The sequence below is a fragment of the Rhodococcus sp. Leaf278 genome, assembly GCF_001426085.1.
Lineage (GTDB): Bacteria > Actinomycetota > Actinomycetes > Mycobacteriales > Mycobacteriaceae > Rhodococcoides.
In genome coordinates, this window is record NZ_LMRR01000008.1 from 112,130 (window position 1) to 157,948 (window position 45,819).

General features: G+C 64.4%; 42 protein-coding genes and 1 pseudogene (1 of these 43 running past the window's edge). 27 read left to right on the forward strand and 16 right to left on the reverse strand.

The window, feature by feature from the left end; translation table 11 throughout:
• The 3 genes in view from ASG84_RS10015 to ASG84_RS10025 are tightly spaced (at most 6 nt apart) and all read left to right on the forward strand, a layout consistent with a single transcriptional unit that may run on beyond the window.
• Window positions 1–202, forward strand: the end of a protein-coding gene (locus tag ASG84_RS10015) for an MSMEG_0569 family flavin-dependent oxidoreductase (RefSeq protein WP_057476871.1). 1,091 nt of this gene lie to the left of the window's left edge; the window shows 202 of its 1,293 coding nt (coding positions 1,092–1,293); its start codon lies off the left edge, out of view; it ends in the stop codon at window positions 200–202.
• Between the two features lie 6 nt (window positions 203–208).
• Window positions 209–1,060 carry a carbon-nitrogen hydrolase family protein gene (locus ASG84_RS10020; protein WP_057476872.1) on the forward strand — a complete coding sequence of 284 codons (852 nt, stop codon included), beginning with the start codon at window positions 209–211 and terminating at the stop codon, window positions 1,058–1,060.
• Window positions 1,057–2,118: an MSMEG_0565 family glycosyltransferase gene (locus ASG84_RS10025; protein ID WP_057476873.1), complete on the forward strand. Its 1,062-nt coding sequence runs from the start codon at window positions 1,057–1,059 to the stop codon at window positions 2,116–2,118. Before ASG84_RS10020 ends, ASG84_RS10025 begins: the two co-directional genes overlap by 4 nt.
• Here ASG84_RS10025 and ASG84_RS10030 read toward each other — a convergent pair.
• Genes ASG84_RS10030 through ASG84_RS10040 form a run of 3 tightly spaced genes read right to left on the reverse strand, consistent with a single transcriptional unit; the run spans window position 2,100 to window position 6,845 of the window.
• A complete protein-coding gene (locus ASG84_RS10030) occupies window positions 2,100–3,131 on the reverse strand; it encodes an adenylate/guanylate cyclase domain-containing protein (protein ID WP_057476874.1) in 1,032 nt (343 codons plus the stop codon). The two genes, ASG84_RS10025 and ASG84_RS10030, sit on opposite strands and share 19 nt — an antisense overlap.
• Window positions 3,124–4,551 (reverse strand): HAD-IB family hydrolase, encoded by a 1,428-nt coding sequence (locus ASG84_RS10035; protein ID WP_057476875.1) that lies wholly within the window; start codon window positions 4,549–4,551, stop codon window positions 3,124–3,126. The genes ASG84_RS10030 and ASG84_RS10035 overlap by 8 nt, the downstream gene beginning before the upstream one ends.
• Complete coding sequence (locus ASG84_RS10040) at window positions 4,548–6,845, reverse strand: glycerol-3-phosphate 1-O-acyltransferase (protein ID WP_057476876.1); 2,298 nt, start codon at window positions 6,843–6,845, stop codon at window positions 4,548–4,550. The genes ASG84_RS10035 and ASG84_RS10040 overlap by 4 nt, the downstream gene beginning before the upstream one ends.
• Window positions 6,846–7,278: 433 nt before the next feature.
• On the opposite strand from ASG84_RS10040, the gene ASG84_RS10045 reads away from it, so the two are divergent.
• Together ASG84_RS10045 and ASG84_RS10050 are read left to right on the forward strand one after the other, a co-directional pair.
• Window positions 7,279–8,007, forward strand: a complete 729-nt coding sequence (locus ASG84_RS10045) for a DUF6319 family protein (RefSeq protein ID WP_057476877.1) — start codon at window positions 7,279–7,281, stop codon at window positions 8,005–8,007.
• Between the two features lie 66 nt (window positions 8,008–8,073).
• Entirely contained in the window at window positions 8,074–8,730 is a 657-nt protein-coding gene (locus tag ASG84_RS10050) for a hypothetical protein (RefSeq protein WP_057476878.1), read from the forward strand.
• Between the two features lie 84 nt (window positions 8,731–8,814).
• Here the strand turns inward: ASG84_RS10050 and ASG84_RS10055 are convergent, their stop codons facing one another.
• Window positions 8,815–9,387: a TetR/AcrR family transcriptional regulator gene (locus ASG84_RS10055; RefSeq protein ID WP_162248326.1), complete on the reverse strand. Its 573-nt coding sequence runs from the start codon at window positions 9,385–9,387 to the stop codon at window positions 8,815–8,817.
• A 235-nt stretch (window positions 9,388–9,622) separates the two neighbouring features.
• On the opposite strand from ASG84_RS10055, the gene ASG84_RS10060 reads away from it, so the two are divergent.
• Window positions 9,623–11,782 (forward strand): MFS transporter, encoded by a 2,160-nt coding sequence (locus ASG84_RS10060; RefSeq protein ID WP_057476880.1) that lies wholly within the window; start codon window positions 9,623–9,625, stop codon window positions 11,780–11,782.
• Between the two features lie 190 nt (window positions 11,783–11,972).
• On the opposite strand, the gene ilvD is transcribed toward ASG84_RS10060, so the two are convergent.
• Window positions 11,973–13,688 carry a dihydroxy-acid dehydratase gene (gene ilvD, locus ASG84_RS10065; RefSeq protein WP_057476881.1) on the reverse strand — a complete coding sequence of 572 codons (1,716 nt, stop codon included), beginning with the start codon at window positions 13,686–13,688 and terminating at the stop codon, window positions 11,973–11,975.
• 235 nt (window positions 13,689–13,923) lie between these two features.
• Between ilvD and ASG84_RS10070 the strand changes: the two genes are divergently transcribed.
• Genes ASG84_RS10070 through ASG84_RS10085 form a run of 4 tightly spaced genes read left to right on the forward strand, consistent with a single transcriptional unit; the run spans window position 13,924 to window position 17,165 of the window.
• Complete coding sequence (locus tag ASG84_RS10070; RefSeq protein ID WP_057476882.1) at window positions 13,924–14,925, forward strand: Acg family FMN-binding oxidoreductase; 1,002 nt, start codon at window positions 13,924–13,926, stop codon at window positions 14,923–14,925.
• Window positions 14,922–15,803 carry a universal stress protein gene (locus ASG84_RS27385; protein ID WP_057476883.1) on the forward strand — a complete coding sequence of 294 codons (882 nt, stop codon included), beginning with the start codon at window positions 14,922–14,924 and terminating at the stop codon, window positions 15,801–15,803. Before ASG84_RS10070 ends, ASG84_RS27385 begins: the two co-directional genes overlap by 4 nt.
• The gene (locus tag ASG84_RS10080) at window positions 15,800–16,294 is read left to right on the forward strand and encodes a hypothetical protein (protein ID WP_057476884.1); all 495 of its coding nucleotides are present in this window, start codon (window positions 15,800–15,802) and stop codon (window positions 16,292–16,294) included. The genes ASG84_RS27385 and ASG84_RS10080 overlap by 4 nt, the downstream gene beginning before the upstream one ends.
• On the forward strand, window positions 16,287–17,165 hold the full coding sequence (locus tag ASG84_RS10085; protein WP_057476885.1) for a universal stress protein: 879 nt from the start codon (window positions 16,287–16,289) through the stop codon (window positions 17,163–17,165). The genes ASG84_RS10080 and ASG84_RS10085 overlap by 8 nt, the downstream gene beginning before the upstream one ends.
• Window position 17,166: 1 nt before the next feature.
• Here ASG84_RS10085 and ASG84_RS10090 read toward each other — a convergent pair whose 3' ends face one another.
• Window positions 17,167–18,603: a DHA2 family efflux MFS transporter permease subunit gene (locus tag ASG84_RS10090; protein WP_057476886.1), complete on the reverse strand. Its 1,437-nt coding sequence runs from the start codon at window positions 18,601–18,603 to the stop codon at window positions 17,167–17,169.
• Window positions 18,600–19,205 (reverse strand): LppU family putative lipoprotein, encoded by a 606-nt coding sequence (lppU, locus tag ASG84_RS10095; RefSeq protein ID WP_057476923.1) that lies wholly within the window; start codon window positions 19,203–19,205, stop codon window positions 18,600–18,602. The genes ASG84_RS10090 and lppU overlap by 4 nt, the downstream gene beginning before the upstream one ends.
• A gap of 104 nt (window positions 19,206–19,309) precedes the next feature.
• On the opposite strand from lppU, the gene ASG84_RS10100 reads away from it, so the two are divergent.
• Both ASG84_RS10100 and ASG84_RS10105 read left to right on the forward strand, forming a co-directional pair.
• A complete protein-coding gene (locus tag ASG84_RS10100) occupies window positions 19,310–20,359 on the forward strand; it encodes an ATP-dependent DNA ligase (protein WP_057476924.1) in 1,050 nt (349 codons plus the stop codon).
• A 2-nt stretch (window positions 20,360–20,361) separates the two neighbouring features.
• Complete coding sequence (locus tag ASG84_RS10105; RefSeq protein ID WP_057476887.1) at window positions 20,362–21,447, forward strand: DNA polymerase domain-containing protein; 1,086 nt, start codon at window positions 20,362–20,364, stop codon at window positions 21,445–21,447.
• Window positions 21,448–21,532: 85 nt separating this feature from the next.
• On the opposite strand, the gene nhaA is transcribed toward ASG84_RS10105, so the two are convergent.
• Window positions 21,533–23,389: a Na+/H+ antiporter NhaA gene (gene nhaA / locus ASG84_RS10110; protein ID WP_057476888.1), complete on the reverse strand. Its 1,857-nt coding sequence runs from the start codon at window positions 23,387–23,389 to the stop codon at window positions 21,533–21,535.
• 207 nt (window positions 23,390–23,596) lie between these two features.
• Here nhaA and ASG84_RS10115 point away from each other — a divergent pair, with 207 nt between their 5' ends.
• Together ASG84_RS10115 and ASG84_RS10120 are read left to right on the forward strand one after the other, a co-directional pair.
• Complete coding sequence (locus ASG84_RS10115) at window positions 23,597–24,622, forward strand: zinc-binding metallopeptidase family protein (RefSeq protein ID WP_057476889.1); 1,026 nt, start codon at window positions 23,597–23,599, stop codon at window positions 24,620–24,622.
• Between the two features lie 101 nt (window positions 24,623–24,723).
• Window positions 24,724–25,464: a GAF and ANTAR domain-containing protein gene (locus ASG84_RS10120; protein ID WP_200936540.1), complete on the forward strand. Its 741-nt coding sequence runs from the start codon at window positions 24,724–24,726 to the stop codon at window positions 25,462–25,464.
• Window positions 25,465–25,468: 4 nt separating this feature from the next.
• Here the strand turns inward: ASG84_RS10120 and ASG84_RS10125 are convergent, their stop codons facing one another.
• The 4 genes from ASG84_RS10125 to ASG84_RS10140 are packed head-to-tail and all read right to left on the reverse strand — an operon-like array spanning window position 25,469 to window position 28,597.
• A complete protein-coding gene (locus ASG84_RS10125; RefSeq protein WP_057476890.1) occupies window positions 25,469–26,134 on the reverse strand; it encodes a class I SAM-dependent DNA methyltransferase in 666 nt (221 codons plus the stop codon).
• Window positions 26,131–26,880, reverse strand: a complete 750-nt coding sequence (locus tag ASG84_RS10130; RefSeq protein WP_057476891.1) for a PIG-L deacetylase family protein — start codon at window positions 26,878–26,880, stop codon at window positions 26,131–26,133. The genes ASG84_RS10125 and ASG84_RS10130 overlap by 4 nt, the downstream gene beginning before the upstream one ends.
• On the reverse strand, window positions 26,874–27,869 hold the full coding sequence (locus tag ASG84_RS10135) for an acyl-CoA dehydrogenase family protein (RefSeq protein ID WP_235581611.1): 996 nt from the start codon (window positions 27,867–27,869) through the stop codon (window positions 26,874–26,876). The genes ASG84_RS10130 and ASG84_RS10135 overlap by 7 nt, the downstream gene beginning before the upstream one ends.
• Window positions 27,866–28,597 carry a glycosyltransferase gene (locus tag ASG84_RS10140; RefSeq protein ID WP_057476892.1) on the reverse strand — a complete coding sequence of 244 codons (732 nt, stop codon included), beginning with the start codon at window positions 28,595–28,597 and terminating at the stop codon, window positions 27,866–27,868. Before ASG84_RS10140 ends, ASG84_RS10135 begins: the two co-directional genes overlap by 4 nt.
• A gap of 298 nt (window positions 28,598–28,895) precedes the next feature.
• Between ASG84_RS10140 and ASG84_RS10145 the strand changes: the two genes are divergently transcribed.
• From ASG84_RS10145 to ASG84_RS10165, 5 genes are all read left to right on the forward strand, one after another.
• The gene (locus ASG84_RS10145) at window positions 28,896–29,804 is read left to right on the forward strand and encodes a L,D-transpeptidase (RefSeq protein ID WP_057476893.1); all 909 of its coding nucleotides are present in this window, start codon (window positions 28,896–28,898) and stop codon (window positions 29,802–29,804) included.
• A gap of 133 nt (window positions 29,805–29,937) precedes the next feature.
• The gene (locus tag ASG84_RS10150) at window positions 29,938–30,870 is read left to right on the forward strand and encodes a carbohydrate ABC transporter permease (protein ID WP_200936541.1); all 933 of its coding nucleotides are present in this window, start codon (window positions 29,938–29,940) and stop codon (window positions 30,868–30,870) included.
• Window positions 30,867–31,751, forward strand: coding sequence for a carbohydrate ABC transporter permease (locus ASG84_RS10155; protein WP_057476894.1), 885 nt, complete (start codon window positions 30,867–30,869; stop codon window positions 31,749–31,751). The genes ASG84_RS10150 and ASG84_RS10155 overlap by 4 nt, the downstream gene beginning before the upstream one ends.
• Before the next feature lie 28 nt (window positions 31,752–31,779).
• Window positions 31,780–33,108, forward strand: a complete 1,329-nt coding sequence (locus tag ASG84_RS10160; protein WP_057476895.1) for an ABC transporter substrate-binding protein — start codon at window positions 31,780–31,782, stop codon at window positions 33,106–33,108.
• Window positions 33,108–34,187, forward strand: coding sequence for an ABC transporter ATP-binding protein (locus tag ASG84_RS10165; RefSeq protein ID WP_057476896.1), 1,080 nt, complete (start codon window positions 33,108–33,110; stop codon window positions 34,185–34,187). The genes ASG84_RS10160 and ASG84_RS10165 overlap by 1 nt, the downstream gene beginning before the upstream one ends.
• Here the strand turns inward: ASG84_RS10165 and ASG84_RS10170 are convergent.
• Window positions 34,165–35,490, reverse strand: a complete 1,326-nt coding sequence (locus tag ASG84_RS10170) for a cytochrome P450 (RefSeq protein ID WP_057476897.1) — start codon at window positions 35,488–35,490, stop codon at window positions 34,165–34,167. The two genes, ASG84_RS10165 and ASG84_RS10170, sit on opposite strands and share 23 nt — an antisense overlap.
• 31 nt (window positions 35,491–35,521) lie before the next feature.
• Window positions 35,522–37,480 (reverse strand): M13 family metallopeptidase, encoded by a 1,959-nt coding sequence (locus ASG84_RS10175; protein ID WP_057476898.1) that lies wholly within the window; start codon window positions 37,478–37,480, stop codon window positions 35,522–35,524.
• Window positions 37,481–37,534: 54 nt separating this feature from the next.
• Here ASG84_RS10175 and ASG84_RS10180 point away from each other — a divergent pair, with 54 nt between their 5' ends.
• The 4 genes from ASG84_RS10180 (at window position 37,535) to ASG84_RS10195 (ending at window position 41,795) form a co-directional block, all read left to right on the forward strand.
• The gene (locus ASG84_RS10180) at window positions 37,535–38,149 is read left to right on the forward strand and encodes a TetR/AcrR family transcriptional regulator (protein ID WP_057476928.1); all 615 of its coding nucleotides are present in this window, start codon (window positions 37,535–37,537) and stop codon (window positions 38,147–38,149) included.
• Window positions 38,146–39,024 (forward strand): ABC transporter ATP-binding protein, encoded by an 879-nt coding sequence (locus tag ASG84_RS10185; RefSeq protein WP_057476899.1) that lies wholly within the window; start codon window positions 38,146–38,148, stop codon window positions 39,022–39,024. The genes ASG84_RS10180 and ASG84_RS10185 overlap by 4 nt, the downstream gene beginning before the upstream one ends.
• Window positions 39,021–40,595, forward strand: a complete 1,575-nt coding sequence (locus ASG84_RS10190) for an ABC transporter permease (protein WP_057476900.1) — start codon at window positions 39,021–39,023, stop codon at window positions 40,593–40,595. The genes ASG84_RS10185 and ASG84_RS10190 overlap by 4 nt, the downstream gene beginning before the upstream one ends.
• 96 nt (window positions 40,596–40,691) lie before the next feature.
• Entirely contained in the window at window positions 40,692–41,795 is a 1,104-nt protein-coding gene (locus ASG84_RS10195) for a GGDEF domain-containing protein (RefSeq protein WP_057476901.1), read from the forward strand.
• Between the two features lie 50 nt (window positions 41,796–41,845).
• Here ASG84_RS10195 and ASG84_RS10200 read toward each other — a convergent pair whose 3' ends face one another.
• A complete protein-coding gene (locus ASG84_RS10200) occupies window positions 41,846–42,340 on the reverse strand; it encodes a DUF4190 domain-containing protein (RefSeq protein WP_235581612.1) in 495 nt (164 codons plus the stop codon).
• A 111-nt stretch (window positions 42,341–42,451) separates the two neighbouring features.
• Window positions 42,452–43,216 (reverse strand): pirin family protein, encoded by a 765-nt coding sequence (locus ASG84_RS10205; RefSeq protein WP_057476902.1) that lies wholly within the window; start codon window positions 43,214–43,216, stop codon window positions 42,452–42,454.
• Window positions 43,217–43,365: 149 nt separating this feature from the next.
• Between ASG84_RS10205 and ASG84_RS10210 the strand changes: the two genes are divergently transcribed.
• The 4 genes and pseudogenes from ASG84_RS10210 to ASG84_RS27395 all read left to right on the forward strand — a co-directional run.
• Window positions 43,366–44,751, forward strand: a complete 1,386-nt coding sequence (locus ASG84_RS10210; RefSeq protein ID WP_082520905.1) for a maltokinase N-terminal cap-like domain-containing protein — start codon at window positions 43,366–43,368, stop codon at window positions 44,749–44,751.
• A gap of 74 nt (window positions 44,752–44,825) precedes the next feature.
• On the forward strand, window positions 44,826–44,993 hold the full coding sequence (locus ASG84_RS27390) for a hypothetical protein (protein WP_155289282.1): 168 nt from the start codon (window positions 44,826–44,828) through the stop codon (window positions 44,991–44,993).
• Between the two features lie 164 nt (window positions 44,994–45,157).
• Window positions 45,158–45,586: a GtrA family protein gene (locus tag ASG84_RS10215; protein WP_442970915.1), complete on the forward strand. Its 429-nt coding sequence runs from the start codon at window positions 45,158–45,160 to the stop codon at window positions 45,584–45,586.
• 128 nt (window positions 45,587–45,714) lie between these two features.
• Window positions 45,715–45,819, forward strand: a pseudogene (locus tag ASG84_RS27395) (acyl-ACP desaturase); the annotation flags it as partial.

A 45,819-nucleotide genomic window follows, 5' to 3' on the forward strand; every position in this document is an offset into this window, starting at 1 on the left:
CGAGGGCCACCCGACGCACAACCGCGGCGTTACATCCGTTCCCGGCCTGTATTTCCTGGGCCTGCCCTGGCAGCACACGTGGGGTTCGGGACGTTTCGCCTCGGTGGCCCGGGATGCCGCATTCCTGGCCGATCAGATCGGCCTCGAGATCAGCGCCGCGAAGTCGCAGACATCGGTGCAACCCCAGAGCCAGATGGCCTGATCGGTCGTGGCCCCCATCAAGATCGGAGCGCTGGCAGCGCATTTCGGCAGAGATGTCGACCGGGCCGTACTGAAGATCACCACGATCATCTCCAGTGCGGCCCGAGAGGGTATCGATCTCCTGGTGCTGCCCGACGCCTCCCTCGGGGGCTACATCGACAGTCTGAGCAATCCGGATCCCGCAGAGTTGCCGCCGACGCTCGATCCGGATGGTCCCGAGCTGGCCGCGATCATGGCCGCGGCGGGGGACATGACCGTCTGCATCGGCTACACCGAGTTGTCGAAAGGCCTGCGGTACAACGCTGCTGCATGCCTGACGGGAGACGGGATTCTCGGTAGTCACCGCAAGGTGCATCAGCCACTCGGAGAGTCCTTGGCCTATGCGGCCGGTGACCGGTTCGAGGCCTTCGATACTCCGGTCGGGCGGATGGGCATGCTGATCGACTACGACAAGACGTTCCCGGAATCGGCGCGGGCATTGGCGCTCGATGGCGCGAGAATCATTGCGGCACTGTCGGCGTGGCCCGCCAGCGTGACCGATCGGGCGTCCTCACTGCCGAACGATCGGCAGTCGCGCCTGTTCGATCTGTACGACGCCGCCAGGGCCGCGGAGAATCAGGTGGTGCTGGTGTCGTCGAACCAGACCGGGGTGATGGGGTCGTTACGCTTCCTGGGTCAAGCGAAGATCGTCGGACCCGGTGGTGACGTCCTCGCAAAAACGTGGTCCAAAGGCGGCCTGGCCGTGCACGAGATCGATGTCGACGCCGAAGTGGATCGAGCCCGCAGAGGGCTGCACCACCTCGCCGAACGTCGCGTCGACGCTTACCCCAATTTGTTGCAGGAGAAGCCGGATCAGTGAAGATCGCCCTGTTGACCTACTCGTCCAAACCGCGTGGCGGTGTGGTGCACACCCTGGCCTTGGCCGAGGCGCTGGCGCGGTCCGGGCAGGACGTCTCGGTGTGGTCTCTCGGCCGCGGCGGCGACAGTGAGTTCTTTCGTACGGTCGACCCGGCCGTCACCGTGCGAATGGTGCCGTTCCCTCAGCGGGAGAACGAAAGTGTCGGTCAGCGGATACTGCGTTCGATAGACGTTCTGCGACAGGCGTTCACACCGGACGACTACGATATCGTCCACGCTCAGGACTGCATCTCCGCAAACGCTGTCGGTCGGTGTATCAGGACCATCCATCATCTCGACGAGTTCACCACCCCCGAGCTGGCAGCGTGTCACGAACGCGCGATCACCGCGCCCTACGCGCGAATCTGTGTATCGGCAGCGGTGGCGAGCGATGTTCATCGAGGATGGGGACTCGAACCCACAGTCATTCCCAACGGCGTCGCAGCCGAGAGATTCACTGCCGCAGCGCAGTCCGGTCGAACTCACTGGCGTAGCAAACTCGGCCGATACGTGCTGGCCGTCGGCGGTATCGAACCGCGCAAGGGCAGTCTCGATCTGCTCGACGCATTCGCAGGTCTGCTCGAGCACAACGTGAAACTGGTGTTCGCGGGCGGCGAGACGCTGTTCGACTATCGCGACTATCGGACCGAATTCGATTGCCGCGCAGTAGAACTTGGTATCGAGCCGGTGATACTCGGAACCGTCGACGATGACGAGCTGCCGCACCTCGTGGCGCAGGCCGCTGTGCTGCCGTTCTTCTCCACGAAGGAAGGCTTCGGCCTCGCTGCCATGGAGGCGCTGGCCGCGTCGATTCCGGTGGTGGCGCGTGATCTGCCGGTACTGCGAGAAGTATTCGGAGACAGCGTGATCTACGCGTCGTCCGTGGCGGCCATGTCGAGGGAGCTGGAACGTGCCCTGCGCGAACCGCTGGATCCACTACCGGGACTGGCGCTGGCGCACAGCCTCACCTGGGACGAGGCTGCGCGTCGACACGTCGAGTTCTACTCCTCGGTCTTGTGACGGCCGCGTTTGTTGCGTTCGAGTCGATGAGGCTTGAGCTTGTGAAAACCCTTGACCCTCAGTGAGCGAACCGATTTCAGGTAGAACTCGGAATCGGGACGCAGCTCCTCCGTCATGACCGTGTCGACCAGCGTCGTTCCGGGATAGGCAGAACTGGTCAGCCGGGCGGCCATGTTCACCACCGAGCCGTACAGGTCACCGTACCGGGCCAGAACCGGGCCCCAGGCCAGCCCGACCCGCAGGTCCGGCATGTCTTCCTGTTCGTTGAACGCGTCCTGGAGGTCGAGAGCGATGTGGGCGGCGTCCTCGGGGGTCTGCGCGCTGAACATCACCTCGTCACCGACGTTCTTGATCACCGAACCACGCCCGCGCGCAATGATATTGGTCGCCAGAGACTCGAACTCCTCGAGCAGCGTCGTCAACTCGCCGATGTCGAGCCGACGTGTCAGGCTGGTGTAGCCCACCATGTCGGCGAACCCGACCGCCATCGTGGGGCTTTCGGTGGCGTCGTCGGGCGCGGCGATGGATCGACCGGCGGCAGCGGCGAGGTGGCGTCGCCAGGTGTATCCCTGGAGGGCTTCGAGGGTGGGGACGGTTTCTGCGGCAATGGCTCGGGCATTGCGCCGGATCGCATCGATGTCGTTCCGGTCGTCGTCGCTGTCTATGATTCGCTCGAGTATGTGAGAGTTCACAACGCCCACTTGCCATTCCGCGAGCCTGGACATGGATTGGCCGAGCGTCCGTGCGATCGCGACCTCCATTTCGGGCTTGATCACCTTCTGCGCGGTGAGCGCAGTGATCAGCTTCAGAGCTTCCAGATCGGCGTCGGTGTAGACGAGTGCCTCGGTGTCGGTTTGGACAGGGAAACCCATGCCGATCCACAGGGCGATGACCCGCTCGAGTGGAATGCCGGACTTCTCGACGATGTCCGCACGGGTGTACTTGGGCTCGCCGCCCAGAAGATTCCGTTCGATCTCCGTCTGTACCACCGAGTTGATCTGGTTCTCAGGCATATCCCAACGTTCTGTCGAAATAGGAACGAACATCGTCCACGTACTCGTCGATCTTGTCGGGCTCCCAGTCCGTGGTGGGGATGGGCTCGCCGACGGTGACCTTGACCGTACCGGAGTGGACGGTGAAATCCTTTTTCCACATCACGTCACCCGCATTGTGGATGACGATGGGCACGATGGGCACACCCGCCTGCATAGCCAGGTGGAAGCCGCCCTTCTTGAATCGGCCGAGACGTGACGTCGGCATACGCGTCCCCTCGGGGGCGATGGCGACGGAGATACCGCTGTGCAGTTTGTCGATTGCGGGGCGCATCGCCTCGCGTGCTTGTGAGGGATCACCACGATCGACGTAGGCGACGTCGAAGATCCTGCCCAGCAGTGCAAATCGTGGGTCGCGCTCGAGCTCGCGCTTCGCCACGGCGGTGATGTCTCGCCGCAGGATCGACGTGACGATGATCGAGTCGGCGGTGCTCTGGTGGTTGAACATGAAGACGGCCGGGCGGGCCGACCAGGCATTTTCGGTACCGGTGACGTCGAGCTTCACGCCGGCGATGGTCAGTGCGATATCCGGAGCGATGGTGCTGGTGATGTTCGCGCCGTTGCGCCTGCTCCGGGTCAGAATGCCCAGCCCGAGTCCGATGGACGCGCTCGCCAGTACCGAACCCAGAGCGGCAGTGCTCCGGACGGCCGAGGTGAGGTCGGTGCCGCGCTTGGGCTGATCCAACGTCAGCGACGGCCATTTCTTCTTGGCGGCATAGCGCGCGAGATCGGGGTCGGGGTTGAGGGCGACGGGTCGTCCCACGGCCTCGAGCAGCGGGACGTCCTCACCGCCGTTGGAGTAGGCGAAGCAGCCCGCCAGGGCGATGCCCTCGCGTTCGGCGTAGTCGATCGCTGCCTGAGCCTTGCGCGGACCCCACAGTGAATCGCCGACGAGTTCGCCGGTGAGAATGCCGTCGGTGACCACCGGGGTGGTACACAGCAATTCCTCGAACATCATGTCCTGCTGCACCGGCAGAGCCTGGTAAGGCGTGGCAGAGGTAGCCATCACCAGGCGGTGCCCGGCATGCCGGTGTGCCTCGACGAGAGCGCGGGCCTGGGGGTAGATCATCGGCGCAATCTCGTTGCGGAACAGCGTGTCTGCTTGTTCCATCAGATCGTCCTCCCGACGGCCCTCCAGACCGCGGACGGCCTTGCCCATCAAATTGTCGACGGGGGAGTTACGCATCCGCATCTCGACGACGGCACTGGAGATCTCCCACAGCTCCTTCACCGTCACGTCGAGGGTCTTGAGACGTTCGAGAAAGACTGCGCGGGCAGAGAATCCGTTGATCAGGGTGCCATCGAGATCGAAGAATGCCACGGTGTCTCGGCCCGGTGGTGCGGCGGCGATCGCGATCAATCGATCGTCGAACTCGGTCATGAATTGTTCTCCTCGGGGGCCGAGATCGGTTCAACCGCTCGCAGCATCTGGTGGGCCATGTCTCGGATGGTGCGAACCTTGCGGGCCCACTCGTCGATCTCGAGTGCGAAGTCTCTGCGCCGGCGTGCGACACCGTCGGAGCTCGAGTCGACGAGATCCCGGTTCTCGGCCAATTGCAGGGCAGTGTCGAACAATTCGCCGGAAATGGCCTCGCTGTGATCGAGTTGCTGACGCAATCGCCTGGCCTGAGCGGCACCGAGGCATTCCGCGATGAACTTGGGCTTGTCGAACTCGCCGCTCTGCGGCAGCAGCATCAGCTGATCTGCCACCACCTGGTACGCCTCGAAGATCGGCTGCAATACGCGGTGCGCCAGATGCAGATCCTGTGACTGCAGTTGGTGCGCAGCATAATCGGGGTCACTGATCTTGGTTCGCCAGTCCGGGTCGATCAGGTCGACCTCGGACTCCAGTCGTTGCCCGAAGTCCTTCTTGTCGCCGAAGAAGAACTCGAACTTGAGCAGATCGCGCAATTGGAGCGCCGACTGCCACAGCGACTCCTCCGTCAGAGGTGCCGAGTCGCCGCTGGTCGGTAGTACCACCAGTTCTCCGATGGCACGCATGACGAAGAAGTGAATCGCGTTGTTGCGGAAGAACGCTGCGACCAGATGCTTGTCCTGTGCGAGATAGAACAGTGGCTCGGGACCGTCGTCGAAACGCTTAACCACGTTGGCGTTGACCTGAGCGACGACGGCCGAACGCACCACGTCGACGTCGGCGATGTCGACGCCGCCCGCGGTGGGCAGGTTGCGACGCTTGATGTAGCGAGCAAGCGGGGCGATGATGGCCCACATCTCGTTGACGTTGAGTGCGCGATCTTCGATGCCCAGCAGTGCCATCGTGACCAGGGCAGCCGGGGTCACCGGGGTGGCGTCGTTGATCGCATGAGAAACGCCGAGGGCGATCTTCTGGACCGCGACGCGCTTGTCGGGGTTCTCGGCGACGATCGACGCCACCGACATCGGTTCGCCGAAGTTCAGATACACGTTGCCGCGCAACGTGCCCTGCGCACGGATGTACCCGATGGCCATCCGAATGCCCTCGGCCTGCTTCTTCGCCCCGTGCGATTCCTCGGCCATCGCGCCGACCTCGTGCAGACGGTCGTAGGTGATCGACGTCGGAACCAGATAGACGTCCTCTGCGTCGCTCGACTCGAGGGCGTCGACCAGGTAGGTGAGCAGTCCGAACCTCGGGGGACGCAGCTTGCCGGTGCGGCTGCGTCCGCCTTCGATGTACCACTCGAGGTTGAACCGCTTGCTCAGCAGAAAACTCATGTACTGACGCAGCGTCCACTTGTAGATCGCGTCGGAGAACTTGCGCTGAATGAGTACGACGCCACTGCGTTTGGCGATCGGACCCAGCGGCCAGAAGCCGACGTTGATACCGCCCATGACGTGATTGAGCGGCAGGCCCTCGGCCAGGAGCGCCGGGCGTAGCACGAGTGGGTCGAGGTAGGAACGGTGATTGGGGAGGAACACCAACGGATAGTTCTTGTTGAGTTCGCGGACTTTCTGCAACTGATCGCGATCGACGTCCACCTTGTATGCCCGCGAGAAATAGGCCCCGAGGGTGCCCCACATCTCCACTGCCCGACGGGTCTCGGTTGCGACCATCTCGCCGAGAATGTCGTTGACGCGCTTGTCGACTGCATCGCGGTCCTGGCCGACCTCGTCCGCGAGCGCGGTGATGCCGTCGCGGAACTTCTTCTGCTCCGTCATGTCCTCGACGACGAACCGCGGAATCTTGTACTCGGAGCCGATGACGCCACGCTCGGCCTTGTCCAACGCCAGACTGGCCTGGCGCAGGATGAACGACGAGAGCGAGGTGCCGCCGCCCCGTTCGAAGCGATCCTGCAGATCGCGGAGAGTCGCGGGTTCGCCGACCAACACCGCCGAATGGTCGGGATCGTCGTTCGCCACCCACCTCTGCCATACCTGGGTGGGCTTAGACCGACCACGCGGAGCGAAGATGCGGTGCAGAATGCCGTTCTTACGATCGGACAACGTCACGCGCAACGGGATGAGGAGTGGATCGTCGGCGTATCCGCGAACGCTTTCCGCCAGTGAGGTTCTCGCTTCACCGGACAATACGACCGACGGCGGCCTGGGCTCGCCGTCGGGGGTGGTCGCATCGATCCACTGATTCAGAGCCTGAACCTCGAGGGTGGATTTGGCGTCGAGCAAATACACGTGCGGACCGTCGCTGACCGACTGTTCGTCCGCGTCGAGGTGGTACATCGAGGCTCCTGTTCCGTGCCCGCAGTAGAAGGCACGGTCGCCAGGCTACGCGGGAGATACCGGCCGCGAGGGTGGTTCGGTGAGGTCTTAGCGGGACCGAATTTCGAGGGTGGCGCGCACGGCTACCTGCCGGTAGTGAATGTGACGTCCAGTGCTCTGGAGTGGAGCCTGCGGAACGACCGCAAGCACTTGTCGGGGAGTGAATGTCACGTCGAGTGGACTCGGCGGGCGCTCGAAAGTGCCGTCGTATAAAGTTGTGTGCATCGGCCTTCTCGGCCACCCTAATCTAAGTGTTAATCCAAGTAACAGTTACTTGCGGTTACAGTTACTTGGATTAACAGACACTCTTCCGCTCCTCGCGCCTGGTCGATGACATCGGGCGAGTATCTGTGCGACAGTATTCGCAAACACTTTCGAGAGAGGCCGGTAGTCGATGCCACCCCGTGGGCGCGCCGTGAACGATTCGTTGACCCCAGAGAATCTGACGACGCTGGCTGCGGCGCTCGCCGAGGGGCGTCGGGCCACCGTCTATCTCCGCGAACCGAACCCCAGCCTCGGACTGCCCGACGGTACGTCGGCGAAGGTGGTGTCGATCGACGGCAACACAGTCACGATCAGCCCCAAGGGCGTCAACGACGAACTGCCCTACGAGGCAGAGGAATTACGCATCACCCGCACCGCTGCGTCCCCGCCGGCACCGGCCAAGCGCGTCCCTGCGAAGAAGGTGGCGCCGCCCTCGGCGGCCGGCCCGGCCCGCACGGAAGCGGCACCGGCAAAGCCGATAACAGCGCCGGTACCTGCGAAGTCCGTGGTGGATCAACCGAAGGCCGTGGTGGAACAAACCAGGGCGCAGCCGCAACAGCAGGCGGCTCGTCGCGCCAAGAAGGCTCCAGGTGGGGTCAGCGTCACTATTCACGCCGGTGCCGAGAACGATTGGTCGGTCACGGTCACCCAGGGCGCGAAGCGGCCCACCAAGGCGCAACCGGTGAGTCCGGAGTCGGTGAGCAGGGCCGTGCGAGAGTTGGGCGACCCCATTGCGCGCGATGCAGTCGAGGCCGTCATCTCCCACGCGCGCGAGGAGGCTGCTCGACGTGTCGCAGAACTGAGCCGTCAACTAGAGGAAGCGCGCACGACGCTTGCAGCCCTCGAGCAGGACGTATGAACCACTCACTCGTGTTCGTACACCTGTTGTTGCTAGGGTTCTGCCGACACCGCTGAGAGGGAGTACATGTTCAAGAAATTCATGCTCGTCGTCGTGGGGGCGGCTGCAATCGTAGCCAGCGTCGGCGTGGGGACCGCATCCGCGGCCACTCCAGCAGCTCTCGGCGGCGGCTCGGGAATCATCGTCGGAGGTCAGGCCGAGTGCACGCTGACCACGATCGGTAACGACCGCAACGGAAATCTCGTCGGCTTCACCGCCGGCCACTGTGGCCAAGCGGGTGCCTCGATCGTCCCCGAGTACGACACCTCTCTCGGCGAGGTCGGCCGCATCGCGTTCTCCAACCCGGAGTACGACTACGCCGTCATCGAATTCCAGCGTGACAAAGTTGCACCGATCAACCGCGTCGGCAACGTGACCATCTCTCAGGTCGGCCCGCCGACGGCGTTCCCGAACATCGTCTGCAAGGAAGGCCGTACCACCGGCAACACCTGCGGCCTCGCGTACGGCGACATTCTGCAGTCGCAGGAGACCTGGGCTCAGCTGTGCGTCGTCGAAGGTGACTCGGGCAGCCCGGTCGTCGTCGGCAACACCCTCGTCGGAATGGTCAACGCCTACCTGGGCGTGGCGTGCTTCGGCCCCGAGGTCGGCACCAACTTCGACGCGATCCTTCGCAACGTCGACCAGGGCAACGGACTCGGCGCAGGATTCGTCCCCGCTCCCTGACAGTCCCCAGTTCGCACCGAGTGTCCCGCCCGAGCAATACGTTGCTCGGGCGGGACATTGGTCGTTTCGAAGGTGTCGGAGTTGTCAGCGGGCGCGTGCTGACGAGTCGAACGCCCGAACGTCGGCGACGATTCGTTCCGCATCGTCCGGGGCGATCCCCAGCAGAACAAGGCTCGACGTCGTGGCGGCCCCAGCCGGGTCGCTGAGCAGTCCGGCGTTGGTGGCGTCGAGGATCGACAGCGCAATCGCCTCGATGTTGAGGATGAGTACCTCTGCGGCCTGATACGAGGAGAACACGCCCTCGCGCTGGCCGCGCCGGATGACGGCGGCGGCCGCTTCGCGCATCGGCCCGAGAAGGTTGTGAATACCGTTGTGGCCCAAATCTGTTCGTGCAACAGCGAGGAGCAGGCGGTATTGGTCACCCACGCGTGTGAGGGCCAACGTCTGCCGGACGAAGACCGTCACGGCCGATTCGTCGGCGGCGGGAACGCGGCCGAGAGCCGCCGAGATACTGTCGGCCGCCTCCAGGGCAATACCGTCGATCAGGGCTTCGCGAGACGCGAAGTGGGCGTATACGGTTCGCCGAACCACCCCTGCCGCGGCGGCGACGTCGTTGATGGTTGCGTCCGGATTGTCCGCCAACACCCGTTGTGCCACATCGAGAATTCTCGCTCGGTTCGACCGGGCGTCACGGCGCTGCACGGGCGGCGCTGCGGCACCCCGTGCAGTCGATCTCGACTCCGTCGTCTTACGCACAGGTCAACAACTAGCACGATCGTGTGCGGAGAGTGTGGCTGCCGCCACAAAAGATTGCCGATCTTAGACGATTCTTCTTAAGCTGCACAGCACTGTGCAAGGTGTGTCGGCACTTTGCCAACGGGGGGGGAACACAATGACGTTGCTTGCGATGACGCCTGTCCAAGATATGCACAAACCGTATCCACGACGCTGGTCGGCACTGGTGGTCTTGTGCCTGAGCCTGCTGATCGTGGTCATGGCCAACACATCTCTGTTGGTCGCGGCACCGTCGATGACTCTCGACCTGAGTCTGACGAGCAGCGACCTGCAATGGGTGATAGACGGATACACCGTTCCCTACGCGTCGCTGATGCTTCTGTGCGGTGTGATCGGCGATCGCTACAGCCGCCGTGGGGCACTGATTCTGGGGTTGATCATTTTCGTAGCGGGTTCGATCGCCGGGGCACTCACCGATGCCACCCTCGGCGTCATCCTGGCGCGCATCGTCATGGGAGTCGCCGCGGCGATCGTCATGCCCGCCACCCTGTCGTTGCTGGTCGCCACGTTCCCCAAGCGGGAGCGTGCCACCGCCGTCACCGTATGGGCGGCTACCTCGGGACTCGCCATCGCAGCCGGACCACTGCTGGCGGGTTGGCTCCTCGAGAGCTTCACCTGGCATTCGACTTTCCTGATCAATGTTCCTATTGCGTTGGCGGCCATCGTCGGAGCGGTCATCCTGGTTCCGCCGTCGCGGGCCGTCGAGCCCGGCGCGATCGACTGGGTCGGTGGACTGCTGTCGGTCCTGGCCGTGTCGACTGTCGTCTACGCCATCATCGAGGGTATGCACTTCGGCTGGACCGTCGGACCGCTGTACTTCGGTCTCGTCGGTCTGCTGTCGATCGTCGGCTTCGTGGGATGGGAACTGCGCCATCCCAATCCGTTGCTCGACGTCCGAATGTTCTCCTCACGCATCCTCGGCGGCGCGACCCTCGCAGTGCTGGTGTTCTTCCTGGTCACGTTCGGTGCGATCTACTTCGTCGCCCAGTACCTCCAGTTCGCCCTGGGGTACGGTCCGGTCTCCACCGGCGTGCACCTCTTGCCGTTGGCCGGCGCAGTCTTCGTCGGATCCGGAATCACGATGTGGCTCACGCCCAAGTTCGGACCCCGCATCACCGTGACCGCAGGCATGATCGTGGGGACGCTGTCGGTTATCTCGCTGATCGGAATCGATCCGACTGCAACGTATTCCGACTTCCTGCCCGTACTGACTCTGCTCGGCCTGGCGATCGGCTTGTCGGTATCGCCGTGCACCGACGCCATCATGGGAGAGTTTCCGGACAGCAAGCTCGGGGTGGGCGGCGGACTCAACGACACAGCGCTCGAACTCGGCGGTTCACTCGGAATCGCTGTACTCGGTTCGGTGCTCGCCGCGTCCTATCGCCAGGGAATCGAAGGCTTCCTGCAGACCTTCCCCGGTAAGCAACCGAACGGCCAGTACACCGGACAGGCAGCGGAAGGGCTTGCTGCGTCGCAGGATTCGCTGGCCGGAGCGGTGATCGTATCCGACATCATCCGGGCCCAGAACGCGTTTCTCAGCGGGTTTGCAGACAATCTGCAGGCCAACGCGGTCGCCGCGTTCAGCGAGGCAGTGGCGCACACCAGCCTCGTTGCCGCCGTGGTGTTCGGCGTCGGCACGGTCATCGTGGCGGTGCTCATCCCGTCGCGAAGCGCAGCGCTGGCGACATCGTCGGAGAGGATCGCGTTCGAGCCGATCGTGCCGTTCGTCGCACCGCCGGCCAGGGATGGAGCGGCCGACCGCGAGGTGGCCGAGCTCGAGCAGCTCTTGGAGCGGCCGTCGGCCGAGAAGATCGACAAGTCCAGTGCTCGGCACGCGCTACGTGCCGCCGAGGAAGACGCACCGAAGGTCGGCCCGAAGACTGTGCCGGGCCGCACCGTGGCCGAGCCTGCTCTGGTGGACGCAGAACTCGAACGTCCCAGCATCTACCAACTGGCCTCGAAGGTATACGAACTCGATGCTTCGGTTGCCAGACAAGCCAGGGCGGACGCCAAGTCCGGCGACCGGGTGACCATCCATCAGCTCGCCGTGTCGAATCTGGCGCGCACTCGACGCGTAGAGGCGGAGGAAGCCCTCGATGCCGCACTCGAATTGAGCGATCTCCCGGTTGCGCCCGCGCCGGAGCCGGTCCAGCCCGCTGCTCCGTTGCAGACCTTCTACCAGAGGGCGAGCAAGCAACACGCGAACTGCACCGAATTCAAGGAACGCTCGAGCTCGATGTGGGCAATGCCGCTGTAGCTCTCCCTGCTCGCCCCCAACCCCACTCGCCCCCGCCCCCCACTCCGGATCAATGTGCCTTTGTTGCACTCTGACCGACTGAAATCCACATTGATCCCAATCCCGGGACCGGATAGTCGGAAGGGAAGGGGCGGAGGGGAGGGCGGCGGGCGAAGGGCGGGTGACCGGGGGCGGGGAGCAGAAATGAGTGCTAGATCAGCACCGCACCGTTCGAGGCCGATCCCACGAGCTTCGAGTACTTCGCCAGCACACCACGGGTGTAGCGCGGGGGCAGCGGAGCCCAGCCCTCTGCGCGGGACTCGAGTTCGGCTGCGTCGACCAACAGATCGAGAGTGCCCTTGCCGACGTCGAGTCTGATCTGGTCGCCGTCGCGGACGAAAGCGATGGGACCGCCGTCGACGGCCTCGGGGGCAACATGTCCGACGCACAGGCCGGTGGTGCCGCCGGAGAACCGTCCGTCGGTGAGCAGCAGGACATCTTTGCCGAGGCCCGCGCCCTTGATCGCTCCGGTGATGGCGAGCATCTCCCGCATTCCCGGCCCGCCCTTGGGGCCTTCGTAGCGGATGACCACAACGTCGCCCGCCGCGATGGTGCCGTCTTCCAGAGCATCCATTGCTGCGCGTTCACGCTCGAAAACTCGTGCGGTACCGACGAATACGTCGGAATCGAAGCCTGCGGACTTGACGACGGCTCCGCCCGGAGCGAGTGAGCCCTCGAGGATGGTGATGCCGCCGGTCGGGTGGATCGGCTTGTCGAGTGCGCGCAGCACCTTGCCGTCGGGGTCGGGCGGTGCGATGTGAGCAAGGTTCTCCGCCACGGTCTTTCCGGTGACCGTCATGCAGTCGCCGTGCATCAGGCCGGCGTCGAGCAGAGCCTTCATCACGACGGGTACTCCGCCGATGGCGTCGACGTCGGTCATGACGTGCTTGCCGAACGGCTTGACGTCCGCCAGGTGGGGAACCTTTGCGCCGACGCGGGTGAAGTCGGCGAGGGTCAGCTCCACCTGTGCTTCGTGGGCGATGGCAAGCAGGTGCAGGACGGCGTTGGTGGAGCCACCGAAGGCCATGACGACGGCGATGGCGTTCTCGAAGGCTTCCTTGGTGAGGATGTCGCTGGTGCGGATGCCGCGTCGGAGAAGGTCGACGACGGCCTCGCCGCTGGCGTGTGCGAATCCGTCGCGTCGACGGTCCGGGGCGGGCGGAGAGGCGCTGCCGGGCAGCGACATTCCCATTGCTTCGGCTGCGCTGGCCATCGTGTTGGCGGTGTACATTCCGCCGCAGGCACCTTCGCCGGGGCAGATGGCGCGTTCGATGGTGTCGACGTCGGCGCGCGACATCAATCCCCGTGAACAGGCGCCGACTGCCTCGAAGGCGTCGATGATCGTCACCTGGTGCTCGCTGCCGTCGGACAGGGTAGCGAAGCCGGGCAGCGTGGAACCGGCGTAGAGGAACACGCTCGCCAGGTCCAGACGTGCTGCGGCCATGAGCATTCCGGGCAGTGACTTGTCGCAGCCGGCGAGCAGGACCGAGCCGTCGAGCCGCTCCGCGCTGATGACGGTTTCGACGCTGTCGGCGATGACCTCACGGGAGACCAGCGAGAAGTGCATGCCCTCGTGGCCCATCGAGATGCCGTCGGATACCGAGATGGTGCCGAATTCGAGCGGATAACCGCCGGCGGCGTGGACGCCCTTCTTGACGGCCTTCGCGAGGCGCTCGAGCGAGAGGTTGCAGGGGGTGATCTCGTTCCACGACGACGCCACGCCGATCTGGGATTTGCCCCAGTCGTCGTCGCCCATGCCGACGGCGCGGAGCATGCCGCGCGCTGCCGTCTTCTCCAGTCCGTCGGTGACGTCGCGGCTGCGCGGTTTGACGTCGATGTCTTCGGGGGGATTGTGCGGGGTCGTCATGACTCTCCTGAGCGGTCGGCGGACGTGGATCCTGGTTCGCGTTCTCAGGTTCCGCTCCTGAGTCGCATTCTTCGTCAACAGTAAACCTGTGGTTGCCGCCGTCGATCGGCCTGCACCCAACTCCTCTGTCTTTAGTGCCCTCCATCGAGTGACGAACGGCCCTGTCGAGCACCACGTGCTCGGGGCGACAGTGGTCTGGAGTCAACCGCATCGCGGTGGAGGTCGAGGAGAGACGATGAGTGATCAGCCGGATACGGCCGTGGTGGAGATGCTGGTCGAGCTTGCGTGTCGGGCACCGTCGGTGCACAACAGTCAGCCGTGGCGGTGGACCTACTCCGCACGTGGCCTCGATCTGTACACCGACAGTTTGCGGGTGCTCGGGGTGATAGACCCGACCGAGCGACAGATGGTGTTGAGCTGTGGGGCAGCGTTGGACCACCTCGACAAGGCCGCGGCGGCGTTCCGGTGGACGACCGAGATCGATCTGTTGCCCACACCGGGTGCGCCCGATCATCTCGCGCACGTTCGCTTCGTCCACGACGCGCATCCTCGCTCGCACGAGTTCGATCTGTTGGCTGCGATCAACCGCCGCCACTCGGATCGACGGGCCTTCGGACCGGTTCCCGGCAATCGTATTTTGACGCGGTACCTCGGTCGGGCGCAGTACGGCACGGAGATGACAGTTCTGTCGGCCGAGTCGAAACAGACGTTGGCGAAGGCCTCGACACTGAGCGCGGGCGTGAGAAAGTACGACGCGACCTATCAGGCGGAGATCAGATGGTGGGCCGGGCACTCCTTCCGCTCGGGAGGAATTCCGCCGGAGGCACTGACGAACCGGGCTGAGGCATCGAGGGTGCAGGTCGGGAGAGAATTTCCCGAACCGCATCGGGTTGCCAGAACGGTCACGACCGAGCCGGTCGAGGACGAGTCCACGGTGGTGTTGCTCGGCACGGCATCGGACGAACGCATGGATTGGCTGCAATGCGGCCGAGCTATGTCCGCATTCCTCTTGGCAGCGACCGCGGACGGTCTGGCGACATGCCCCTTGACGCACATGACGGAACAGTCGGGGAGCAGGCGCCTGGTCGAGTCCCTGGCTCCGCGAAACGGTCTGGCGCAGGTGCTGATTCGAGTCGGCACCCCCATGATCGGCTCGCCGCCACCCCGAACTCCGCGACACGCCGTGGCGTCGGTACTGACTGCGCCGGCCCGCACACCGAACAGGAGACGATCGTGATTCTTGCAGCTCATCAGAAAATTGTTGTGGGCGTGGATGGTTCGCCCAACAGTGTCAGCGCCGCTCTCTGGGCGGCGACCATCGCGGAGAGGCTGGATTCTCCGATGCACATCGCCGAGGCCGTGCAGCAGCCTGCGCTCTACTCGGGTGAGCCCGCATCGGTGATACCGAGGGAAGTGTGGGACGAGCAGCGTCGCAAGGCCGAACTCGTCGTCGCCGACGTTGCTACTGCTGTGCTGGCCCGGCATCCGAACAGTGCAGTGACCACCTCGGTGGAGGAGACGTCCGCCTGCGCAATGATGGTCGAACTCTCACGTACCGCGCGCATGCTCGTCGTCGGTAATCCCGCGTCGGGGCCGATCGTGTCCGCATTGTTCGGGAGTACGGCGCAGGAGGTCTCGAACGCAGCCCAGTGCCCGGTGATCGTGTGGCGGGAGGGATCCCACGCCGTCGACGCGCCGATTCTCGTCGGTATCGACGGCAGTGCGACCAGTGAGGTGGCCGTCGGGCAAGCCTTCGATCTGGCCTCGTCGTTCGGCGTACCGATGATCGCAGCGCTGGCCTGGAACTCGCTGTCGCAGGGAGCGGCGCTGTCTCTGCCCGGATCACCCGACGGAACGGAGATCGAGCGTGAACAGCGGTTGCTGATGTCCGAATGTCTGGCCGGGTGGGCCGAGAAATATCCGGATGTCAGTGTCGAACATGTTGTGCAACAGGGAAACCCGGCACACTTGCTGGTCGACCTGTCCAAACGAGCCGGTCTGGTGGTGGTCGGCAGTCACGGTCGAGGAGTGGTGGCCAGGGCACTGTTCGGGTCGACCAGTAGCAATCTCACACGGCACGCTCATTGCCCGGTGATGATCTGCAGAGACCGATGACGAACCGCACCGTACCGAACAGCGTGCGCGGCAGCGACGAGCGTCGACGAATTCTCGACTCGGCCTCTGCGCATCGCCTCGCACGACGAGCGACAGTTGCTCGCCTGATCGGCCACGACCACTTCGGGCCGACCATCGATGTCGTGTCCATCGTCTGGATCGGGACTCGGGTGTACTTCTACGCCGACGGGCGATCACGGTTGGGACGCAGTGTGCTCGATTCCTCGATCTTCTTGGAGGTCGATGCCGAGGATGACGCTGGCATGACCGACTCGACTGTGGTGATACACGGAATCGCCCGTGCAGTCGTGGATGCGCGACTCGATGTCCTCGAACAGCTTCTGCCGCGACCACATTCGGACGGTCCACCGATGTACAGAATCGTCGAAGTGAGGCCGACATCGATTTCGGGGGTCGAACTGGAGCGCTGCCCGATCGTGAACGACAAGGATCGCCACGTAGCCATCGAGACAGGAAGATCACATGAGTAATTCCACCGCCCGCACGCTGCCCATCGTCGTCGGTATCGACGGCTCGGCCGAAGCCGAGGCTGCAGCTCGGTGGGCTGCGAGGTACGCAGACAAGGTCCACGCGACCGTACGGCTCGTTCACGCTGTGCCGGTGGGGGACTGGTACGGGTCGGCGGCATTCGTCGACGGCGGCGCACTGGAGCGAGATCTTCGAGCCATGGGCCGTGCGCAGTTGGTCCGGGCGGAGGCGGCGATTCACGACGTAGCACCCGCGGTCACCGTGGAGACCGCCGCCGTGGACGGCACCATCGCGTCGTACGTGGCCGACGCCGGTGCAGACATGGTCGTGCTGGGATCGCGGAAGTCGAACGCGATCCGCGATCTGACTCTCGGCAGCAACTCACTGCGTGTCGTGACGCACGCGCACTGCCCGGTATTGCTGCTTCGCGGCGAGAACGAGAGGGTCGAAGCAGTCCGCCCGATCGTCGTCGGGATCGACGGCAGCGAGCAGTCCGATCGAGCACTCGGCATCGCGTTCGAGATGGCCGACAACCTGGGCGCGCCGGTGGTCGCGGTCAACTATTGGGGATTTCCCGCTCAGCCGGGGCTCGGAACGGGATTCGAAGGCATCGACTGGGTGGGCATTCGCGAACACGAAAAGCGTTGGCTCGATACGCATGTGGAGACGATGCACGAGAAGTATCCCGGGGTGACACTGACGACCGTGAGCGCCCAATCGAGCCCGACGCGCGGTTTACGTGCGATGTCGGCGACGGCGTCGATGCTCGTGGTGGGCTCTCGTGGCCGAGGTGCACTCCGCGGTGCGATTCTGGGGTCGGTCGGTCAGAATCTCGTGCACCACGCGGACTGCTCGGTGATGATCGTGCGCTGAGTCAGTCGCTTCGGCGCGGAGCCATCGGTGGTGAGGCCATGTCGCAGTGAGGCGGACAGTCTGCCGTAGGTGCGTTTCCGCCTCGGATCAGTACCGCAGCGATGACGGCACCGAGTAGCAACAGTCCGGCACACAGGAGCATCGCTGTGTGGAAGCCCGCCGAGAACACCTCCGGTGCAGAGTAATCGGAGCCGGCGATACCTGCCAGGGCAGGCAGTGCAGCCACCGCCAGAAGTTGGCTGGTGCGGGCCACGGCGTTGTTGACCCCCGACGCGATGCCGGCTCGGTCGGTGGACACCGCGCCCAGTACGGCTGCGGTCAGTGGGGCGACCAGCGCGGACAGGCCGAGACCGAATACGACAACCGCAGGCAGAATGTCTGTGAGATAAGTGGATCCAGGACCGATGCGCAGCATCAGCAGCAATCCGAGAGCCGACAGCAGCGGCCCGACCGTCATCGGAATTCGTGGTCCGATGCGCCCGGCCAGTCTGCCCGCGCGGGCCGACAATACGAGCATCAGCGCGGTGATCGGCAGCGTCGAGACTCCGGCCGCGATGGGCGAGTAGCCCACGGCGAATTGCAATTGCAACACCAGCAGGAAGAACACTCCGCCCAGGGCCGCATAGACCGTGAACGTGACGAGGTTGGCCGCCAGGAACACCCGGGAAGCGAACAGTGCCGGCGATACCAGGGGATCGTGCGAGCGGCGCTCGATCAGCACGAACACCCCGACAGCAACGACCCCGAGTATCAACGCCACGGTGTGCGACTCGATCAACCCGTACGTGAGCAGACCCAGCGCCGCCGCGACCGTCACCGCGCCTGGCACGTCGAGGCGACCGGACGCGTGCGGATCCCGGCTCTCCGGAACATGTTTCGCGGCGACCAGCACGACCACGATCGCGAGTGGGATGTTGATCAGGAACACTGCTCGCCAGCCGACGGCGTCGACCAACCAGCCGCCGAGCAGTGGACCGATCGCCGACGCGACGCCGCCCAGGCCCGACCACAGCCCGATCGCCGCGCCCCGATCCTCGGCCTTGATGGACGCCGAGATCAGCGCCAGCGAGCCGGGAGTCAGCAACGCCGCGCCGACGCCTTGCAGCAGCCGCGCCGCGATCAGCACCTCGATGTTGGGGGCGAGGCCGCACAGCACCGACGCGGCCGCGAACCAGACGGTGCCCCAGACGAACACCCGTCTGCGGCCGAGCCGGTCGCCGAGCGAACCGCCCAACAGAATCAGCGATGCCAGGGCGAGGGTGTAGCCGCTCAGAGTCCATTGCAGACCGGTGACTCCGGCACCGAGGTCGCGGCTGATCGCGGGCAACGCGATATTGACCACGGTGGCGTCGAGCATCGCCAGAGCAGAACCGAGCACGGTGGCCGCAACGATCCACCGCCCCCTGGCACTGGAGAGTGCGATGCCCTCAGCGGTCACAACCGTTCTACGCAGACGACGAAGTTACGGGTCTCTTTCTCGTACCCGTAGAGAGCCGGGTCGGGGCAGTCGTCGACCGAGGAGGTGCCCTGCAGGATCGTCACGACGCGGCGAGTATCGGCACCGGGCGTGGCGCAGTCGACGCGTTGGGCGAACTCACCGACGATGTCCATGCATCCGTCGACGATCCAGTCGATGTCGAGGCACAGGGCTCCCTGTTCGATGTCGAAGTAGGTCTCGTAGTAGTACTGATCGGCGTCCGCGGGGCACTCGGCCGATGTCGGTGTCTTGGCGAAGACGACGTAGTTGGACTCGGGCGATCCACAGGCGGCGTTTGCGATGGTGGCCTCGTCGACCGTTCCGCCGAGGTTCACGCATTCGCCGATCTCCACATCGATGTCGACGCTGCCGCCGTCGTCGATGTCGGGGGTCGGGGCGCTCGTGGTGGTGCGAGGGGCGCTGGTGGTGGTGGGCGCGATGGTGGCACCCGAGATGGCGACGGCGGTACCGGATACTTCCGAGGCGCACCCGGCGAGTACCAGGGCCGCGCACGCCGTCAGCGCGAGAACGAGAGCGCGGACCGAACGGTTGGATGACGCCATGGTGAGTCCTGCCCTCGTGAATTCGACCGTGCTGTGTGCATCGATCGTCTGTAGGTAGAAAATATCGGACTCGGTTGTCGGTCGCATGAGGCAGGATGATCTGCGTGGATCTTCCTCTTTCCGTGCCGGTCGCGCCGATGCTCGCCAAAGCCGCAAAAGTGGTGCCGGCCCAGCCCGAGGACGGGCCACCGTTGTGGTCCTACGAGCCGAAATGGGACGGTTTTCGCGCCATCGTCTTCCGCGATGGCGACGAGGTGGTGCTCGGTTCACGCGGGGGCAAGGACCTGGCCCGCTATTTCCCGGAGTTGGTCGAGGCGGTCAAGGCCGAGCTGCCGGAGAAAATCGTCGTCGACGGCGAAATCGTCGTTCCCCGGGAGAAGAACGGTTCCACTCGCCTGGATTGGGAGTCGCTGTCGGAGCGCATTCATCCCGCGGCGAGTCGGGTGACGATGCTCGCGGAGAAGACACCCGCACAGTTCATCGGATTCGACCTGTTGGCCGTCGGCGACGAGGACCTGACGAGCGAGCCGTTCTCGACGCGCCGAGCGAGATTGCTCGACGCGGTCGGCACGGGTGGGCCGAGCTGTTTCGTCACCTCGGCCACCGATGATGCTGCGGTGGCCGAGGATTGGTTCGAGCGGTTCGAAGGTGCCGGGCTCGACGGGGTGGTGGCCAAGAAGCTCGACGGGGTCTATCTGCCCAACAAGCGCGAGATGATCAAGATCAAACATGCCCGCACCGCAGACTGCGTGTTGATCGGGTATCGGATTCACAAGTCCGGCAACGGTATCGGATCGCTACTGCTCGGTCTCTACGACGGTGACGATCTCAGGATGATCGGCGGCGCATCGGCGTTCACCGACAAGAGGCGGCTGGAATTGCTCGAAGAACTCGAACCGCTCCGACTCGGCGAGGACGTCACCTACGACGGGGAGGCGACGCGCTGGAACTCGTCGAACGACCGCAACTGGATTCCGGTGCGCATCGAGCGGGTCATCGAAGTGGCCTATGACCAGATGGAAGGGGCACGGCTGCGGCATGTGGCCCGGTTCCTGCGCTGGCGACCGGATCGTGATCCACGCTCGTGTGCGTACGACCAGCTCGAGGTTCCGGTTCGCTACGACGTTGCCGATGTCATTGCCGGGGGACGATAGCCATGGCTGCGAAAACACCACCGGCATTCGTGCAGGTCGGCGAGCGCGAAGTACGAGTGTCGAGCCCCGATCGGGTGATCTACGAGGCGACCGAGCGCACTCCGGAGATCACCAAACTGCAGGTGTGCGAGTACTTCGCCGCCGTCGGCGAGCCGCTGATGCGGGCCATCGGCGACCGCCCGACCGCGATGGAGCGATGGCCCGACGGCTATCGCGAGGGCATGCGGTTGGCGCTCGGACCACAGGACAAGGAGGGTGACGGCTTCTATCAGAAGCGGTTGCCCAAGGGTGCGCCCGAGTGGATCGAGACGGTGAAGATCGCGTTCCCCAGCAAGCGCACTGCCGAGGAGTTGTGTCCCTCGGAGCCGGCTGCGCTGGTGTGGGCGGCTCAGATGGGCACGCTGACCTTCCATCCGTGGCCGGTGCGACGACCGGAGGTCGACCATCCCGACGAGCTACGTCTCGACCTCGATCCGCAGCCGGGCACTACGTTCGCGGACGCACTGCGAGTCGCCGACGTGACGCGGGAGCTGTTGGAGGAGTTGGGCTTACGCGGCTTCCCCAAGACGAGCGGTAATCGGGGCATTCACATCTACGTGCGCATCGAACCCGAGTACACCTTCGAGCAGGTGCGGCACGCGGCCATCGGTCTGGGGCGTGAACTCGAGCGTCGTGACGATGGGGTCACTGTCAACTGGTGGAAAGAGGAACGCGGAGAACGCATCTTCATCGACTACAACCAGAACAACCGTGACCGGACGATCGCCAGCGCATGGAGTCTGCGGGCTCGACCGGGAGCGCCCGTCAGTACTCCGATGACATGGACACAGCTGGCCGACGTCACCGATCCGCGTGAGTTCAACCTCGTCACAGTGCCGGAACTGGTGCAGAACGGCGACCCGTGGGCCGACATGGATTCCCAGGCCTACTCGCTCGAACCCCTTCTCCACCTGTGGGAAACGCTGCCGGGCGGGGAGTTGAACTTCCCACCCGACTATCCCAAGATGCCCGGCGAGCCGCCGCGTGTGCAACCGTCGAAGAAAGTCGCCGAGCACTGGGATGCGGAGGGAAACCGCACCGAGTCCTGACGAGGCCGGGCAAGGTTGCACACTACGAGGCCGTATCGACGGGATCCGGTCGATACGGACGCGTCGAGTGCAACCCTGCCCACGCTCACATGGATTCGAGTTCCCGGATCAGCGTCGCCGCGTCGTATGGTCCGACGTGGCGGGTCAGGTTCTTGTCACCGCGACCCAGGTAGAACGTCGGAGTGCCACCCACGTCGGAGGAGGTAGCGTCGAGTTCGTCGTCCTCGACGCGGACCACGTAGTCGCCGGTGCGGATGTCGTCCTCGAAACGGTCCATGTCGAGGCCGAGTTCTCGTGCATAACCGTCGATGTCGTCGGGCTCGAGGGCGTCGCTGTTGCGGAACAGCACGTCGGCCATCTCCCAGAACTTGCCCTGCGCCGACGCGGCCTCACTGGCGTAGGCCGCGTAGCGAGCGTGGGGGTGGTAGTCGTCGAGCGGCAGGTGTCGGTAGACATACCGGAGGTCGTCACCGAAGTGCTTGCGTACCTCGGCGACGCTGCCGGTTGCCTTGCTGCAGAACGGGCACTCGAAATCGGCGTACTCCACGATCGTCAACGGAGCGTCGACGGGCCCGCGGATGTGATCGCGCTTGGCGCTGACCGGACGCAGAATACGCAGCGATGCTTCGGCTTTCGGCGGGTGAATCTTTGCGTCGATACGGAACAGAATCCAGCCGAGCAGTGCGGCGATCACCGAGGCCGCCAACACGCCGACGCGCGCCTCGTCGGCCAGTAACGGATCGTCGAGCGCGAGGTCGATGATGAACAGCGAGATCGTGAATCCGATTCCGGACATCGCGGCACCACCGGCGATGTGCGACAGCGTCAGTCCGGGAGCCAGAGCCGACGGCCTCAATTTCGCGAAAACAGCCGAGGCAGTCGTGATTCCGACGAGCTTGCCCAGCACAAGTCCGGCGATGATGCCCCAGGTGAGCGTCGACGTCGATGCAGCCTTCAGGGTGTCGGAACTCAGCACCACCCCGGCATTGGCAAGCGCGAAGATCGGCACGATGATGAAGGCCGTGTACGGCTGATAGAGCCGCATCAACCTCTCGTTGACCGAGACTGCTTGATCCAGGCCGAGTCTCGCGGCTCGCGCGTATTCGGGATTCGGTGATTGACGGAAGGCGCGGGTGAGGTCCGATGCTCGCTCCACCTCGGAGCGGCGCGGCGGGTAGACCGGGAGAATCAGCGCGATCATCACGCCGGCGAGGGTGGGGTGCACTCCCGACTCGTACATCGCGATCCACGTGAACAGTGCGACGACGAAGTATCCGACACCGCGCCACACCTCGAGCCTGCGCAGCAGGAAGATCAGTCCGAGCCCGATGAACGCCAACACCAACGGCACCACGTCGAGGTCGTCGGTGTAGAAGAACGCGATGATCGCCAGCGCGCCCACGTCGTCGGCCACGGCGAGCGTGAGCAGAAAGATCCGCAACCGCGCGGCCTTCTTCGGGCCGAGCACCGCGAGTGCCCCGAGCAGGAACGCGGTGTCGGTGGAAATGACGACACCCCACGCCTGCGCTGCCGGGCCGGAGGGATTGAAGGCGAGGAACAGCAGCGCGGGTGCGGCCAGTCCGGCGAGTGCGGCCACGATCGGGATGGCGGCGCGTGATCGGTCGGTGAGCTCACCCATCGCGAACTCACGCTTGACCTCGAGACCCACGACGAAGAAGAACAGCGCCATGAGCCCGTCGTTGACCCAGTGGGCCAGATCGAGAGAGATGCCGTGCTCGCCGATGGTGACCGAGAGTTCGGTGTGCCAGAACGACTGATACGTGTCACCGAGTGGTGAGTTCGCCCAGATCAGGGCTATCAACGTGGCAGCCAGCAGGAAGCCCGCAGCCAAGGTTTCGCTGTTCTTCTCGCCGCGAGCCCGCGAAATCCGTTCGACGAATCGCGCCATCGGGCGGTCCGTCGGCGTGATCTGATCTGCCATCTGCAGTCCGAGTCCTTCTTCGAGGAGTGTTGTGAAGCAGTCTGTACCAACACCGTCGTCGGCGCTTTCCTTCCGCCTACTCGAGTAGGGTTGTCGGGCCGCGAGCCAGCGACGGGAGAGATGTGCACGACATATTCGGGAAAAGGCATTAGTCCGCGGATAAACGGGAATACGAGCCCGACTCACCCCTGCCACGAAGGAACATCCATGCGTGATTTCATCTGCCGCAAATGCGGACAGAAGCTGTCGTTCGAGAACTCACTGTGTCTGAGCTGCTCGAGCGCACTCGGCTTCCATCTGCCGAGCAGGGCGCTGCTGGTGCTCCCGGACAAGGCCGACGACGGCGTCGCCGAAGCAGAGGTGGACGGCACGACGTGGAAGATGTGCGCCAACCTCAACACCGCGCGATGCAACTGGTTGGTCGACACCGCCGACGCCGACGAGCTGTGTGTGTCTTGCCGACTCACCCGAACCCGGCCGGCCGACGACGATGTCGACGCGATGGCCGCCTATGCCGACGCCGAGACGAACAAGCGTCGCGTCGTTCTCGAGCTCACCGAACTGGGCCTGCCGATCGTGGGACGGGACGAGGACCCATCGACAGGTCTGGTGTTCGATCTACTCTCCAGCGCCGACCAGCAGGTGATGACCGGCCACGACAACGGTCTGATCACTCTCGACCTGGCCGAGGGCGACGACGTGCACCGTGAGCAGTTGCGGGTGGCGATGTCCGAGCCGTACCGCACCCTGGTCGGGCACTTCCGGCACGAGATCGGTCATTACTACCAGATGGTGTTGGTCGGCGACGGTGAGCATCGCGCAGCGTTCGAGGAACTGTTCGGCGATCCGGATTCGAGCTACCAGGACGCACTCGATCGCCATTACAGCGAGGGTGCGCCCGACGGCTGGGAGGACAATTACGTCTCGTCCTACGCCACCATGCACCCCGCAGAGGATTGGGCCGAGACCTTCGCGCACTACTTACACATCCGCGACACCCTGGACACGGCGGCGGCCTTCGGTATGGCACCGGCCGGTTCGACGCTGGAGAGTCCGCTGCCCGGTGACGTCGGCTTCGATCAGATCATCGACTGGTGGCTGCCCCTGTCCTGGGCCTTGAACCAGATCAACCGTTCGATGGGTCACCAGGATCTGTACCCGTTCGTGCTGCCGGCGACCGTGGTGAAGAAGATCGGGTTCGTGCACTCTCTGATCGCGCCCAGCACACTCTGACGCTCCGCTAACGGTTCGTGACCTTTGTTGCCCGGGGCGTACCCTATGTTGTCGGCATGCCGCCGATACGGGGTACGTCCCGTGTGCAGCAGTAGGACGAGGTGACCACCATCAGCGAGCAGACACTGAACTCGTCGGGGGCAATCCCGCGGGTTACCGACTTCGACCTCAGTCGACGGCTGGCCGAGGTGGCGGAGAAACTGCGGCGTCAGCATTCGGATCCCGATCGGGTTCTGGCCGTCATCACCGAGTCGGCGGTGGCCAACGTCCCCGCTGCGGAATTCGCCTCCATCACCACCGTGCTGCAGGGAAAGTTCGTGCACAGTGCGGCAGTCTCGGGCGAGCCTGCCGGGCATTGCGACAGGATTCAGGAGCAGCTGGGCGAGGGCCCCTGCCTCGAATCGGCCGTCGAACAGACGACCATCAGAATCGACGACATGGACAGCGACGCCCGCTGGCCACTGTTCGCAGACGCCGCGTCCGCGCTCGGGGTCAAGAGCATGATCTGCTTCCAGCTCTACGTCGAGGGCATCAACTTCGGCGCGTTGAACCTGCACTCCACCCGAACCGACGCATTCTCGGACGAGGCCGAATCCATCGGCTCATTGTTCGCTGCCCATGCCGCTATCGCGTTCTCCACCGCACGCGAGGAGCAGCAGATCCGGGCCGCGCTGACGAGCCGCGACCTGATCGGTCAGGCCAAGGGCATGTTGATGGAACGGTACAACCTGAACTCGCAGGCAGCATTCGCGTTGTTGGCCAAGCTTTCTCAGGACACCAATGTCAAACTTGCCGACCTCGCCGAACAACTGGTGATCGACGCGGCGAAATCCACCGACTGAGCAGTCAGCGAACGTCCAGGCCGTCCGTACTCGCGACCGACACCGCGGGACCGTCCGAGACGACGAAGACCTCGATGCGGACATCCTCGTCGAGGTAGCGGCTCAGCAGTGCCAATCCTGATGTTGCGGCGATGATCTCGTGCACTCGATCGCCTGAGATCGGATAGTCGTCCACGTCGTGACGCCAATGCGCAGCCATCAGCGTTCCGCCGGTCTCCAGATGATCGACGACGCGATTCATCGCCGACGCCAGATCGGCGGTATCGAGGTAGTACCCGACCTCGCTGATGACGATCAGGTCGAAGGGCACCTCGGCGTCGGGCAGGGTCGACCAGTCGTCCGTCAGAGACCACAGTGCGAATTCGACCGCAGCAGAGTTCGATACGCGTGCCCGAGCAGAATCGAGGGCACTGCGCACCACGTCGGTCGAGACCACGTGCTCGCACCGGGTGGCCAACTGTTCGGTGAGTACACCGATCGAACAACCGGGCTCCAATGCCCGCCGATACTGCGGCTTGGGGAGCGACGCCATGGTGAGCGCGTACTTGCGCCGCTCGTACCACTTGCTGTCGAGCATGAACGGATCATCCTTTACCGCATAGACATTGCGGAAGTAGTCGGCGCCCAGGCTCGTTCGAGAATTGGGGCTCGTTCCAGAACTCCGGGTCATGCGAACACCACCTCGAACGGTCGCCGATAGCGGGCCAGGATGTGCGGCGGCAACACGGCTCGATCCGCGGGGTGATCGGACAGCGGCCGGATCTGAGAGTCGAACTGCTCGATGGATGCTCGTTTGGCCTCGCGGGTGTGCGGAGGAAGGTCGATGCGACGGCACCGTGTCCACGGCACCGCCGGATGCTCTGGAGTTGCCCAGTGCCACATCCAGATCGGGTATTCCACCACCGGTATACCTACTGCGTTCGCCGCCGTGAGACAGGCTCTCGCGGTGGCTTCGTGATCGGGATGGCCGTCCCCGCGCCACGGCGTCAGGCACCAGGTACCCGGGGCGGCATCGAGCAAGGGCATCAACGCGTCGGCCACTGCACCTTCGTGGTGTTCGACGGCGCCGTCGGTGATGTGCAGACGCGTCGGAGAGTGGTCGATCCCCAGCTCGGCAAGTGCGCGTTCGGATTCGACGGGGCGTCGCACACGCAGGTCCTCGGCCGTCACCGTGGGGGAACCGGGATGCGAGCCGTCACCGTCGGTCACCGCGACAACCCGCACGTCGACGCCTGCCGCGGCCGCCAACGACAGCAAGCCGCCCACCCCGAGAATCTCGTCGTCCGGGTGCGGGGCGACGACGACCATGGTGACGACGTCGTTCCACTCGAGACCGGGGAGGGACCAATCGGCGGTCATCCAGTCCGATTCTGCGGTGCCGACATCGACTTCGGCGTCGAAGGCGTTGTCTACCATGGGTTGTCCTCCTCGGCGATGTCGCGTCCGAGGGCCTCGAGGTCGCGCTCGGCATGGCTTTGCCGCAGATAGACGGTCAGGTCGGCGACGCGTCCGGCATGCTCGCCGTCGCTGCACAGGGGGCCGGCACCGAGAGCCCGACCGACGCGGTCGATGCACTGCGTGGCGGCATCCTCGACGACAGCGCGCACGATCCGGGCTCGCGTTCGAGCGCGACCGGTGCGGTCGAACGGATCTGCGTCCACCTCGGCCGCCGCGGTGGTCAGCGCGCTCGATGCTGCGCCGAGTGCCGCCGCGATGGCACCGAGATGGGCCGCGCGATGTGGATCCGGCCGCTCTCGCACTGCAGCGTGCAGGGTGTCCGCGACAGCGCATGCGCTGCCGAACCACGCCGCCGACACCCCGATCGCCCCGTGCCAGAACCCCGGTCGAGTCAGGTAGTCGGTCGGACCTCCGACGGTGACGGCGGGGACAGCGTCGAATGCGACCGAACCCGAATCACTGTCGCTCATGCCCACGGCATGCCAGGTGTTCGGTACCGGGGCGACGCCTGGATGTGTCAGATCGACGGCGAACAACCGGGGACTTCCGTCCACGCGGGCGGTCACCAGCGCGTGCGTGCACAGCGATGCGCCGGAGCACCACGGCTTGGTTCCGGTCAGAACCCAGCCCGAATCCTGCTGTGCCGCTTCGAGGATCGGAGCCGGTGGTTCCGCGGCCCACACGCCCCAGATCTGCCCGCGCTCCGGCGTCGGGCCGTCGAGTTCGTGCAGGATCGCGATCGCGTCGGTGTGCGCTTCCGACCACCTGCCGAGAACGGTGTTGTGCCGGCTGAGGGCGGCGAGCGATTGCCATCGCAGGTCTGTGTAGCCCGACCCGGGCAGCGCCAGGTCGAGACGCCCATCGGCTTCGAAAGCCAGGAAGGCTGCGCGCAACCCGGTGTTCTGTGTCGGGGGGTCGAGCGAATCTCGGATATATGTATCGATCATGCGGAAGGCTCCAGAGAACGAAGGAATTCGGCCATACCGTCGGGCGCTCTGCCGCGGAGACGCCCCGACGTGGTGACCGAGATGTCGCACACCCGACGGCACGCGATGCCGCCGAGTTCGAGGCGTCGGACCAGATCGTGATCCTCGCCGGTGGCCAGCGGCGCGAATCCGCCGACGGAGAGGTAGTCCGTCGCTCGGATGCCCAGATTGGCGCCGTGTACGTGTGGATGGCCGAGTTCGTGTCGGTAATGCGCGTCGTATGTCGTTTGCAGCCGGACGTCTTCTTCGACGCGGCCCTCGAACTCGACGGACACCGTTCCCGCCACCGCCCGTGCGCCGTCGGTGGCGTGCCTGAGATGACCCAGCAACCAGTCCTCGCCCACCTGGGTGTCGGCGTCGGTGGTAGCGAACCAGGTGGTGGCTGCGAATTCTGCCGTGTGCTTCGAGAATCCTGCTGCCCGGGCAGCGCCGACGTTGCGGTGCGCGACCGTCACGGTCGACACCGAGGGGTGACGAGCAGCGATCGAGGCGGAGTCGTCGGTGCACGCATCGAGCACGACGATCGTCGATACGGTCACCGGAGCCGCTTCGACGACGCGACGCGTTGCCCGCGACAGGGCCGTCAGGCAGGCGTCGAGCAGATTCTGTTCGTTGTGGGCCGGAACGACGACGACGATGTGGCTGACGGGGTCACGGCTGGGGAGATGGGGAGAAACTTCGACGACCACGGTCCACCCTTTTCGGACACCGGACTCTTCAACAGTCCGCAAACGCGACGCCGCCGGTGTCTGGACGGATGAGGTTCTTTCTCTAGTACCCGTTCCCGGCCCATCGACACCTGCCCTCTGGCCTGCGCAGACAGTGTCCGGGTCGGGTTGGCGCAAGCTACTCGTACCCGGGGTTTCTTTCGGCCGTTTCGGAAATATCCGATTAGCAAATGTCCGAGTGGTATGTGTTAATGGGCGTTGCCCCGCGGCAGCACTGCTGATGGGCATCACGACGCAGTACGAAGGATGGTCGGGTCACATGGCAACACAGGTTCGCACTCGCAGATTCGCCCGTATCGGGGCAGTCGTCGCAGGTACAGCCCTTGCTGCATCTGCAGCATTCGGATCGGCGCAGGCCGCACCGCTGTGGCCGGGTGGCCCGGACGTCTCCATTCCCGGCTTGCCCGGATCCTCTGACCCCGCAGCCCCGGCACCGCAGCAACTGGTTCCGCAGGTCGCACCCGCCAACTTCGCCGATCCGAGCATCAGCCCGTCCGGCGGCGAGGTCGTCGGAGTTGCGCAGCCCATCGCCATCCGCTTCGACGAGGCCATCGGCGATCGTGACGCTGCACTGCGGGCCATACGCGTCACGACGAACCCGTCCGTCGACGGCCACTTCTACTGGATCAACGACACCCAGGTGCGGTGGCTGCCGAACGAGTTCTACCCGGCGCATACCCAGGTGACCGTCGAAGCGGGCGGCGCGAAGGCGGAGTTCTCCACCGGCGACTCGATCATCACCACGGCCGACGACAACACCAAGCAGATCACCGTCACCCGCAACGGCGAGGTCGTCAAGACCATGCCCACCTCGATGGGCAAGGTCGACCACGAAACTCCGAACGGCACCTACATCGTCGGCGAGCGTTTCCGCGACATGTACATGGACTCGTCCACCTACGGCGTCCCGGTGGACTCCGAGGAGGGCTACCGCACCTACGTCGAGTACGCCACGCGCATTTCCTACAGCGGCATCTTCGTGCACGCTGCCCCGTGGTCGGAAGCGCAGCAGGGGTACTCCAACGAATCGCACGGCTGCCTGAACGTCAGCACCGAAGACGGCAAGTGGTTCTTCGAGAACGCCCAGAAGGGCGACCCCGTCATCGTCGTCAACACCGACGGCGGCACCTTGAGCGGATCCGACGGCCTGGGAGACTGGAACCGCTAGAGCGGCTTCGCCGCACGTGCACGGCAATTCGTAGCCCACTACGAAGTTCCGCTCACATAGGTTGGTCTGCGCGACGGTACACGTTGGGGCTCAGTTCACCGTTCGTTAGCCGAGACTGAGCACAGTCCTCGCGGTGAGTGCAACAACCGAACGAGTGCTGCCCACGGCGCAGAAGAAGAGCTTCTTCTCGCGGCCGTGGACCGATTACGCACTGTTCCTGATTCTCGTGGGCCCCAACCTGGCCCTGCTGGCGGTGTTCACGTATCGGCCGCTGGTGGAGAACTTCCAGTTCTCGTTCTTCGACTGGAACCTGTCCTCACCCACGTCCACGTTCGTCGGCTTCGAGAACTACCGCGAGTGGGCCTCCCGCGACGACACCTGGCAGATCGTCGGCAACACCGTCGTGTTCACGGTCGCGGCCGTCGTCGGGTCCCTGGTGCTCGGCCTGGTTCTCGCCCTGCTGCTGGATCGAAAGCTCAGGGGCCGCAACTTCGTTCGCTCCGCCGTGTTCGCCCCGTACGTCATCTCCGGCGCCGCCATCGGCATCGCATTCCAGTTCGTCTTCGACCCCAACTTCGGCCTGGTACAGGACCTGATGCGACGCTTCGGCCTCGGCGCGGTCCCGGATTTCTACCAGGACCCCAAGTGGGCGATGGTCATGATCACCGTGACGTACCTGTGGAAGAACCTGGGCTACACCTTCGTCATCTACTTGGCGGCTCTGCAGGGTGTGCGCAAGGAACTGATGGAAGCGGCCGAGATCGATCAGGCGAGCCGCTGGACCACGTTCCGGAAAGTGCTTCTACCGCAACTGCGTCCGACGACGTTCTTCCTGTCGATCACCGTGCTGCTCAACTCACTTCAGGTCTTCGACATCATCAACGTCATGACACGCGGAGGTCCACTGGGCACCGGCACCACGACGATGGTCTATCAGGTCTACGAGGAGACGTTCCGCAACTTCCGGGCCGGCTACGGCGCGACCGTCGCGACGATCCTGTTCCTCGTGTTGTTGATCGTCACTCTTGTGCAGGTACGAATCATGGATCGGGACGATCAGCGATGACAGTGGTGAACAAGCCCGCGACGGCCACGGCGAAGAAGACCTCCGGCGACCCGCAGCGCACGCGCCGCAGCGCGAACATCCTCGGATACGCGGCCATGGTTGCCGTCCTGCTGATGATCGGGCTGCCGCTGTTCTGGATCCTGATCACCTCGTTCAAGGACCGCCCGGACATCTACGTGCAACCGGTCACCTGGTGGCCCAGCGTCTTTCACCCGCAGAACTACGACGAGGCGACGACGGAGGTGCCGTTCTTCACCTACCTGCGCAACTCGATCATCATCACCACGGCCGTATCGTCCATCAAGTTCGTTCTCGGGGTACTCAGTGCCTATGGTCTGGTGTTCCTGCGGTTCCCGGGCAAGAACATCGTCTTTCTCGTCATCATCGCCGCGTTGATGGTGCCCAACCAGATCACCGTCATCTCGAACTACTCGCTCATCTCCGAGTTGGGTTGGCGAAACTCGTTTCAGGGCATCATCATTCCGCTGGCAGGTGTGGCCTTCGGTACCTTCCTGATGCGCAATCACTTCCTGTCGTTGCCGCCGGAGATCATCGAGGCCGCGCGGATGGACGGTGCCGGGCCGGTACGGCTGATGTTCCGGGTGATCCTGCCGTTGTCGGGTCCGACGATGGTTGCCTTCGCGATCATCACGATCGTCACCGAATGGAACGAATATCTCTGGCCGTTCCTGATGTCCGACGACTCGTCGGTCGCACCGCTCCCGGTCGGATTGACGCTGCTCCAGAACAGCGAGGGCTACACCAACTGGGGTGCGGTCATGGCGGCGACGGTGCTGACCATTCTGCCGATTCTTCTCGTTTTCCTCGTCCTCCAGCGCCACATGATCAAGGGCCTCACCTCCGGTGCGGTCAAGGGCTGATTCACCTCACTATCAGGAGTCGAACACCATGGCACACATCATCAATCGGCGTGGCTTCCTCACGCTCACCGGTGCGGCTGCGGCCGCCGCAGCTCTCGCGGCGTGCAGCGGCCCCGGATCGGGCTCGTCCGGCGGCGGCGGCGGTGTGGAAGGCGATGCGAACACCATCAATTTCTGGTCGAACCACCCAGGCAAGTCGCAGGAGTTCGAGAAGGAACTGATCTCGCGGTTCCAGGCACAGAACCCGGGCCTGACGGTGAACCTCATCGACGGCGGCAAGAACTACGAGGAGGTGTCGCAGAAGTTCAACGCGGCACTCTCGGGCGACGACGTGCCCGACGTCGTCGTCCTCTCGGATGTCTGGTGGTTCAACTACGCGCTCACCGGTGCGATCGAGCCTCTCGACCAGCACTTCTCCGCGGCGGGAGTAGACCAGTCCGACTACGTGGATTCGCTTCTTGCCGACTACAACTGGAACGGCAACCACTGGGCTCTGCCGTACGCGCGCTCGACGCCGCTGTTCTACTACAACAAGGCCGTCTGGTCTGCTGCCGGCCTGCCTGATCGTGGACCGGCCACGTGGCAGGAATTCGACGAGTGGGGCCCGCGCATCCAGGCCGTCGTCGGAAACGGCAAGCTCGCCCACGGTTGGGGCAACGCTGTCGACTACCTCGGGTGGACGTTCGAGGGACCGATCTGGACGTTCGACGGGGCGTACTCCGATCAGTTCCAGCTGAAGTTCGACGACCCCAATACCATTGCGGCAGGCAAGTTCCTGCAGGACATGATCCACACCAAGAAGTACGCGGCAGTCTCCAACGACATCGCCAACGACTTCGCCGCCGGTATCCTCGCGTCCACCATCGCATCCACCGGCGACCTGTCCACGATCAAGGCCGGTGCCGCGTTCGAGTTCGGCACCGCGTTCCTGCCCGCCACCGCGGGAACACCGGGCTGCCCCACCGGTGGTGCGGGTCTGGCCATCCCGGCGAAGATCTCGGAAGAGCGAAAAGTGAACGCACTCAAATTCATCGACTTCGTCACCAACGGTGCCAATACCGCCTACTTCTCGCAGAACACCGGGTACATGCCGGTCCGCAAGTCGGCGCAGCAGGACCCGTCGGAGATCGCATTCCTCGAGGCCAACCCCAACGCCAAGACGGCCGTCGATCAGTTGGCATTGACCCGCTCGCAGGACTACGCCCGCGTCTTCGTTCCCGGTGGGGACAAGATCATCGGTAGTGGACTCGAGCAGATCGCACTGCAGAACGCCGATGTGGCAACGACATTCGCGTCCATCTCGGAGCAGCTGCAGCAGATCATCGACCGCCAGATCACCCCGAAGCTGCCGAAGTAATGGCCGCCGTTCACTACGCCGGTGTCTCGCATCGGTATCCGGGAGCCGAGTCGCTCGCTGTGGACAGCCTGGAACTCGACATCGCGGACGGTGAATTCATCGTCCTGGTCGGGCCCTCGGGCTGTGGCAAGTCGACGAGTCTGCGGATGCTCGCCGGCCTCGAATCCGTCGAAAGCGGTCACATCGACATCGGCGGAGTGGACGTCACCTCCTTGGCACCGCGGGCCAGGGATGTCGCGATGGTGTTCCAGAACTACGCGCTGTATCCCAACATGACCGTCGGCGACAACATGGGCTTCGCACTGCGCAACGCCGGAATGAGCAAGGCGGACACTGCAGCACGGGTGCTCGACGCGGCGAAGATGCTCGAGCTCGAGCCGCTGCTGAATCGCAAACCCGGCAAGCTCTCCGGTGGCCAGCGCCAGCGAGTAGCGATGGGGCGCGCCATCGTGCGTCAGCCCAAGGTGTTCTGCATGGACGAGCCGCTGTCCAATCTCGATGCCAAGCTGCGCGTGTCGACCAGAGCCCAGATTGCCGGTCTACAGCGGCGATTGGGCACCACCACGGTCTACGTCACCCACGATCAGGTCGAGGCCATGACGATGGGTGACCGGGTCGCGGTGCTGCTCGACGGCAAACTGCAGCAGATCGCGGCTCCGCGAGAGCTGTACGACAACCCCGTCAACACGTTCGTCGCGGGGTTCATCGGTTCCCCCGGAATGAACCTCGTCGACGCCCCCGTGCACGACGGCGCTGCCGTACTCGGCGAATTGCGCATCCCGGTCCCGTCCTCGGCACGCGAGCGCGTGGTCGTCGGGATTCGCCCCGAATCGTGGGATCTGGTGGGTGAAGGCAGCGGTCTGAGCCTCACCGTCGAGCTGATCGAGGAACTGGGTGCGGAGTCGTTCGTGTACGCATCCGCACCCAGCCCCGACGGTGGGTGGACGACGCCGTCCGGACGTATCTCGGTTCGCGTCGACCGCAAGCTGTCCATCGCCCTGGCCGAAACCGTTCGACTGGTGCCCAAGCTGGACGAGTTGTTCTTCTTCGACGCCGCTACCGGCCTGCGGTTGTCGTAGCCGGCTCACCGAGAGCCGGTTCACCGAGATCGATAGGGAGAGTGGCCCATCCGTGTAGGACGCGGGTATTGCGGCGGGTTCCCTCGCCTGCCGAGCGTAGGTGCGGGAACCTGTCGAACAGCGCTTTGAGGCCTACTTCCGATTCGGCCTTGGCCAGTGCTGCGCCCAGGCAGTAGTGGCGGCCGCCCGAGAACGACAGGTGCTTACCTGCGTTGGCTCGGGTGACATCGAATCTGTTCGGGTCCTCGAATACCAGTGGGTCTCGGTTGGCACCGGCGAGCACGAGGATCACCAGCGATCCCTCCCTGATCGGCACGCCCTCGACCACGACGTCGTGTTTGGCGGCCCGTGCGGTCAGCTGCACCGGAGATTCCATCCGCAGCATTTCGTCGATGGCGGTGGGCCAGTGCGACGGATCCTCCTGCAGCACAGCGAGCTGATCGGGGTGATCGAGCAGCAACCGAATTCCGCTGCCGAGCAGGTTGACGGTTGTCTCGAATCCTGCCGCTAATACCAATCCTGCAGTGGCTCTCAGCTCTTCGTCGTTCAGGCCGATGCCCTCGTCCTTCGCGGCGATCAGCTGACTCATCAGATCGTCGCCGGGATTGCGGCGCAGCTCGCTGACGTGCTGGGAGAGCCACGCATCGAACCCGATCAGCCCGCGCTCGACCTGCTTGAACTGGCTCCAGGACAAACCGATGTCGAGGCTCGGTGCGGCCATCTCACCGAATTCGAGCACCCGCTGGTTGTCCTCGACCGGAACGCCCAGGATCCGCCCGATCACCGCGACCGGCAGGCGCGCGCAATAACGATCGACGATGTCGACAACCGGAGAACCGTCGGACAGCTCGTCGAGCAGTGCATCCGCGGTCTCCTGCACCTGGTCACGCATCTGCGCCACGGCCCGAGCGGTGAACACCGAGGACACCAGTTTGCGGTACCGCGTGTGATCGGGCGGTTCGACGGAGAGGAGGGAGGGCGGCAGAATCGGGTGCAGTGCACCGGATCTGGTGTGTCGTTCGATCCACCGCAGCGGTGCGGGCAAGGTACCGCCCAGTTGCGTGACCCGGAAGTCGTCGGAGCGGAGCAAGTCGAATGCCACCCGATGGTGCACGGTGATGTTCGAGATGCGGGTCTTCACCAGCGGCGCCTTACGGCGCAGCATTTCGTAGACCGGCGTGGGATTGGCCCGCGTCGCCGGATCGGCGACCAGCATGGCCTGTGGGTCACCCGCCGCCGCCGCGCGCTTGGCCCCGAACCGGATGACCCCGTGCGCTGCGAGCCATCGTACGAATTCCCTCATCCGAACACCCTCCCCTTGTTCCTACGCGGTATTACCAGATCTTGACGCGCTGCCCCGGCTCCAAGTACAGCGCATCTCCGGGCTGTACGTCGAAGGCTTGGTGAAAACTGTCCAGATTGCGCACGACGCCGTTGCACCGGAACTCCGGCGGCGAGTGCGGATCGACGGCGAGACGACGGATCGCCTCGGCGTCTCGTGCCTTGGTGCGCCACACCTGCGACCAGCCGAAGAACACCCGCTGCAATCCGGTCAGGCCGTCGAGCACCGGGGCTTGTTTGCCTTCGAGCGAAATTTCGTATGCGGCGACCGCGATGGACAGGCCACCGAGGTCGCCGATGTTCTCACCGATGGTGAACTCGCCGTTGACCTTGTGCCCGGGCAGCGCCGCGGGCTCGAACTCGTTGTACTGCTCGATCAGGGCCGTGGTGCGCTTGCCGAACTCGGTTCGGTCGCTGTCGGTCCACCAATCGACCATGTTGCCGTCGCCGTCGTACTTGGCACCCTGGTCGTCGAATCCGTGGCCGATCTCGTGGCCGATCACCGCTCCGATGCCGCCGTAGTTGGCCGCGTCGTCGGCCTCCGGGTCGAAGAACGGTGGCTGCAGAATGGCTGCGGGAAAGACGATTTCGTTCATGCCGGGGTTGTAGTAGGCATTGACGGTCTGCGGCGTCATGAACCACTCGTCGCGATCGACCGGACCGCCGAGCTTGTCGAGATCGCGCTGGTGGTCTGCGGTATAGCCGCGGCGGTAGTTACCGAGCAGGTCGTCGGCGCTGATCTCGACGCCCGAGTAGTCGCGCCAGCGATCGGGGTAGCCGATCTTCGGGGTGAACTTGTCGAGCTTGTCCAGAGCCTTCGTGCGTGTCTCCGGACTCATCCATTCGAGCTCGGAGATGTTGCGGCGGTACGCCTCGGTGAGGTTCTCGACGAGCACCTGCATCCGCGCCTTGGAGTCGGCGGGGAAGTGGCGTTCGACGTACAGCTTGCCGACGGCCTCGCCGAGAACGTCCTGCACCAGGGAAACTCCACGCTTCCAGCGCTCGCGATTTTCCTCGGTGCCGGTCAGCGTCGTTCCGTAGAACGCGAAGTTCTCGTCGACGATTGCGCTCGTCAGGAACGGTGCGCGCGAATGGACGACGCGCCAGGCGAGCCACGCCTTCCAGGCCGCGATGTCCTCGGAGGCCCACAGTGCAACGAAAGTGCTGAGGAACGACGGCTGCCGCACGACGATCTCGGCGAACTGCTCGGTCGTGGCTCCGAGGCCGGAAATCCATGCCGCCCAATCGAATCCGGGTTCGCTCTCGACGAGGGTGTCGAATTGGACGAGGTTGTAGCTCTTCTCGGCATCACGCCTGGCGACGACATCCCAGTGGCCTGCCGCGATTTTTTTCTCCAGGTCGAACACCGTCTGGGCGTCGTACTCGATACCGCTGAGCGCGAACATCTTCGAGATGTGTGCGATGTAGCTCGTACGAATCTCCGCGTAGTCGTCCTGGCGGTAGTACGACTCGTCGGGCAGACCGATACCGGACTGGCTGAAATGCACGAGGTAGCGGTCGGACTGCTTGGCGTCGGTGTCGACGTACTGGCCGATGCCACCGCCCACGCCGGTGCGCTGTAGCGAGCCGAGAACGCCTGCGAGCGTGACCGGATCGGCCGCGTCGGCGATGGCGGTGAGCTCGTCGGCGATAGGCGAGACGCCGAGCTGCTCGGCACGGTCGGCGTCCATGAAGCTCGAGAACAGGTCGCCGATCTTCTGTGCGTCGCTGCCCACGGGGGGATTCGCGGCGGCGGACTCTTCGATGATGGTCTGCACGTCCACTTCGGCGCGGTCGTACAACGTCCGGAAGGCTCCGTCGACTGCGCGGTCCGCGGGGATGTCGTAATCCTCGAGCCACTTGCCGTTGACGTGCACGAAGAGGTCGTCCTGTGCGCGTGTGTTCTCGTCCTGGTAGCTGAGATCGATGCCCGAGTTCACTACTGAAGTCATGCGTCCATCTTTACACTCTTGCGCTCGATTGAACGGGTGTTTAATGTGCTGTACATGCGTACAGCAACGGAGGACCTCACGACGAGGGCGCGGATCCGAGATACCGCGATCGACGTATTCGGCGCACAGGGCTTCACCGCCGGGTTGCGGTCGATCGCCACGGCGGCAGGCGTCTCACCTGGGCTCGTCAACCATCATTTCGGATCCAAGGAGGGTCTGCGCACGGCGTGTGACGAGCACGTTCTGCGGGTGATCCGGGAGTCGAAGTCTGCGTCGGCCGGTCCCGCCGGAATGATGGAGCAGCTCGCGCGAATAGACGAGTACGCGCCGCTGGTCGCTTACATCGTGCGGAGCTTCTCGGCGGGCGGCGCACTGGCGCGAGAGTTGTTCGAGCACATGGTCGCCGACGCCGTTCGGTACATCGACGACGGTGTCCGCGACGGCCGGTTCACGCCCAGCCGCGACCCTGCGGCACGCGCTCGATTCATGACCCGACAGAACGTGGGCGGCCTACTGCTGTACGCGCAGATGGCCGGCCCCGACGTGGACTTCCGCGAGGCCCTCACTGCGCTGAGCGACGAGATCATGCTCCCTGCCCTCGAGCTCTACACCGACGGATTCTTCACCGATTCTCACGCTTTGGACGCGTACCTGGAGGCAAAGAAATGACCGAGTCAATCGAAGTCGACGGATTGACGAAGACGTTCGGGTCGGTCCGGGCACTCGACGGACTCGACCTGCGCGTCGATACCGGCGAGGTACACGGCTTCCTCGGTCCGAACGGAGCCGGGAAATCCACGACGATTCGCGTCCTGCTCGGGCTCGTCCGCGCGACGTCCGGCACCGTGCGACTGCTTGGCGGGGACCCGTGGGCCGACACCGTGGCCTTGCACCGACGTCTGGCCTACGTCCCGGGCGATGTGACGCTGTGGCCGTCGTTGACCGGCGGTGAGGTGATCGATCTTCTCGGCCGGATGCGCGGCGGCATCGACACCACTCGCCGAGCCGAACTGCTCGAACGGTTCTCTCTCGACCCCGGCAAACGCAGCCGAACGTACTCCAAGGGCAATCGGCAGAAGGTTGCACTGATCTCGGCCCTGGCATCGAACGTCGAGCTGCTGATTCTCGACGAACCCACCTCAGGACTCGATCCGCTGATGGAACAGCACTTCTCCGACTGCGTGAAAGATGCTGCTCGACGCGGAGTCACGGTGCTGCTGTCGTCGCACATCCTGTCCGAGGTCGACGCGCTGTGCAGTTCGGTGACCATCGTCAAGGACGGCCGAACGGTGGATACCGGCACGCTGGCATCGATGCGGCACCTCACCCGAACGGCGGTGACCGCGACTGTCGATCGAGTGCCGCAAAATCTCGCAACATTGGCCGGGGTCTCTGAGGTCGACGTGGACGGTTCCACGATCACCTGCACAGTGGAGAACGACGCCCTCGCTGCGGTGATGCACGTCCTGGCCGACGCCGGAGTGCGGAGCTTGGTCAGCAGCGCTCCGACTCTCGAAGAGCTGTTCATGAGGTACTACGCATGAACGGCACGGGAGCACTGCTGCGGTTGTATCTGCGCCGCGATCGCCTGGTGGCGCCCATCTGGGTCGTGCTGCTCGGAGCGCTGCCGCTGCTGTATGCGGTCAGCTTCGAGGGCCTGTATCCGACGGCGGCAGACCGGCAAGCGTTCTATCTCGGCACCGTGGCGGTGCCGGCACAGGCGGCTCTCGTCGGGCCGATCTTCGGCAGCGACCTGGGTGCCCTGGTGTCCTGGCGCGCCGGACTGATGCTCACCCTCGTTCCGTTGGCCGCGATCCTCACCGTCGTTCGGCACACTCGCGCCGAGGAGGATGCGGGGCGGACCGAGCTGATCGGGTCGACTGCAGTGGGCAGATACGCCGGGCTGAGCGCGGCCGTGCTGCTTGCGGGCGGCGGCGTCGCGGCGACCGGAATGTTGTCGTTCGTTTCGCTGTGGGCATTCGGTCTGCCGGTGACCGGGAGCCTCGCGTTCGGGGCCTCGATTGTCGTCGTCGGCGCGGTGTTCGTCGGCTGCGCGGCGCTGGCGGCCCAGGTGGCGTCCGGGGCTCGGGTGGCTCGCGGCTACGCCCTCGGCGTGTTGGCCGCAGCATTCGTACTCAGAGCGATCGGCGACATCGGCTCGGGAACCTTGTCGTGGTTCTCACCGATCGGCTGGTCGGCGCAGGTGCGTCCGTTCGCCGACGAGAGGTGGTGGCCGCTGCTGCTGTCGCTGGTGACCGCAGCTGCGTTCTGTGCCGCGGCGTTCGTGGCAGCGAATCGACGCGATCTCGGCAGTGGTCTGCGGGCCGAGCGACGCGGCCGGGTGGCTGCCGTGCCGTCACTGTCCGGTCCCGTCGCCCTCGCGTGGCGACTCTCGCGCGGGACCACCGTCGTCTGGACCGTCGGGCTCGCTCTGTTCGGCATCGCGATCGGCTCGTCCACGGACGGGATAGGTGACCAGCTCGGCAGCAGCACCGCCATCAGCGAGGCACTCGGAAAATTCGGCGGCACCACTCTCGAACAATCGTTCATTGCTGCCGTGCTGAGCATCGTCGGCATCATGGTGGCGGCCTACTCGGTGGCGGCGCTACTGCGGTTACACGGCGAAGAAGAGGCAGGACTGGCCGAGATCGTGCTCGCCACCGGCGTCTCGCGTCTCCGATGGCTGGCCGGGCATCTACTCCTCGCCGTCGTCGGCCCGGCGTGGCTGCTGCTGGTCGTCGGCCTCACCATCGGGCTGACGTACGGGTCGGCGACCGGCCATGTGACGGGCGAACTGCCGTCCGTCGTGGGCGGCGCGCTGGGGCAGCTCCCGGCCGTGTGGGTGGTGATGACCATCGGCGTCGCACTGTTCGGCGCTGTACCTCGGTTCGCGACTCTCCTGTGGGCGGTCCTCGGCGGCTTCGTCGCCCTGGGCCAGATCGGTTCCGTGGTGGGCCTACCGCAGCCGTTGCTCGATCTCTCGCCCTTCACGCACACTCCGCGATTGCCGGGGGATGCTGTGTCCCTTGCGCCGATCGGGTGGCTCGTCGTCATCGCTGCCGCCGTCGGCTTCGCGGGAATCGCAGCGTTCCGCCGAAGAGACATCCGCGGGTGACGTCGGTCGAATAGCATCACTCGTGGCCGATATGTCCGGACCGGTCCGACGACGAGTCCGGTCCGGCGATTCGGCCGACACGGGCTTGGAGGATACGTGCACTCGATATTTCTGCGCACGTGGTGGAACCAGCCGCACAGCTATGAATCGGTCGTCGATTACCTGCGGCTGCACGGTGCGCTCGCCCCGTATCGTCTCGCTGCAGCTCTGAGTACGTTCTCGTACGGACTCGGCGCGGCCGCGTTGCTGCTGCTCACCGACGCGTCTCCGACCTCGACGCTCGCCGAGCTCGTGTACGTCGTTGCGATCGTGTCGGCGCTCGTCGTCGGTATCGCCTGGCTGATGGCCCCGTGGCCGTCGAAAAGACTGTCCCTGTCGTTCGCTGCGTACGCGGATGTGGGAACAACGCTGGGGCTGCTCGCCTATGGGTCACCCCAGACAGTCATCTTGGCCTGCGCCCTGCTCGCAGCCAACAGTGTCTACATACAGCTCTTCCACAGTCCGCGAGTGATGGCACTGCATCTGCTGTGGGCCGCGGCGACAGTAGGGCTGATGTTCGGGCTCATCCTCTCGCAGCCCGATGCCGATCACGGCCTCGCCGTCGCGCAACTCGTCATGCTGGTACCCATCACTTTCATGGGCCCGACCTTCTTTCAGTACTTTCTGCTCAAACTGCAGGTTCAAGCGCAGGCGGCCAATCTCGACCCGCTCACCCAGATACGCAATCGTCGAGGACTCGAGGAGGCGCTGCCGGTTTACTTTCTCGGAGCCGGCGACATTGCAGTGATGGTGGTCGACGTGGACCGATTCAAGTCGATCAACGACCGATTCGGCCATCACCAGGGGGACGCAGCCCTGCAGCTCGTCGCGCGTCGACTGGAGAAGGACGGTGTGCTGCTGGCGAGGGTGGGCGGCGAGGAGTTTGCGGTGGTGACCAAGTTGGGCGTAGGCGAGGCGCACACACTGGCCGAGGAGTTTCTGGGTGCCGTCTACTCTGTGGGCGACCTCGCACCCCTGACCGTCAGCATCGGTGTGGCGCACTGCATGTACCCGAGTGCTCGCGACATCGGTGTCGACGCAGTCGAACTCACCGATCGACTGTTACGAGAGGCAGACGTGGCGATGTACGAAGCCAAGAAGCAGGGCGGTAATCAGGTGGTGGTGGCGGATCTGTCTGCGCGAGACGACTCGACCGGCTGAGGTGGCCGGACCGGCCGATGCACCGAGACGCGAGTGCACCGGCCGGCGGCTCAGTTCGGTGTCGAGTCGTCGTACTGGTTCTCGACGTTCTGCTGGAATTCGTCGGCGCATTGCTGTTGCGCTGCAGTATCGCTTCCTGCGTTGCTGATGCAGTCGGTGAAGTCCTGTCCACCGACTGCGTTGAACAGGCCGACGCCGACGACGACGAGAACGATCGACAATGCTGCGGCCACGAAACCCAGGATGATCGCGATGAGGGACACGGTGCCGTTGGTGGCGACGCGCTTCTTGTACCTCGAGCGTCCTATGAAGCCGAGGACGATGGCGATCAGGCCGAGAACAACTCCACCGACGATGGTCCAGGAGAACAACACACCCAGTATCGCCAGGACCAGAGCAACTGTGCCGATGGTGTTCTTCGGTGCTACCGGCTGTTGCTGGTACCCGCCCTGCTGGGGGTATCCGCCCTGCTGGGGGTATTCACCAGGTGAAGGGTAGTTTCCGGGCGGGGGATAATCCCCGGGCGGCGGGTTCTGATTCGACACGTCGAGTACCTCCGATGTTGGCGTTCGTGAGTGCTGGGAGTGTAAGCAGGTGTCTGCCGGGCCCACGCGCCCCACGTCTACCCGTGATCAACTTGTCATCGAACGTACATGTCAGCCGCCGAGCCGCGAATGCATCTCCCAGATCAGCACCTCGGCTGGTTCCGACGCTGTGATCTGTTGTCCGCCAGTCGAACTCAGGCGCACGGCATCGCCCTCGTACAGTTCACCGACGCCCTCCATCGAGACGGTGCCGCGGGCGACGAAAACATGGGCGAAGGGTGCGTCGGGCACCGTTACCGCGTTCCCCGGCAGCAACCTGGCCGCGTGCAGCGCCGCCGACTTCTGCGAGATGCCGATCGCCGCCTCCCCGCGGTGCTTCTCCATCCCCGACGCGACGGTGACCAGCCCACCGCGCAACAACTCGTCGCCGATCTCGAGCTGTTCGTATCCTGGTGTGGTGCCAGGACTGTCCGGCAAAACCCACATCTGCACGAAGCGAACGGGTTCGGTGTGCCGATTGCCGTCGATGCTCCAGGAGTCGTTCTTCTCCGAGTGCATGATGCCCTTGCCCGCGCTCATCCGTTGTGCGAGTCCGGGGTAGATGATTCCGGAGTGGCCGATGGAGTCCTGATGCACGAGTGAACCCTGCACCACCCAGGTGACGATCTCCATGTCTCGATGTGGATGAGTCTCGAAACCTTGACCGGCAGTGACGATGTCGTCGTTGTTGACCAGCAGCAGTCCGTGATGGGTGTTGTCGGGATCGTAGTGCTGGCCGAAGGAGAACGAATGCTTCGAGTCCAGCCAGGACACACGGGTTTTCAGTCGATCGCCGGCGCGGTGCACATCGATGTGGGCGGTCAGTGGAGCGGACATGTGACCACTGTACGAGCATGTCGGTGCACCGGGGCACGACCTCCGATAACGTTCGGGTGTCTTTGCTGTCGGGGTGTGAGCGTCGCTGTGAGTGGGTAGGTTCTGAGTCACTGCTCCGCAAACTCCGAAGAAGGCGGCGAGAGATTTTCATGGTCGGTTCCAGCTCGAGTGCGGCACGCACGGTCGAACCTCTGCTCACGGAGGCTTTGGCAACGTGGCTACCGGCCCAACGGTGGTTCGGTGCAAAGGGGTCGACCGTGGATTCGGTGCAGATCCTCGAACGCCAAGTTCTTCATGACGAACCACATTTCGCGGCCGAGCATGTACTGGTGGAGGTGCACTTGACGCAGGACGGCTCGGTGGTGACGCAGACCTACCAGGTGCCACTCGGCTTTCGCACCGAGCTGACCGACGACCTCCGCCCGTGGGTGCTTCCGGTAGCGGGCGAGGTTGCCGTGTTCGACGGGCTACGAGACCCGGAGATCATCGGCCTGTACGGCGACGCCTTCGCTTCCGGAAATTCCACGGGCAGCATCGAATTCAAGATCGTCGACGGTTCGAGTGTGCCGAGCGGTCTGCCCGGTCGGGTTCTGGGGGCAGAGCAGTCCAACACCTCGGTGATTCTCGGTGATCTGCTGTTACTCAAGCTGTTTCGACAGGTTCCGCCGGGAGTGAGCCCCGATGTGGAACTGCACCGCGCCCTGGCGGCGGCAGGCAGTGTCAATGTCGCACCGCTGCGGGGCTGGTTGGAAGCCGTCGTCGGCGGCGAGCCGACCACACTGGGCATGATTCAGGACTTCGCCGCGAACTCCACCGAGGGCTGGACCGCCGCTCTGGCAAGTGTTCGCGAGGTGTTCGATTCTCCCGATACACCGATCGAGGAACTGCCCGGCGATTTCGCCCGGGATGCTCATCGAATCGGAGCTGCCGTCGCGCACGTGCACCATGACCTGGCCTCGGTGTTGGGCACCGTCGAACGCTCGGTGGAATCGACCGCCGTCGAGGAGATTCTGGCTCGTATCTCGGGGGTAGCGCGGGTGGTGCCGGAGATCGCCCAGTTCATCCCGGCGGCCACGGCGCTCATTTCGCGCGCGGAGGCGTCGACGAGCACTACCGTGCAGCGCATTCACGGCGACCTGCATCTGGGACAGGTGCTGGGGTCGCCCGAGCGGTGGCTGCTCATCGACTTCGAGGGTGAGCCCGCCAAGACCCTGGCCGAGCGCCGACAGATGGACAGCCCCTTGCGCGACGTCGCGGGAATGCTGCGCTCGTTCGATTACGCAGCCAACCATCTGTTGGTCGATCAGCCCGAGGACCCCTCGATGCGGGAGCGCGCCGACCAGTGGGCAGCGCGCAGCATCGCCGCGTTCTTCGACGGCTACGCCTCGGTGGCCGGGCACGATCCGCGCGACGAGGCCGATCTGCTGCGCGCATACGAACTCGACAAGGCCGTCTACGAGGTTCTGTACGAGGCGCGCAACCGGCCGACCTGGTTGTCCTTGCCGATGCGTGCTGTCGAGCGTTTGGTCAGCTGATCGGTGAGCTGGGGGTGCACGTCGACGGGCCTGTCTACGACAAGTACCGTATTACCTGACACGGGAGGCAGGACATGAACGGTATTTTGGCAATCTTCGGCATCGCGGTGGTCGTCATCACCATCCTCGTTGTGGTGGTGCTCGTTGCGGTGTTGTTCGTCGCGTCGATCAAGCCCAACAGCCTCAACATCGACCTGGACCGCAAGAAGCGTGCTCGGGAAGAAAGTTCCTCCAAAGCCTGAGATGTCCGTCACGTCCGAGACCGATTCGGTCGTGCCCGGAGTTGTATCGAATCGAAGCGCCGACTGACGCTTTCGGTTCTACAACTGGAGATCTCGTGAGTACCTCGCTGAAAGCCGCGGCCACGCCCGGGCCGTCGGGCTGTGCGCCCCGCATCAGGTCGAGGATGCTCGGGGAAAGTGTTCTCGCTCAGTTCACTCGCTTCGTGATCGTCGGCGTATCCAGCAACGGCGTATACGCCCTGCTGTTCGTCGCTCTCGCTTCGCTCGGATCGTTCACCGCCAATCTTGTGGGCGTCGCAGCCAGCACCGTCCTGGCCAACGAGCTGCATCGCCGTCATACCTTCCACGCGGCCGGCCGGGTGGGTTGGTTCCAGACGCAGTGGGAAGCCGGTGGACTCGCCCTGATCGGGCTGGGTCTGAGTACCGCATCGCTGGCCGCGGTGCACATCCTGTTTCCAGGAACCGGCACGTACGTTCAGGTGCTCGTCGTCATTGCCGTGGGTGGGATGTTCGGAGCCGCTCGATTCCTCGCCCTCCGTGGTTGGGTGTTTCGTGCGCCGAACTTTTCGGGCCTCGAACCTGCCCAGCAGTAACCTGTGAGTTCGCACCACTCGGTGTCGAAGTCCGTTGCTACCTCTAACAGAATCTCGGCGAGGCTGCACACCCGTCTCGGTGTTGGCTCTAGGCTTGTCAGCTGACGTCGATGCGAGGAGACAAGCCAATGGCTAGGGATCTGACACAGCTCGAGCTTCTGCAGGAGCTGGCACCCACTGCCGAAGACAACGTGAACCGTCACATCACGATGGCGCGCGAATGGCATCCCCAC

Excerpts from the sequence above, each read along its gene's own strand:
- ASG84_RS10085 (WP_057476885.1), top strand. The coding sequence starts at position 16,287 with ATGAGTAATTCCACCGCCCGCACGCTGCCCATCGTCGTCGGTATCGAC.
- ASG84_RS10040 (WP_057476876.1), bottom strand. The coding sequence starts at position 6,845 with ATGTACCACCTCGACGCGGACGAACAGTCGGTCAGCGACGGTCCGCAC.
- lppU (WP_057476923.1), bottom strand. The coding sequence starts at position 19,205 with ATGGCGTCATCCAACCGTTCGGTCCGCGCTCTCGTTCTCGCGCTGACG.
- ASG84_RS10185 (WP_057476899.1), top strand. The coding sequence starts at position 38,146 with ATGACCGAGTCAATCGAAGTCGACGGATTGACGAAGACGTTCGGGTCG.
- ASG84_RS10060 (WP_057476880.1), top strand. The coding sequence starts at position 9,623 with ATGACGTTGCTTGCGATGACGCCTGTCCAAGATATGCACAAACCGTAT.
- ASG84_RS10165 (WP_057476896.1), top strand. The coding sequence starts at position 33,108 with ATGGCCGCCGTTCACTACGCCGGTGTCTCGCATCGGTATCCGGGAGCC.
- ilvD (WP_057476881.1), bottom strand. The coding sequence starts at position 13,688 with ATGACGACCCCGCACAATCCCCCCGAAGACATCGACGTCAAACCGCGC.
- nhaA (WP_057476888.1), bottom strand. The coding sequence starts at position 23,389 with ATGGCAGATCAGATCACGCCGACGGACCGCCCGATGGCGCGATTCGTC.
- ASG84_RS10215 (WP_442970915.1), top strand. The coding sequence starts at position 45,158 with ATGCTCGGGGAAAGTGTTCTCGCTCAGTTCACTCGCTTCGTGATCGTC.
- ASG84_RS10170 (WP_057476897.1), bottom strand. The coding sequence starts at position 35,490 with ATGAGGGAATTCGTACGATGGCTCGCAGCGCACGGGGTCATCCGGTTC.
- ASG84_RS10050 (WP_057476878.1), top strand. The coding sequence starts at position 8,074 with ATGTTCAAGAAATTCATGCTCGTCGTCGTGGGGGCGGCTGCAATCGTA.
- ASG84_RS10035 (WP_057476875.1), bottom strand. The coding sequence starts at position 4,551 with ATGACCGAGTTCGACGATCGATTGATCGCGATCGCCGCCGCACCACCG.
- ASG84_RS10160 (WP_057476895.1), top strand. The coding sequence starts at position 31,780 with ATGGCACACATCATCAATCGGCGTGGCTTCCTCACGCTCACCGGTGCG.
- ASG84_RS10105 (WP_057476887.1), top strand. The coding sequence starts at position 20,362 with ATGGCTGCGAAAACACCACCGGCATTCGTGCAGGTCGGCGAGCGCGAA.
- ASG84_RS10115 (WP_057476889.1), top strand. The coding sequence starts at position 23,597 with ATGCGTGATTTCATCTGCCGCAAATGCGGACAGAAGCTGTCGTTCGAG.
- ASG84_RS10135 (WP_235581611.1), bottom strand. The coding sequence starts at position 27,869 with ATGATCGATACATATATCCGAGATTCGCTCGACCCCCCGACACAGAAC.
- ASG84_RS10070 (WP_057476882.1), top strand. The coding sequence starts at position 13,924 with ATGAGTGATCAGCCGGATACGGCCGTGGTGGAGATGCTGGTCGAGCTT.
- ASG84_RS10180 (WP_057476928.1), top strand. The coding sequence starts at position 37,535 with ATGCGTACAGCAACGGAGGACCTCACGACGAGGGCGCGGATCCGAGAT.
- ASG84_RS10130 (WP_057476891.1), bottom strand. The coding sequence starts at position 26,880 with ATGGTAGACAACGCCTTCGACGCCGAAGTCGATGTCGGCACCGCAGAA.
- ASG84_RS10045 (WP_057476877.1), top strand. The coding sequence starts at position 7,279 with ATGCCACCCCGTGGGCGCGCCGTGAACGATTCGTTGACCCCAGAGAAT.
- ASG84_RS10210 (WP_082520905.1), top strand. The coding sequence starts at position 43,366 with ATGGTCGGTTCCAGCTCGAGTGCGGCACGCACGGTCGAACCTCTGCTC.
- ASG84_RS10155 (WP_057476894.1), top strand. The coding sequence starts at position 30,867 with ATGACAGTGGTGAACAAGCCCGCGACGGCCACGGCGAAGAAGACCTCC.
- ASG84_RS27390 (WP_155289282.1), top strand. The coding sequence starts at position 44,826 with ATGAACGGTATTTTGGCAATCTTCGGCATCGCGGTGGTCGTCATCACC.
- ASG84_RS10190 (WP_057476900.1), top strand. The coding sequence starts at position 39,021 with ATGAACGGCACGGGAGCACTGCTGCGGTTGTATCTGCGCCGCGATCGC.
- ASG84_RS10125 (WP_057476890.1), bottom strand. The coding sequence starts at position 26,134 with ATGACCCGGAGTTCTGGAACGAGCCCCAATTCTCGAACGAGCCTGGGC.
- ASG84_RS10145 (WP_057476893.1), top strand. The coding sequence starts at position 28,896 with ATGGCAACACAGGTTCGCACTCGCAGATTCGCCCGTATCGGGGCAGTC.
- ASG84_RS10175 (WP_057476898.1), bottom strand. The coding sequence starts at position 37,480 with ATGACTTCAGTAGTGAACTCGGGCATCGATCTCAGCTACCAGGACGAG.
- ASG84_RS10030 (WP_057476874.1), bottom strand. The coding sequence starts at position 3,131 with ATGCCTGAGAACCAGATCAACTCGGTGGTACAGACGGAGATCGAACGG.
- ASG84_RS10080 (WP_057476884.1), top strand. The coding sequence starts at position 15,800 with ATGACGAACCGCACCGTACCGAACAGCGTGCGCGGCAGCGACGAGCGT.
- ASG84_RS10205 (WP_057476902.1), bottom strand. The coding sequence starts at position 43,216 with ATGTCCGCTCCACTGACCGCCCACATCGATGTGCACCGCGCCGGCGAT.